The sequence below is a fragment of the Lentzea terrae genome (genome assembly GCF_003265345.1).
In the GTDB taxonomy this organism is placed as follows: domain Bacteria; phylum Actinomycetota; class Actinomycetes; order Mycobacteriales; family Pseudonocardiaceae; genus Lentzea; species Lentzea terrae.
On the sequence record NZ_QFWW01000058.1, the window covers coordinates 1 to 57,671 of the forward strand.

48 protein-coding genes (1 of these 48 running past the window's edge) are annotated in these 57,671 nt (G+C 69.1%); 24 read left to right on the forward strand and 24 right to left on the reverse strand.

Features of this window, described 5'->3' with window-relative positions; all coding sequences use genetic code 11:
- Nucleotides 1-746: crotonase/enoyl-CoA hydratase family protein (locus tag DI276_RS48065; RefSeq protein WP_112276943.1), on the reverse strand; the 746-nt coding region annotated here is incomplete at its 3' end.
- Nucleotides 743-3,454 carry an AfsR/SARP family transcriptional regulator gene (locus DI276_RS48070; RefSeq protein WP_232837429.1) on the reverse strand — a complete coding sequence of 904 codons (2,712 nt, stop codon included), beginning with the start codon at nt 3,452-3,454 and terminating at the stop codon, nt 743-745. The genes DI276_RS48065 and DI276_RS48070, both read right to left, overlap by 4 nt.
- 97 nt (nt 3,455-3,551) lie before the next feature.
- Between DI276_RS48070 and DI276_RS48075 the strand changes: the two genes are divergently transcribed.
- The 4 genes from DI276_RS48075 (at nt 3,552) to DI276_RS48090 (ending at nt 8,410) form a co-directional block, all read left to right on the forward strand.
- Entirely contained in the window at nt 3,552-4,151 is a 600-nt protein-coding gene (locus DI276_RS48075) for a sulfite oxidase-like oxidoreductase (protein WP_112276947.1), read from the forward strand.
- Nucleotides 4,121-4,855 (forward strand): ferredoxin reductase, encoded by a 735-nt coding sequence (locus DI276_RS48080; protein ID WP_112276949.1) that lies wholly within the window; start codon nt 4,121-4,123, stop codon nt 4,853-4,855. The genes DI276_RS48075 and DI276_RS48080 overlap by 31 nt, the downstream gene beginning before the upstream one ends.
- A gap of 13 nt (nt 4,856-4,868) precedes the next feature.
- On the forward strand, nt 4,869-5,132 hold the full coding sequence (locus DI276_RS48085; protein ID WP_112276951.1) for a DUF6510 family protein: 264 nt from the start codon (nt 4,869-4,871) through the stop codon (nt 5,130-5,132).
- Between the two features lie 194 nt (nt 5,133-5,326).
- Nucleotides 5,327-8,410, forward strand: coding sequence for a PA14 domain-containing protein (locus DI276_RS48090; RefSeq protein WP_112276953.1), 3,084 nt, complete (start codon nt 5,327-5,329; stop codon nt 8,408-8,410).
- Here the strand turns inward: DI276_RS48090 and DI276_RS48095 are convergent.
- A complete protein-coding gene (locus tag DI276_RS48095) occupies nt 8,407-8,970 on the reverse strand; it encodes a hypothetical protein (RefSeq protein WP_112276955.1) in 564 nt (187 codons plus the stop codon). The two genes, DI276_RS48090 and DI276_RS48095, sit on opposite strands and share 4 nt — an antisense overlap.
- A gap of 60 nt (nt 8,971-9,030) precedes the next feature.
- On the opposite strand from DI276_RS48095, the gene DI276_RS48100 reads away from it, so the two are divergent.
- The 4 genes from DI276_RS48100 (at nt 9,031) to DI276_RS48115 (ending at nt 14,276) form a co-directional block, all read left to right on the forward strand.
- Nucleotides 9,031-9,888, forward strand: coding sequence for an NYN domain-containing protein (locus DI276_RS48100; RefSeq protein WP_112276957.1), 858 nt, complete (start codon nt 9,031-9,033; stop codon nt 9,886-9,888).
- Between the two features lie 443 nt (nt 9,889-10,331).
- Nucleotides 10,332-11,861, forward strand: a complete 1,530-nt coding sequence (mptB, locus tag DI276_RS48105; protein WP_157985398.1) for a polyprenol phosphomannose-dependent alpha 1,6 mannosyltransferase MptB — start codon at nt 10,332-10,334, stop codon at nt 11,859-11,861.
- Nucleotides 11,854-13,050, forward strand: coding sequence for a glycosyltransferase 87 family protein (locus DI276_RS48110; protein WP_232837430.1), 1,197 nt, complete (start codon nt 11,854-11,856; stop codon nt 13,048-13,050). Before mptB ends, DI276_RS48110 begins: the two co-directional genes overlap by 8 nt.
- Nucleotides 13,047-14,276, forward strand: coding sequence for a glycosyltransferase 87 family protein (locus DI276_RS48115; protein ID WP_112276963.1), 1,230 nt, complete (start codon nt 13,047-13,049; stop codon nt 14,274-14,276). The genes DI276_RS48110 and DI276_RS48115 overlap by 4 nt, the downstream gene beginning before the upstream one ends.
- Here the strand turns inward: DI276_RS48115 and DI276_RS48120 are convergent.
- The 3 genes from DI276_RS48120 to DI276_RS48130 form a co-directional block, all read right to left on the reverse strand.
- A complete protein-coding gene (locus DI276_RS48120; protein WP_112276965.1) occupies nt 14,165-15,373 on the reverse strand; it encodes a glycosyltransferase 87 family protein in 1,209 nt (402 codons plus the stop codon). The genes DI276_RS48115 and DI276_RS48120 overlap by 112 nt on opposite strands.
- Before the next feature lie 115 nt (nt 15,374-15,488).
- Nucleotides 15,489-16,115: a response regulator transcription factor gene (locus tag DI276_RS48125; protein ID WP_112276967.1), complete on the reverse strand. Its 627-nt coding sequence runs from the start codon at nt 16,113-16,115 to the stop codon at nt 15,489-15,491.
- Nucleotides 16,112-17,254 carry a sensor histidine kinase gene (locus DI276_RS48130; protein WP_112276969.1) on the reverse strand — a complete coding sequence of 381 codons (1,143 nt, stop codon included), beginning with the start codon at nt 17,252-17,254 and terminating at the stop codon, nt 16,112-16,114. The genes DI276_RS48125 and DI276_RS48130 overlap by 4 nt, the downstream gene beginning before the upstream one ends.
- Nucleotides 17,255-17,433: 179 nt before the next feature.
- Here DI276_RS48130 and galK point away from each other — a divergent pair, with 179 nt between their 5' ends.
- Nucleotides 17,434-18,537 carry a galactokinase gene (gene galK / locus DI276_RS48135; protein ID WP_112276971.1) on the forward strand — a complete coding sequence of 368 codons (1,104 nt, stop codon included), beginning with the start codon at nt 17,434-17,436 and terminating at the stop codon, nt 18,535-18,537.
- On the opposite strand, the gene DI276_RS48140 is transcribed toward galK, so the two are convergent.
- Genes DI276_RS48140 through DI276_RS48150 form a run of 3 tightly spaced genes read right to left on the reverse strand, consistent with a single transcriptional unit; the run spans nt 18,497 to nt 20,788 of the window.
- Nucleotides 18,497-19,579 (reverse strand): sensor histidine kinase, encoded by a 1,083-nt coding sequence (locus tag DI276_RS48140; protein WP_232837431.1) that lies wholly within the window; start codon nt 19,577-19,579, stop codon nt 18,497-18,499. The genes galK and DI276_RS48140 overlap by 41 nt on opposite strands.
- A complete protein-coding gene (locus DI276_RS48145) occupies nt 19,576-20,235 on the reverse strand; it encodes a response regulator transcription factor (RefSeq protein ID WP_112276974.1) in 660 nt (219 codons plus the stop codon). The genes DI276_RS48140 and DI276_RS48145 overlap by 4 nt, the downstream gene beginning before the upstream one ends.
- A gap of 10 nt (nt 20,236-20,245) precedes the next feature.
- Nucleotides 20,246-20,788, reverse strand: coding sequence for a VanZ family protein (locus DI276_RS48150; RefSeq protein WP_112276975.1), 543 nt, complete (start codon nt 20,786-20,788; stop codon nt 20,246-20,248).
- A 201-nt stretch (nt 20,789-20,989) separates the two neighbouring features.
- Here DI276_RS48150 and DI276_RS48155 point away from each other — a divergent pair, with 201 nt between their 5' ends.
- The 3 genes from DI276_RS48155 (at nt 20,990) to DI276_RS48165 (ending at nt 24,098) form a co-directional block, all read left to right on the forward strand.
- The gene (locus DI276_RS48155; RefSeq protein WP_232837432.1) at nt 20,990-22,600 is read left to right on the forward strand and encodes a M28 family peptidase; all 1,611 of its coding nucleotides are present in this window, start codon (nt 20,990-20,992) and stop codon (nt 22,598-22,600) included.
- Between the two features lie 234 nt (nt 22,601-22,834).
- Nucleotides 22,835-23,602, forward strand: coding sequence for a thermonuclease family protein (locus tag DI276_RS48160; protein WP_112276977.1), 768 nt, complete (start codon nt 22,835-22,837; stop codon nt 23,600-23,602).
- Nucleotides 23,592-24,098 (forward strand): hypothetical protein, encoded by a 507-nt coding sequence (locus DI276_RS48165; protein WP_112276979.1) that lies wholly within the window; start codon nt 23,592-23,594, stop codon nt 24,096-24,098. Before DI276_RS48160 ends, DI276_RS48165 begins: the two co-directional genes overlap by 11 nt.
- Here DI276_RS48165 and DI276_RS48170 read toward each other — a convergent pair whose 3' ends face one another.
- From DI276_RS48170 to DI276_RS48185, 4 genes are all read right to left on the reverse strand, one after another.
- Complete coding sequence (locus DI276_RS48170; RefSeq protein ID WP_157985399.1) at nt 24,099-24,695, reverse strand: DUF6966 domain-containing protein; 597 nt, start codon at nt 24,693-24,695, stop codon at nt 24,099-24,101. It abuts the gene before it with no gap.
- Nucleotides 24,676-25,266, reverse strand: a complete 591-nt coding sequence (locus DI276_RS52870; protein ID WP_232837433.1) for a TetR/AcrR family transcriptional regulator — start codon at nt 25,264-25,266, stop codon at nt 24,676-24,678. Before DI276_RS52870 ends, DI276_RS48170 begins: the two co-directional genes overlap by 20 nt.
- 84 nt (nt 25,267-25,350) lie before the next feature.
- Complete coding sequence (locus DI276_RS48180) at nt 25,351-25,713, reverse strand: DUF488 domain-containing protein (RefSeq protein WP_232837434.1); 363 nt, start codon at nt 25,711-25,713, stop codon at nt 25,351-25,353.
- A 108-nt stretch (nt 25,714-25,821) separates the two neighbouring features.
- A complete protein-coding gene (locus tag DI276_RS48185; protein WP_112277043.1) occupies nt 25,822-26,217 on the reverse strand; it encodes a RidA family protein in 396 nt (131 codons plus the stop codon).
- 89 nt (nt 26,218-26,306) lie between these two features.
- Here DI276_RS48185 and DI276_RS48190 point away from each other — a divergent pair, with 89 nt between their 5' ends.
- Nucleotides 26,307-27,257 (forward strand): helix-turn-helix transcriptional regulator, encoded by a 951-nt coding sequence (locus DI276_RS48190; protein WP_112276983.1) that lies wholly within the window; start codon nt 26,307-26,309, stop codon nt 27,255-27,257.
- Between the two features lie 87 nt (nt 27,258-27,344).
- A complete protein-coding gene (locus tag DI276_RS48195; RefSeq protein ID WP_157985400.1) occupies nt 27,345-28,532 on the forward strand; it encodes a serine/threonine-protein kinase in 1,188 nt (395 codons plus the stop codon).
- On the opposite strand, the gene DI276_RS48200 is transcribed toward DI276_RS48195, so the two are convergent.
- Nucleotides 28,509-29,702 (reverse strand): MFS transporter, encoded by a 1,194-nt coding sequence (locus DI276_RS48200; protein ID WP_112276987.1) that lies wholly within the window; start codon nt 29,700-29,702, stop codon nt 28,509-28,511. The genes DI276_RS48195 and DI276_RS48200 overlap by 24 nt on opposite strands.
- Nucleotides 29,703-29,813: 111 nt before the next feature.
- Here DI276_RS48200 and DI276_RS48205 point away from each other — a divergent pair, with 111 nt between their 5' ends.
- The 4 genes from DI276_RS48205 to DI276_RS48220 are packed head-to-tail and all read left to right on the forward strand — an operon-like array spanning nt 29,814 to nt 32,447.
- Complete coding sequence (locus DI276_RS48205; protein ID WP_232837435.1) at nt 29,814-30,518, forward strand: metalloregulator ArsR/SmtB family transcription factor; 705 nt, start codon at nt 29,814-29,816, stop codon at nt 30,516-30,518.
- 2 nt (nt 30,519-30,520) lie between these two features.
- Nucleotides 30,521-30,907, forward strand: a complete 387-nt coding sequence (locus DI276_RS48210) for a VOC family protein (RefSeq protein WP_112276991.1) — start codon at nt 30,521-30,523, stop codon at nt 30,905-30,907.
- Nucleotides 30,908-30,930: 23 nt separating this feature from the next.
- A complete protein-coding gene (locus DI276_RS48215; protein ID WP_112276996.1) occupies nt 30,931-31,353 on the forward strand; it encodes an acyl-CoA thioesterase in 423 nt (140 codons plus the stop codon).
- The gene (locus DI276_RS48220) at nt 31,350-32,447 is read left to right on the forward strand and encodes a zinc-dependent alcohol dehydrogenase family protein (RefSeq protein WP_112276998.1); all 1,098 of its coding nucleotides are present in this window, start codon (nt 31,350-31,352) and stop codon (nt 32,445-32,447) included. Before DI276_RS48215 ends, DI276_RS48220 begins: the two co-directional genes overlap by 4 nt.
- Here DI276_RS48220 and DI276_RS48225 read toward each other — a convergent pair.
- From DI276_RS48225 to DI276_RS48235, 3 genes are read right to left on the reverse strand one after another with little or no spacing between them, the layout of a single operon-like run.
- Entirely contained in the window at nt 32,440-33,969 is a 1,530-nt protein-coding gene (locus DI276_RS48225) for an acyl-CoA synthetase (RefSeq protein WP_112277000.1), read from the reverse strand. The genes DI276_RS48220 and DI276_RS48225 overlap by 8 nt on opposite strands.
- Entirely contained in the window at nt 33,969-35,090 is a 1,122-nt protein-coding gene (locus DI276_RS48230; RefSeq protein WP_112277002.1) for a DUF5938 domain-containing protein, read from the reverse strand. Before DI276_RS48230 ends, DI276_RS48225 begins: the two co-directional genes overlap by 1 nt.
- On the reverse strand, nt 35,090-35,893 hold the full coding sequence (locus tag DI276_RS48235; RefSeq protein WP_112277004.1) for an SDR family NAD(P)-dependent oxidoreductase: 804 nt from the start codon (nt 35,891-35,893) through the stop codon (nt 35,090-35,092). The genes DI276_RS48230 and DI276_RS48235 overlap by 1 nt, the downstream gene beginning before the upstream one ends.
- 135 nt (nt 35,894-36,028) lie before the next feature.
- Here DI276_RS48235 and DI276_RS48240 point away from each other — a divergent pair, with 135 nt between their 5' ends.
- Complete coding sequence (locus DI276_RS48240; RefSeq protein WP_232837436.1) at nt 36,029-36,667, forward strand: TetR/AcrR family transcriptional regulator; 639 nt, start codon at nt 36,029-36,031, stop codon at nt 36,665-36,667.
- A 51-nt stretch (nt 36,668-36,718) separates the two neighbouring features.
- Nucleotides 36,719-37,618, forward strand: coding sequence for a lysyl endopeptidase (locus DI276_RS48245; protein WP_112277008.1), 900 nt, complete (start codon nt 36,719-36,721; stop codon nt 37,616-37,618).
- Here the strand turns inward: DI276_RS48245 and DI276_RS48250 are convergent.
- Both DI276_RS48250 and DI276_RS48255 read right to left on the reverse strand, forming a co-directional pair.
- Nucleotides 37,615-38,016 carry an SsgA family sporulation/cell division regulator gene (locus tag DI276_RS48250; protein ID WP_112277010.1) on the reverse strand — a complete coding sequence of 134 codons (402 nt, stop codon included), beginning with the start codon at nt 38,014-38,016 and terminating at the stop codon, nt 37,615-37,617. The two genes, DI276_RS48245 and DI276_RS48250, sit on opposite strands and share 4 nt — an antisense overlap.
- Before the next feature lie 99 nt (nt 38,017-38,115).
- On the reverse strand, nt 38,116-39,057 hold the full coding sequence (locus DI276_RS48255) for a pirin family protein (protein ID WP_112277012.1): 942 nt from the start codon (nt 39,055-39,057) through the stop codon (nt 38,116-38,118).
- Between the two features lie 32 nt (nt 39,058-39,089).
- Between DI276_RS48255 and zapE the strand changes: the two genes are divergently transcribed.
- Nucleotides 39,090-40,031: a cell division protein ZapE gene (gene zapE, locus DI276_RS48260; protein WP_112277014.1), complete on the forward strand. Its 942-nt coding sequence runs from the start codon at nt 39,090-39,092 to the stop codon at nt 40,029-40,031.
- A gap of 223 nt (nt 40,032-40,254) precedes the next feature.
- Nucleotides 40,255-40,596: an ion transporter gene (locus tag DI276_RS48265; RefSeq protein WP_112277045.1), complete on the forward strand. Its 342-nt coding sequence runs from the start codon at nt 40,255-40,257 to the stop codon at nt 40,594-40,596.
- Between the two features lie 37 nt (nt 40,597-40,633).
- Here DI276_RS48265 and DI276_RS51700 read toward each other — a convergent pair whose 3' ends face one another.
- From DI276_RS51700 to DI276_RS48285, 5 genes are all read right to left on the reverse strand, one after another.
- Complete coding sequence (locus DI276_RS51700) at nt 40,634-40,900, reverse strand: transposase (protein WP_232837437.1); 267 nt, start codon at nt 40,898-40,900, stop codon at nt 40,634-40,636.
- Complete coding sequence (locus DI276_RS52875) at nt 40,897-41,445, reverse strand: helix-turn-helix domain-containing protein (RefSeq protein ID WP_232837438.1); 549 nt, start codon at nt 41,443-41,445, stop codon at nt 40,897-40,899. Before DI276_RS52875 ends, DI276_RS51700 begins: the two co-directional genes overlap by 4 nt.
- A gap of 174 nt (nt 41,446-41,619) precedes the next feature.
- Nucleotides 41,620-42,231 (reverse strand): SMI1/KNR4 family protein, encoded by a 612-nt coding sequence (locus DI276_RS48275; RefSeq protein ID WP_112277017.1) that lies wholly within the window; start codon nt 42,229-42,231, stop codon nt 41,620-41,622.
- A gap of 65 nt (nt 42,232-42,296) precedes the next feature.
- Nucleotides 42,297-43,541 carry a NucA/NucB deoxyribonuclease domain-containing protein gene (locus tag DI276_RS48280; RefSeq protein WP_157985401.1) on the reverse strand — a complete coding sequence of 415 codons (1,245 nt, stop codon included), beginning with the start codon at nt 43,539-43,541 and terminating at the stop codon, nt 42,297-42,299.
- An 85-nt stretch (nt 43,542-43,626) separates the two neighbouring features.
- Nucleotides 43,627-44,820: a hypothetical protein gene (locus DI276_RS48285; RefSeq protein ID WP_112277021.1), complete on the reverse strand. Its 1,194-nt coding sequence runs from the start codon at nt 44,818-44,820 to the stop codon at nt 43,627-43,629.
- A 953-nt stretch (nt 44,821-45,773) separates the two neighbouring features.
- On the opposite strand from DI276_RS48285, the gene DI276_RS48290 reads away from it, so the two are divergent.
- Nucleotides 45,774-46,052: a hypothetical protein gene (locus DI276_RS48290; RefSeq protein ID WP_157985402.1), complete on the forward strand. Its 279-nt coding sequence runs from the start codon at nt 45,774-45,776 to the stop codon at nt 46,050-46,052.
- 187 nt (nt 46,053-46,239) lie between these two features.
- Nucleotides 46,240-57,671 carry the 5' portion of a DNRLRE domain-containing protein gene (locus DI276_RS48295; protein WP_232837440.1) on the forward strand. 760 nt of this gene lie beyond the right edge of the window, so the window shows 11,432 of its 12,192 coding nt (coding positions 1-11,432); the start codon lies at nt 46,240-46,242; its stop codon lies beyond the right edge, outside the window.

Consider the following 57,671-nt stretch of genomic DNA (forward strand, 5'->3'; position numbering starts at 1 on the left):
CCGCCCGTGAACCGGGCGGCGCCGGCTGCGCCCTCCCGTGCCACGACCGGCGCTCCGGCGGCACCTTCCGCCCGCAGCGCTTCGGCGAGTGGCAGGTCGAGGCCCGCGTAGGTCGACGCCCGGTCCGCGAGCACGCACTCGAACGGGAACGCGGCGATCTGCGCGGCCAGCTCCAGCGCCGCCGGGACCGCCTGGCCTGGTTCGACCACGCGGTTGGCCAGGCCGATCGCCAGCGCCTCGTCGGCCTGGACGGGGCGGCCGGTGAGGATCAGGTCCAGCGCCCGCCCCAGGCCCACGATCCGCGGCAGGCGAACGGTTCCGCCGTCGATCAACGGCACGCCCCAGCGCCGGCAGAACACGCCGAACACCGCGTCGCTCTCGACCACGCGCAGGTCGGCGAGCAACGCCAGTTCGAGGCCGCCCGCGACCGCGTAGCCGCTCACGGCCGCGATCAACGGCTTGCTCAGCTGCAACCTGCTCGGCCCCATCGGTCCGGCGCCGGCTCCGGTGGGGTCGAGCTCGTTGCGGCGGGCGGGATCCCCGACGGAGGTGAGGTCGGCGCCGGCGCAGAACGTGCCGCCCGCGCCGGCCAGCACCGCCACGCGTTGGCTGTCGTCCGCCTCGAACGCGAGGAAGGCGTCGCGCAGCTCGCGCGCCATCGGGCCGTCGACCGCGTTGCGCCGGTCCGGGCGATCCAGCCAGATCACCGTGGTGGTGCCGGTGATCTCGACCCGTACGTCGTTCATGTGTCCTCCGCGAGTTGTGCCCGGACCCGTGCGGCGTCGCTGTCCCTGCCCTGCTGCAGGTAGAGCTCCAGCGCCTCCTGCCAGGCAGACCTGGCCTGGTCCCGTTCGCCGAGGGCGGCGTGCGGGTGACCGATGCGGTCGAGGGTGTTGGCGGCCTCGACGACGTTGCCGGCTTCCCGGTACAGGGCGAGGGCCTGGCGGTAGGTGTCGACGGCCTGGCGGTGGTCGCCGGTGTGGTGCGCGATGTAGCCCAGACTGTCCAAAGTGGTCGCTTGGCCCTGGGCGTCGCTGTGGCGGCGGTTCAGGACGAGGGCTTCCTCGCAGTGGCGGCGGGCGGTGTCGTACTCGCCGAGGCGCGCGGCCAGCCACCCGATCCCGTTGAGCGTCAGCGCTTCCCACGCCGGTTCGCCGAGGGCGCGGTAGAGCGGGAGGCAGTGCTGGGCGTGTTCCAGCCCCTGCCGGTCGTCGCCCCACATCTCGAACGCCCACGCCGTGGCGACGTGGGTGTGGGCCTGCTGCAGGAGGTCGCCGTCGGCTTCGGCCAGGGCGAGCGCGTGCTGGAACTGCGTGACGGCCTCTTCGGACTGTCCGAGCCGGGCGTGCGCGGAGCCGAGACTGCGGTGCGCACGGCAGCGGGCGGCGGAATCCGGCAGGCCGCCGCTGTCCACGGCGGCCTGCCACACGGCGACCTCCTCGTGCCGGTGTCCGCGCCGGTCGTGGAAGGTGGTCAGGACCCACGCCAGCTGCCACACGAGGTGGTGGGCGGCGACGTGCTGGGTGGCCAGCAGGCAGGTGTGCTCGGTCGTCAGCCAGGCCACCGCGGCCGGGAGGTCCGGCAACGGGTGCGGCTGGACGTGCGGTGCGGGCGGATCCAGCTCGATCGGCGGCCGACCTGGGTTGAGCAGGCGCTCGGCGGCGTACGCGGTGTGCAGGTAGAAGTCCACGATCCGTGCCAGCGCCGTGTCGTCGGGAGCCGTAGTGGCGGCGTAGCTCCGGATCAGGTCGTGCATGGCGTACCGGCCGTCCGGAGTCCGCTGCAGCAGCGACGCCTCCTGCAGTGCACGCAACAACCGCGCCGCGCGTGCCGTGGGCAATCCGGTGAGGCTGGCGGCCGCGGAGACGCTGATGTCCGGGCCGGGTGCGATGCCCAGCTGCCCGAACACCCGTTGCTGCGCAACGCTGAGCGCCTGGTACGAGGTGGCCAGCACCGCGGGCAGGCTGGCGGCCGGGTCGTCGTCGTCCAGGGCGTCGACGCCGAACTCCCGGACCTCCGCGGCGAGTTCGGCGAGCGGGAGGTGCGGCTGGGTGGCCGCGCGTCCGGCCAGGATTCCCAGCGCCAGCGGGAATCTGCGGCAGTAGCCCAGCAACGTCGTGACCGCGTCCGGTTCGGCGGCCAGCCGGGGCATGCCGAGCCGGTGTTCGAGCAGCGCGTGGGCCTCGGCGTCGGACAGCAGGTCGAGGTCGACGTGGCGGGCGCTGTGCCGGGTGACCAGGCCGGTGAGGACGCGGCGGCTGGTGACGAGCACGGTGCACGTGCCGGTGCCGGGGAGCAGCGGCACGACCTGGTCGGCGGTGGCGGCGTTGTCGAGCACGACCAGCATTCGCCGGTCGGCCACCAGGCTGCGGAACAGCGCTGCCCGTGCCTCGGTGTCGGGCGGGGTCTTGTCGTCGGCCACGCCCAGCGCGTCGAGGAACCCGCGCAGCACCGTGCCGGGGTCGAGCGGTGCGGTGTCGGGGGAGAAGCCGCGCAGGTCGACGAACAGCTGGCCGTCGGGGTAGCGGGCGGCGTGCCGGTGGGCCCAGTGCAGCGCGAGCCAGGTCTTGCCGATGCCGCCCGATCCGGCGACCGCGGAGATCAGCACGGTGCCGCCGGCGCCGAGGACGTCCAGTTCCGCGTGACGGCCGACGAACGGCACCGGCGCGGCCGGCAGCTGGCGAGGCACCGGAGGGTGGGAGCCGGCGGTTGCCAGAGGATCGGAGGCTGCCCGAGGTTCGGCTGACACCAGAAGCTCTGCGGCCGGAAGCGGCTCGGCGAGCAGCCGCTGGTGCAGTTCGCGCAACGCAGGACCCGGTTCGGTGCCGAACTCCGCCACCAGCCGGTCCCGCACCTGCCGGTAGCGCTCCAGCGCATCGGCGGTGCGCCCGGCCTGGTGCAGCGCCAGCAGGCACTGGCCGGCGACCCGCTCGTCCAGCGGGTGCTCGGCGGCGCGGGCGGACAGCTCGACGACCAGCCGGCCGCCGTGGCCGAGCCGCAGCCGGGCGTCGACGAGGTCGTGCTGGGCCGCCAGCCGTTCCAGCTCCAGGCGGGCGCGCTCGGCTTCCGCCCACTCGCCCGGCACGCCCGCCAGCGCTTCGGCCTGCCACAGCGAAAGCGCCTCGGTCAGCAACCTGTCGGCGTCGGGTCCGGTCCGCGCCCAGGCGCACAACGAGCGGAACCGCACGAGGTCCACGGCGTCGCCCATCAGCGCGTAGCCGCCGGACCGGTGCTCGATCGTCAGGTCGTCCACACCGGCCAACGCTTGCCGCAGCCGCGACACGTAGCTGTGCAGCGTGGACCGCCGGGGCGCGTCCGCACCCCACACCCGCTCCAGCAGCCGGTCCGCCGGCACCACCCGCCCCGTGTCGACCGCGAGCGCGGCGATCAGGCATCGCTGTTTGGGATGTCCGAGATTCACGGGCAGACCGTCGACGGCGACTTCCCCGAGCAAGCGCAGCAGTGTCGTCCTCCCTCGTCCCCGAACGAGCGTATCGACATGTTCCGCGGCACACGTGCATGTTCGTGGCTTGTGCGGTGTACTGCACGGCATGGCCATCGTCTCTCCCGGCTTCAGCGGGCGGCGTCAGTCGGCGGACGTCCAGCTGCCGCCGGGGCAGTACCTCACCGAGGACTTCCCGGTCCTCACCGCGGGCCCGACGCCGCGCGTGCCGACGGACCGGTGGGAGCTCACCGTCAACACCGAGGCCGGGCAGAAGTACACGTGGTCGTGGCAGCAGCTGATCGAGCTGCCGGCGGAGAAGATCACCACCGACATCCACTGCGTGACCAAGTGGTCCAAGCTGGGCACCAGGTGGAAGGGCGTCTCGCTGGACGTGCTGCTGGAGGAGGTCGAGACGGCGGCGGACTTCGCGCTGGTGCAGTCCTACGGCGGCTACACGACCAACCTGCCGCTGGAGGACCTGCTCGACGGGCAGGCCTGGATCGCCTACCGCTACGACGACGATGACATCACGCCCGAGCACGGCGGCCCGGCTCGGTTGCTGGTGCCGCACCTGTACTTCTGGAAGTCGGCCAAGTGGGTGCGCGGGATCCAGCTGCTGCTCGAGGACGAACCCGGCTTCTGGGAAACCGCCGGCTACCACGACTACGGAGACCCATGGCGCGAGCAGCGGTATCAGGGCGACTGACCTGGCGGGTGGCCACCCTGGCCGCCGCTGCCGACCTCACGAAGAGCGCGCGCAGCCTGGTGTTCGACGTGCCCGACTGGCCTGGCCACCTGCCGGGCCAGCACGTCGACGTGCGGCTCACCGCCGAGGACGGCTACTCGGTGCAGCGCAGCTACTCCATCGCCTCGGGGTCCGACCGGGTGGAGCTCGCCGTGCAACGGGTCGAGGACGGCGAGGTCTCGCCGTACCTGTGCGACGTGCTCCCCGTGGGCGCGCAGATCGAACTGCGCGGGCCGGTCGGTGGCTGGTTCGTGTGGCGTGCATCCGATCAGGCGCCGGTGACGCTGGTGGCGGGCGGATCCGGCATCGCGCCGTTGATGTCCATGATCCGCGTGCGCGCCGCGGAGGGGAGCCGGGTGCCGTTCCGGTTGGTCTACTCCGTGCGGACGCCCGATGACGTGATGTTCGCCGACGAACTGGTGCGGCGGGCTCGCGAGGACGCAGGCCTGGACGTGCGGCTGGTCTACACCCGGCAAGCTCCGGAAGGTTCTCCGGAGCCGCCGGGCCGGCTGGGTGTGGCCACCTTGAACACGCACGCCTGGCCCGCCGAGTTCAACCCGCAGTGCTTTGTCTGCGGGCCGACCGGGTTCGTCGAGACGGTGTCCGACATCCTCGTGGCGCTCGGACACGATCCTCGCCGCGTCCGCACCGAGCGTTTTGGCTGACAGGAGAGCACCGATGAGCGACCACGTCGACGGCAACGCGCTCGCGGGCGATCTGCGGGAGATCTTCGCGGTGGACCTGACGGTGGCGACCGGGCAGTGCGCCGGGTGCGGGTATCGCGGGTCGGTGGCTTCGTTGCGGGTGTACCAGAACGCGCCTGGGGTCGTGGCGCGGTGCCCGCACTGCGAGGAGGTCGTGTTGCGGCTGGTGCGGGCGCCTGGGAGGGCGTGGCTGGACCTGCGCGGCACGGTGAGCCTGGAGATCCCGCTGCAGGCCTGACCTGGGAAGCGCGCGCATGACGTGCACCGAGATCAAGGCCGCGTGATCCGTGGGCGCGCTCTCACGGTGCGCGGGATTCTGTCCTGTTTGACATGCCCGATACCTCCGATTGGCCGTAGCCGGGCCTTTGGAGGCTGTGCCTGGATAGATGGGAGCGCTCTTACAACGTTGTAAAAACGAAGGGGACCTCGCCGATGAGAAAAGCCGCCCCCGCACTCGTCGCGCTGCTGCTGGCGCTGGGCGTCGCACCCGGCACGCCACCCGCAGGCGCAGCCGAGCCCGTGCACGGCCTGAAGGGCGAGTACTTCAGCATGTCGGCACCGGGCGCGCGGGACTTCGCGACCCTCGCCGGCACCGTGCTCGACGCCGAGGTGAACCACCCGGACCTGACCTCGGTGTTCGGCTTCCTGGCGGGCCGCACCGAACACACGACGGCGCGCTGGACCGGGCGCGTCGCGGTGCCGCGGACCGGCGACTACACGTTCCACGCCATCGGGGACAACGGTTTCCGGTTGTTCGTCGACGACAAACCCGTGATCGACCACTGGGTGGGCGACTGGGACCGCGAGCAGACCAGCGCGCCGGTGTCGTTGACCGCCGGGCGCCAGTACGACTTCCGGCTGGAGATGTTCCAGGACACCGGTGGTGCCAACATGTTCCTGCGCTGGTCCGCACCCGGAACGCCGAAGCAGATCGTGCCGGAGTCGGCCTTCACGCCTCCCGCGGACTTCCAGGTCGTGCCGCGGACAGCGCAGATCAACCAGGACGGCCGCGTGCTGACGGCCGAGTTCGACGGCCGCGTCACGAACGTCGCGGACCTGAAGGCGCACCTCAGGATCGACGTGGACGCGACGGCGATGCCGGTCGGCGCGATCACTGCGAGGGGCAACCGCCTCACGGTACGGTTGAGCGAGAAAGTGCTGAAGAGCCAACGGGTCCGGTTGTTCTACGACGGCGCCGGACAGCTCACGGTGGGTGGCGAGAAGGTGGAGAAGACCGCGCGAACGGTGACCAACGAGTCCACACAGCGCCTCAAGACGCCGTGGGGCGAGCAGGTCGACCCGCGCAACCCCTTGCCGGAGTACCCGAGGCCGCAGCTGGAACGCGCGAAGTGGCTGAACCTCAACGGTCCGTGGGAGTTCGCCGGCGCGAAGGCGGGGGAGCAGCCGAAGTTCGGGCAGCGGCTGCCAGAACGGGTGATCGTGCCGTTCCCGATCGAGTCGCAGCTGTCCGGACTGGAGCGGCACGAGGACCACATGTTCTACCGCCGCACGGTGACCGTGCCGCGCGACTGGTCAGGGCAGCGGGTGAAGCTCAACTTCGGCGCGGTCGACCACGAGGCCAAGGTGTGGGTGAACGGCAAGCTGGTGGCCGAGCACTCCGGCGGCTACACGGCGTTCAGCGCGGACATCACCGACGCTCTGAAACGCGGTGAGCAGGAGATCGTCGTCGCGGTCACCGACACGACCGGCCCGCACCAGCCGAAGGGCAAGCAGTCGCGCAACCCCAGTGGCATCTTCTACACGCCGTCGTCCGGGATCTGGCAGACCGTGTGGCTGGAACCCGTGCCGGACAAGGGAATCGACGACGTCAAGATGACGCCGGACCTCGCCGCCAACGCGCTGGCGCTGACCGTCAAGTCCGCCGGCACCGCCCAGGTCACGGCGATCGCGAAGGACGCGAAGGGCAAGCAGGTCGGCGTGATCACCGGTGCTGCCAACGAAAAGCTGAAGCTGCCCGTGCCCGACCCGCACCTGTGGACGCCGGACGACCCGTACCTCTACCAGCTGGAGATCAGGCTCGGCAGCGACCGGGTGAAGAGCTACTTCGGCATGCGATCCACCGGGATCGCGGACGTGGGTGGGCAGAAGAAGCTCACGCTCAACGGCAAACCGATCTTCAACCTCATGATGCTGGACCAGGGTTTCTTCCCGGACGGCCTGAACACCGCGCCCAGCGACGACGCGCTGGTGTTCGACCTGAAGGCGCAGAAGGACCTCGGCTTCAACTCGGTCCGCAAGCACATCAAGGGCGAGCCCGCCCGCTGGTACTACCACGCGGACCGGCTGGGACTGCTGGTGTGGCAGGACTTCGTGTCCGTCGAGGACGGCAACAGCCCGACCGCGCAACAGGCGTTCCTCAACGAGAACCGCGAGATGATGGCGCAGCTGCACAACTCGCCGTCGATCTTCGCGTGGATCGTGTTCAACGAGGGCTGGGGCGAGTGGGACCGCACCGTCACCGGCCAGATCACCGACGACGTCAAGGCGGCCGACCCGAGCCGGATCGTCAGCGCGCACAGCGGCGTGAACTGCTGTGCCTCCAAGGGCGACTCGGGCAGGGGTGACGTCATCGACCACCACGACTACAACAACACCGACCCGCCACGCCCGGACGGCAAGCGCGTGGTCATGGACGGCGAGCACGGCGGCTTCACCCTGCGAACGCCGGGGCACCAGTGGCCGGGTGCGCCCGCGAACATCTACAGCGGCGTGGCGGACAAGGCGGCGCTGACGGCGAAGTACGTCGACAACACCCGCACGTTCTACCTGGGGCAGGCGCGCGACGAGCTGTCGGCGTCGGTCTACACGCAGGTCACCGACCTGGAGAACGAGCTCAACGGGTTCTGGACCTACGACCGCAAGCGGATCAAGGTCGACCCCGGCCCGGTCCGCGAGATCAACCGGCGGGTGATCGAGGCGGGCGCCCGGTCCGGTCAGCCGTACCCGTACGCGGGACGCGGCGAGTGGAAGCTCGACGAGCGCAGGGGAGTGGTGGCCAGGGACTCGAGCGGCGGCGGCAACCCGCTGACGCTCAGCCCGACCGGCGCGAAGTGGGCGAACGGCGCGCTGGAGCTGACAGGCGGCTCCGCGGACTCGTACGGCCCGGTCGTCGACACGACCGGCGACTACACGGTGTCCGCACGGGTGCGGCTCGACGAGCTGCCCGGCAACTACGCCACCGCGGTGAGCCAGGACGGCAGGGAGCGGGAGAACCCGTTCTACCTGCAGTACGGGCAGGGCGCGTTCGCGTTCAGCACGCCGGGCGGCAACCGGGCCCGCTACGAGATCACGCCGGAACTGGGCCGCTGGTACCAGCTCAAGGGCGAGCGGGCGGGCGACGAGATCCGGCTCTACGTCGACGGCGTGCTGGTCGCGACGGCACCGGCCGGGCCGGCGATCGCGAGCACCGGGGCGCTCGCGGTGGGACGGGCCAAGTTCGGCGGCCAGAACGTCGACTTCTGGCGCGGTGCCATCGCGGACGTCAGCGTGGGTTAGTTCTCGAGCTGCTTCTTTGGTTCGGCGGGGACGAGCTTCGCGAGCTGCCACTCGTAGCTCGCGGGGTCGTCGCCGATCGCGATGCCGAGGTCGGACTTCGCGGCCTGGTAGAAGTCGCGCCGGGCGTGGCTGACCGCCTGGACGGCCTCCGCCCAGGACTCCTCCGCGAGGCCCGCGGCGATGCGCTGCAGCCGGAACACCGCGTTGTGCCAGCCGCGGGCCGCGACGATGACGTCACCGCTGCCGAGCAGGAGCACCGCCTCCCACTTGGAGGTGCGCTCCTCCTCGGCCGCCGCCGTCGTGGGCACGTCCTTGTCCGGGGTGACCGTGCTGGTGTCGGGGTGGACGCCGCGCGTCGAGGCGAGCTGCACGGAGATGGAGATCAGCTTCTTCATCGCGTGCGCGTACTCGGAGTAGGCGGTGAGCCGCTTCTCGTCCCAGCGGACCGCCTGTGCCCTGCGCCACCTCGCTCGTTCCGCCGCGGAGGTCGCGGTGAAGGTCGCGGCGGCACCCAGCAGCACGCCGAGCAGCGCTGGGAGTTGCTGGAGGAACGGTTGCACGGAGGTCCTCGCTCGAGTTGATCACACGGTCGCCTCAGCCTACGAGGTAAGGTCGCCCCGATGGGCAAGATCGTCCGCATTGGGGTGTTCTACGACGGCACCTGGTTCGCCTACCTCAGCGACTTCTACGCGACCGCGCACGAGCGGGCCGCGCGGATCTCGCTGGACGGGCTGCACGACGCCGTCCGCTGGTTCGTCCACACCGAGACCGGCCGCCCGCTCGACGACTGCGTGGTCGCCGAGGCGCACTACGTCCGCGGCCGCATCGACACCCCGGCCGCGTCCTTCGACGCCGCGCTGACCGCCGCCGGCATCACCCGCCACGACCTGCCGCTGCACGGCGGCAAGGAGAAGGGCGTCGACGTCCTGCTCGCGCTCGAGGCCTGGGACCGCGCCACCACCGTGCCGCTGCAGTGGGTGGTCCTGCTCACCGGCGACGCCGACTTCGCACCGCTCGTGACCAGGCTCACCGCACGGGGCGTGCACGTCGTCGTGCCCGTGGTCGACGTGCGGACGACCGATCGGGCACCGTCCTGGACCCCGCGCACCGCCGCGCCGTTGCGGGCCGCCACACCGTTCACCCCTGGCTTCGACGCGCTCTTCGCGCCTGCCGACCTGCCGGAATACCCGTTGCGCAGCCCGTTCGTGCGGTCCTCGCAGGCCGTCGCCTCTCCCGTGGGCGCGCCGCGCGGCCGGCGCAAGGGCACCGTCGCCACCTGGCGCTCCGGCGAGTCGCACGGGTTCATCACCGACAGCCGTGGCGGGTCGTGGTTCGTGTCGCGCGACGACCTGCCGGACGGGCTGACGCTGTTGCTGGCGGGGACACCGGTGTCGTTCACCGGGTCGCCCGTGCCGATGCCCGGCCGGAAGTACCCGCGGGCGCAGCTGGTCCGGTTGGACGAGGTCAGGCGGTCATAGGGACCAACACGGAGGGTGTGTCGTCTGCGACATCGTGGCCGCTTCAGCGCTCTCATCCGCGGCACCGTCTTCCTGGCTGGCGGCGAGGCGGCCTTCCAGGAGACTTTCCACTGCCACCTGCACGTTTTCCCAGGCTTGCGGGGCGGCGGGATTTCGAAACGACGCCGATCAGGTGACCTGGGTCCGCCATCTGCTCGACGCGGAAGCGGGTGCCGTTCGGCGGGCCCTCGCGACCCCGCAATAAGATCTGCAGTAGTATCAGTGGGACTGTGAGCAGTTCCTGCTGGTGCGTCTTCCTGGCAAAGGTCAGGACGTCTGATTGCATCGAAGGAGCCGGTTCCGGTGAATTCGTTTTGCGGTGACCCCGCTTTGGTGAAGGACACGCGCGCGCCGCGGGGGATGAAGGGCGCGTTCAAGAGGCTTTCAAGAGGGTGGATCCGGTTGTGAACGGATGGCTGGGACTGCTCCGGCGAATTCCGCGGCGAATCCTGTGGCCAGGCGTGGCCGGCGCGACGATGCTCACGGTCGGTGGCCTGGGAGCCGGCGCCATCGTGCGACGAGACCCGCTGCTGAGCGGCACGGTCCTGAACGCGATCAGGTACGGCCACGGCCACGACCTGGCGTTCATGGTGCTGTTCGCCGGCCTGGGCCTCATGGTGCTGTCGTGGGTGCGGCTCGGCCGCATGGTGCTCACGGGTGAGGCCGGTGGCCGCGTGGTCGCCCTGGCCACGGCCGTGTGGACCGCGCCGCTGATCATCGCCCCGCCGCTGTACAGCCGGGACGTCTACAGCTACCTCGCGCAGGGTGCGGTCGCCTTGCGCGGCTTCGACCCGTACCAGGAGGGCGCGTCCGTCCTCGACCTGCCGCTGCGGGGCAACGTGGCGGGCCTGTGGCAGGAGACGCCGTCGCCGTACGGGCCGGTGTTCCTGCTGCTCGGCAAGGTGACGGTCTTCCTGACCGGCGACAACGTCATTGTCGGCGCGATCGTCATGCGCCTCGCCGTGCTCGCCGGGCTGGCCCTGCTCGTCTGGGCGATTCCGCGCCTGTGCAAGCACCTGGGCGGGCGCACCAACATCGCGTTGTGGCTCACGGTCGCAAACCCGCTGGTGCTCGCGCTGGGCGTCGGCGGCGTGCACAACGACATCCTGATGGTCGGGTTGATGGCCGTCGGCGTGGTATTCGTGCTGGACCGCAAACATGCACGAGGATTCGCGTTCATCGCGCTCGCGACCGCCGTCAAGGCGACGGCATTCCTGGTCGCGCCGTTCCTCGTGTGGGTGTGGGCCGCGCGGCTGACCGGGTCGGCCCGGCAGCGCTTCCTGGTGGCCGCCGGGACGGGCGGTGCGGTCTTCGTGCTCGCCTTCTCCGCGGCCACCGTGCTCGCGGGCGTCGACCTCGGCTGGATCGGCGTGCTGAAGTCGCAGACCCCGTTGCTCACCTGGTTGTCGCTGCCCTGCATGGCGGCGGAGATCCTCTTCTACTCGATCGGCACCCACGTGCCCGGCTGGACCCGCGAGGGCTTCCTCGGCTTCTTCCGCGCCGCCGGGCTCGTCGCGCTCGCCGCGTTCCTCGTCCGGCAGTGGTGGCTCGCCAGGGAGGGCGGGGTGGACGCGGTCAAGCGCGCGACCATCGCCCTGCTCGGCGCGTGCCTGCTCGCGCCGTCCACGCTGCCCTGGTACTTCACCTGGGGCCTGGCACTGGCCGCGGCGTTCGCGTGGAAGAAGCAGGGCGTCGCCGTCCTGGCCGGTATCTCGGTCTGGATGGTGCTGATCACGCTGCCCGACGGCACGATCGTCTGGCGCTGGACCTACGACGCCATGAACCCCTGGGTGTGGTGGCCGTACCTGGCCGCCACCGCGGCGGTCGGCGTGTGGGTCGCCCGGTCGCTGCTCCAGCCACAACCGCAGCTCCAGCCCGAGCCCGTCGCCCAGACCGCCGAGGCTTCGAAGGTCGTCGGAGGAACTGGTGCGTGATCTCGAGCACCGCGTGCTGAGGTTCGCGCCGCTGCTGCTGTGCCTCTCGCTCGGCATTTATGCCTGGTCGCTGGGAAATCCGGCGAACTGGGGGATGATCGACCTCAAGGTGTACTGGAGCCTCGCTCCGAACGTGCTGAGCGACCAGCTCTACGACATCAACATGCCGTTCACGGCCGACTTCCCGCTGCCGTTCACCTATCCGCCGTTCGCGGCGATGGTGTTCCTGCCGGTGTCGGCGTTGCCGTGGATCGTCGCGCGCATCCTCTGGCAGGTCCTGTCGGTGGTCTGCCTGTGGTGGCTGGTGCGCACCGCGCTGAAGCTGCTGGCCGCCAAGGCCGAGCAGCCCTACGACGGCACGTGGCAGCGCCGGGCGTTGCTGTGGACCGCGGTGGCGCTGTGGTTCGAGCCGGTGCGCAAGACCCTCGACTTCGGCCAGATCAACCTGCCGCTGGTCGCCGGCGTGTTCGCGGCGATGGTGGCGACCCGGCAGGTCGTGGCCGGACTCGGGATCGGTGCGGGCATCGGCCTGAAGCTGACGCCGGGCATCTCCGTGCTGTACTTCCTGGCCACCCGCAGGTTCGTCGCGGCGGCGTGGTCGGTCATCGGCTTCCTGATCACCGTGGCGCTCGGGTTCCTCGTGTCGGCCTCGGACTCCTGGCGCTACTGGTTCGAGCTGCTCGGCGCAGCCGACCGGGTCGGGCCGGTGGGCTCGGCGATCAACCAGTCGCTGCGCGGCGCGTTGTCCCGCTCGTTCGGCTACGACGTCGAGATGTCGTGGCCGTGGCTGGCCGCCGTCGCGGTGTCCGCCGCACTGACGTGGTTCGCCGTGCGCGCCGCGGTGAAGGCCGGCGACACGCTGGCCACCGTGGTCGCCGTGCAGATGTTCGGGCTGCTGATCTCGCCGATCTCGTGGAGCCACCACTGGCTGTGGGTCATCCCGGCCGTGCTCTGGATGGCTTACGGCGCAAAGCATCCCGCCCGGCTGGCGCTCGCCGGGGCGTGGCTGCTCGTGACGCTCACCGACGTCATCACGTTCTTGATCGACCAACAACCGTCCATCTGGGAGATTCCGCGGCCGTGGCCGCTGGCTGTGCTGGGCTGGGTGTACCCGGTGCTCGGCCTGGCCACGCTCGCGGCGACGCCGCATCTCCTCCGGACGAGGGAACGCTCGGGAGTACCGCTGTGAGGTTGGAACGGCGGTTGCTCGCGATCGCCCCGTTGCTGCTCGTGATCTCGATGGCGATCCGCACGTGGACCATCGTCACCGGGTTCGGCAACGAGACGATCGACCTGTACGTGTACTGGGCGCTCGCCCCGCACGTGCTCGACGGCGACCTGTACCAGGTGTTCTCGCCGCACTCGCCGCCGGACTTCCCGCTGCCGTTCACCTACCCGCCGTTCGGCGCGCTGGTGTTCCTGCCGATGACGTGGATGTTCTGGGGCCTCGCGCAGTGGAGCTTCCGCCTGCTGTCCGTGCTGTGCCTGTACTGGATCGTGCGGGTGGCGCTGCGGCTGGTCGCGGGCGAGGGCTGGACGGCCGACGCGAAGCTGTGGCGGCGGCGCGCGATCCTGTGGACCGCGGTGCTGCTGTGGATGATGCCGATCTACCACACCTTCGAGTTCGGCCAGATCAACCTCGTGCTGGTGGCGATCGTGCTGGCCGCGATGGTGGCGCGTGACGACCGGGTCGCGGGCGCCGGGATCGGTCTGACGGCCGGCGTGAAGCTGGTCCCCGCGATCTCCGGCCTGTACTTCCTGGCCAACCGCAGGTGGGGGGCCGCGGCGTGGTCGATCGCCGCGTTCTTCGCGAGCGTCGGCCTCGGCTTCCTGGTGGACTTCGACCAGTCCAAGAAGTACTGGTTCGAGCTGCTGGGCGCGGCGGACCGGGTGGGCCCGATCGCCACCGCGCACAACCAGTCCCTGCGCGGCGCGTTGTCCCGCACGTTCGGCTACGACGTGGGCATGTCCTGGCCGTGGGTGATCGCGGCGGTCGTGTCGGTGGTGCTGGCGCTGTTCGCGCTGCGGGCCGCGGTGCGGGCGAGCGACGCGCTGATCGGCGTGCTGTCGGTGCAGTTCCTCGGGCTGCTGCTCTCGCCGATCTCCTGGGATCACCACTGGGTGTGGGTCGCGCCGCTGCTGATCTGGCTGGTGCACGCGCGGATCGCGCCGTGGGCGCGCAACACGTTGCTGGTGCTGTGGGTGCCGGTCATGTTCTGGGACGTGATCGCGTTCCAGCTGAACCGGCAGCCGACGATCTGGACGATCAGCCGGCCGGGCTGGCTGTCCGCGATCGGCTGGGCCTACCCGGCGTTCGCGCTGGTCACCCTGGTCGTCGTCGCGGTCGCGCTCAAAGGCGCCGCCCGCTCGACGGAGGCGAAGAACACCAGCAAGCCGATGAACGCCGTCGGATAGACGAGGTAACCGAACCGGCTGGCCGGCATCAGCATTATCGCCGCGCCCATGCCGACGACCACCCGCCAGAACGCGTCCGCGGCGGTGGCGGGCCGGCGGGCGAGCAGCCACGCCAGCGTGGCCAGACCTGCCGCGATCAGCAACGTGAGCGCGGCGACGTGCCCGGCGGGGCCCAGTTCGGCGATCAGGTGACCGGGGAACGGGCTGGACGCCGGTGACGTGACCTGCGCGCAGCCCGTGGGGAAGCGGATGGCGTGCTCGACGAACGCATCCGGATCGACCAGCAGCACGGGCAGGTTGCAGCAGGCGAGCATCGCGGCGAACAACGCGATGTGCTTGCGCGCCAACATGAAGAAGACGAGCACGACGATCGCGGGCAACGCGATGAGCTTCATGCTGACCACCACCGCCGCCACGACCACCGCCCACCCGTGCCGCTTGGTGATCACCAGCGTCGCGGTGAGGGCGATCAGCGCGATGATCGCCACGTCCTCGCCGGAGGTCGTCATGGTCAGCAACGTCAGCGGGCTCACCGCGGCGAGTTGAGCGGCGAGCACGGGAATGCGCGGCCACCCCAGCAACCGCAGGCTCAGCACCACGGCCGCCACCGCGACGAGGGCGAACATGATCCGCGCGTCGGTGAGCGGTGCGTCGCCGAACAACGCCCCGGGCAGGCCGAACACGGTCATGAGCGGTCCGTACGGGGTGTAGTCGTGCGCGTCCGGCGCCCGGCCGAGCGCTGTCACGTCCACGTACGGCGTGCCGTGGGCGAGCAGGAGCCGGGCCGAGCGTTCGATCACCCACACGTCCGGCTGCGCGCTCCAGTTCCACGGCGCGTTGGTGAAGTCCTCAGCCGCGGCGTTCCGGTTGAAGATCAGCACGGCGAGCGGGGCGGCACAGCCGAGGCCGAGTGCCGCCCAGACCGCCAGCCGGTCGCGGCACACCACGGCCACCAGGTAGGCGACCGCGGCGAACGCGCCCCACACGCGATAACCGTGGAACTCCGACGACATCGCGGTCACGACCGCGAACCCGGCGAAACCGAGATACAGCACGGGAGAACGCAGCTGACCCAACACCGTTGACCTCTCGTCCATCTGTCCGATGTGGACGAGAGTGCTGGTCGGGAGGGGGCGCCGGATCGGCTCGACGGCCGGCAGCCGCTGGCCCGTCAGCCAGCGGCGGTGGTGCTCCTCAGCCGTTCGGCCGGGGTCAGCCGGACACCACGTGGGCGCGGAACGCCCAGGCGACGACCTCCACGCGGTTGCGCGCACCGATCTTCGCCTGCACCGACGCGAGATAGGACTTGATCGACGACACCGAGACCTGCAGCTCGGCGGCGATCTCGGAGTTGCTCAGTCCGCGCGAGACCTGCCGCACGACGTCGAGCTCGCGGTCGGTGAGCAGACCGGCGTCGGTGTCCGGCACCTGCGGGGCACTGCGACCCAGCACCCGCAGCACGACGGAGGGGGAGACCAGCACGTCACCGCGAGATGCGGACCGCACGGCCTCCACGAGCAGCGCCGGGCTGGCGTCCTTGGTGAGGAACCCGCACGCGCCGTTGTCCAGTGCCTTGTGCAGGACTTCGTCGGTGTCGAACGTGGTGACCACGACGACGCGGGTGTGCGGGGCGAGCTGCCGGGTGACCTCCAGACCGTCCAGTCCCGGCATCCGCACGTCCACCAGGCACACGTCCGGACTCAGCGCACGGGCCCGTTCGACCGCGCTGATGCCGTCGGCCACGTCCGCGACGACGGTGATGTCCTGGTGGGCTTCGAGAATCAGCCGGAAGCCCGTCCGGACCATGTCCTGGTCCTCGGCGATCAGCACGGAGATCACGCACGCACCGCCAGCGGCAGCTCGGCCGTCACGAGCCAGCCCTCGCCGGTGGCACCGGCGAAGAAGCGGCCGCCCAGCTCGCTCACCCGTTCCCGCATGCCCACCAGCCCGAACCCGCCCGAGTGCGCCGGCCTCGCGGTGCCGTTGTCCACAACGGACAGCAGCACGGCGGTCGCGGTCAGCCGCACGTCGACCTCCACGCTCGTGGCGTCGTGCGCGTGTTTGCGCGTGTTCGTCAGCGCTTCCTGCACCAGTCGCAAAACCGATCTTCCCAGTTCCGGCCGCACGTCCTGCGGCAGCTCGATGTTCGTCTTCACCGGCAGTCCTGACTTCTCCACCAGTTCCCTGAGGTCTGCGGAGAGGTCGCTCGTGCCCTGCGTGGCCTCGGCGTCGCGCAACGCCCGCACCATCGCCCGCATCGCCCCCAACGCGTCCGTGCCGCCGTTCACTATGCCCGGCAACATTCCACACGCCGCATCTTTGTCCCCTTCGGACACCACGACGGCGGCCTGCGCCTGCACCAGCATGCCGGTGACGTGGTGGGCCACGACGTCGTGCAGCTCCCGCGCCATGTCCAGCCGCTCCTCCCGCCGCGCGCGTTCCTCGGCCGCGGCGGCGAGTTGGGCCTGCGTGCGGTCGCGCATCCGCAGCAGGTACCCGACGCCTGCCGCCGTGAGGGCCACGAGCACGACGCTCGGCACGGCGATGGGGTAGAGGTACTGGACCGTCCGGACGTACGCGGTGAACACGCTGGTGGCCAGGAGAGCGGCGGTGCAGATCGCGGCGGTCGCCGGGGGCGCTGTCCACACCAGCACGACGATCAGCGCGGCGAGAGCGACGGCTTCGGACGCGGTCAGCGGCATCTGGTCGAGCCGCATCAGCTCGGCGAGCCCGGATCGGTGGTGCCGCGACGCTTCCCAGGGGTCGGGAGCCCGCATCGTGACAGCGAGGCTCGCCAGGCACGCGGAGACTGTCGCGATCACGTGGTGGTGGGCGAACGCTGCTGCTGCGACGACGACCGCGATCAGCCCCAGCGTCGTCCACTCCTGGCCCCGGGGCGGCGCGGTGAACACGACCTGGACCGCGAACACGGCGATGATCAACGCGGCGACGATCCAGTGTCGGCGATAGCCAGGCATGATCGCGATCGTAGGAGCAACGGGTGGTGCCTGCTCTCCACCTTCCGGCCGAGGGGCCTGTCCAGTTGGCCAGGTGAAACGCTACTCAACGTTTTCCATCAAGAGTCAACATTGTCTTTCCGGCGGTTGTCCGTCATCCTCCCCGTCAGCAGTGTCGCGGCAAGCTGGGATCGGGTGGCATGAACTCAACAGGATCGAACAACTCCGGGGTGTGGTCGGCGCCGGGCCGGGTGAACCTCATCGGCGAGCACACCGACTACAACGACGGGTTCGTGCTGCCGTTCGCGATCCCGCAGCGGACTCGGGTGGCCGCGACAGCACGCCAGGACGGTGTGCTCACGCTGACGACCGTGGTGGACGGCGAGACGGTGACGGCCGCGCCGCTGCACCTCGCCGACCTGGAGCCGGGGCAGGTGCGGGGCTGGACGGCGTATCCAGCCGGGGTCGCGTGGGTGTTGCGGCAGCAGGGGATCGGCGGCGGCGCGGACCTGGTGATCACCGGGGACGTGCCGCACGGGGCCGGGCTGTCGTCGTCGCACTCGCTGGAGGTCGCCACCGCGCTGGCGCTGCTCGGTCTGGCGGAGGTCGACGCGTCCACGAGCGACGTGGCGAAGTGGGTGCAGCAGGCCGAGAACGACTTCGTGGGCGCGCCGACCGGACTGCTCGACCAGACCGCGTCGCTGTGCTGCACGTCGGCCCACGTGCTGTTCCTGGACGTGCGGTCGGGGCGGCAGGAGCAGGTGCCGTTCGACGCGGCCCGGCACGGCCTGGAAGTGCTCGTGATCGACACTCAGGTGAGCCACTCCCTGGTCTCGTCGGGGTATGGCGAGCGCCGGGCCGGCTGCGAGGAGGCCGCGCGGCTGCGGGGTGTTGCCGCGGTGCGGGACTTGGCCGACGCGGACGGTCTGCCGGAACGGTTGCAGCCGCTCGTCCGGCACGTGCTCTCCGAGAACGCGCGGGTGCTGGAAACCGTTGCGCTGCTTCGGGAAGACCGGTACGCGGAGATCGGGCCGCTGCTGAGCGCCTCGCACGCCAGCCTGCGGGACGACTACCGGGTGTCGTGCACCGAGCTCGACGTCGCCGCGGCGGCCGCCGAGCAGGCCGGTGCGCTGGGTGCGCGCATGATCGGCGGCGGGTTCGGCGGCTCGGCGATCGCGCTCGTGCCGGCGGAGATCCGCGCGGACGTCGAACGTGCGGTGCTGGAAGCCTTTGCCGCGCGTGGTTTCCGGCCGCCGCGGATGTTCACCGCGACGCCGTCGGCAGGAGCCGGCCGGGACTTGTGACTCCGGGCAGTCGGACCGTGACGACAAGACCGCCGCCTGGGCGAGGCGCGAGATCCAGAGCCCCGTCGTGGGCCCGGACGACGCTGGCCACGATGGCGAGTCCGAGGCCGGCCCCGGCGTGCTCGTCGGCGCGGGTCCGCCCGGCGCCGCGGTGGAACGGCTCGGTCAAGGTCGGCACGAGGTCGTTCGTGAGCGGCTGACCCGTGTTCTCGACCCGCAGCACGCTCGCCTGGTGCTGCTGTTCGGTGTGCACGGTGATGCGGCCGGCCGGTTCGTTGTGCACGATCGCGTTCTGGACGAGGTTCGTCACCATGCGCAGCAACAGTTCCGCGGAGCCGGGGGTCCAGGCCGTCGCACCGGTGACGTCGAGCGTGATCCCGCGCTGTTCGGCGAACGGCAGCAGCGTCTCGGCGGCTTCCTCGGCGAGCAGCGACAGGTCGACCTGCGCGCGGGTGAAGCTCCTGCGGTCGCTGCGGCTGAGCAGCAGGAGTGCCTCGGTGAGGTCGATCGCCCTGCTGTTCACCACGTGCAGGCGCTCGATGAGCTCGCGCGTCGGTTCCTCGCGGGCCACGTCGAGCAGCGACTGCGTGATCGCGAGCGGGGTGCGCAGCTCGTGCGAGGCGTTGGCGGCGAACCGCTGGTGTTCGGCGACGTGCGACTCGAGCTGTTCGAGCATCGTGTCGAAGACGTCGGCCAGCTCGCGGAACTCGTCCGTGCGGCCTTCCAGCCGGACCCGCTGGGACAGCTCGCCGTTTGCTGCTTGGCGTGCCACGTCGGCGATCCGGGTGAGTGGCGAGAGCATCCGGCCGGCCAGGAACCAGCCTCCTGCGAGGCCGACCACGGTCAGCCCGGCGAGTGCGATGGCGGCGGGTGGGGCGAAGGTGCGGGACAGCAGGTACAGGTTGGGGGAGACGCCGAGCAGGCCTTGGTCGTTGTCGGGCACGAAGCGCAGCAGGTACATCCAGACCACAGCCAGCAGCACGGCGCCGGTGAGCAGCACGAGGCCGGCGTAGCTGAGCGTGAGCTTGAGGCGGGCGCTCACGTGTCGATCCGGTAGCCGACGCCCGGCACCGTGGCGATGATCCACGGTTCGCCGAGCCGTTTGCGCAGCGCCGACACGGTGATCCGGACGGCGTTGGTGAACGGGTCGGCGTTCTCGTCCCAGGCCCGCTCCAGCAGCTCCTCGGCGCTGACGACACCGCCCTCGGCCGCGACCAGGACCTCGAGCACGGCGAACTGCTTGCGGGTCAGCGCGACGTAGCGCTCGTCGCGGAAGACCTCGCGGCGGAACGGGTCCAGTCGCAGCCCGGCGAGCTCGCGGACCGGCGGCCGGGCGTGCGCGCGCCTGCGGTCGAGGGCACGCAGGCGCAGCACCAGTTCGCGCAGCTCGAACGGTTTGGTCAGGTAGTCGTCGGCGCCGAGCTCGAACCCCGAGGCCTTGTCGTCGATCCGGTCGGCCGCCGTGAGCATCAGGATCGGCATGCCGCTGCCGGAGGCGACGATGCGGCGGGCGACCTCGTCACCGGACGGGCCGGGGATGTCGCGGTCGAGCACCGCGAGGTCGTAGGAGTTGACGCTGAGCAGCTCCAGTGCGGTGTCACCGTCACCCGCGACGTCGGCCGCGATCGCTGCCAGCCGGAGCCCGTCCCGGACGGCTTCGGCCAGGTAGGGCTCGTCCTCGACGATCAGCACGCGCATGCCCGGCAGACTAGACAACGCGGTATATCGGCACCGTATTCTCCGGCGTGCGCCACCAGTGGTACGACAACATCGACGCCAGCCCGGCTCCGGCGGTGTTGAGCAGCACGTCGTCCACAGAGGACACCCGGTCCAGCAGCAGGACGTACTGCGCGACCTCGACCAGGAGAGAACAGCTCGCCGCGAGCGCCAGCACCCGTCCCAGCGATGCCAGTTGCGCGAACCGCAGCGGGACGAAGAAGCCGAGCGCCGCGAAGATCAGCAGGTTGCCGATGATCTGGCCCTCGTCCATCGACACCAGGTCGGCGAACGGCACCAGGCTCAGCACGCCGTGCTTGCCGGGTTCGTTGCCCGGCAACAGGGTCATCCACACCCACGGCACCGTTCCGTGGACCATGCCGACCTCGGCGAACGACCTCCGCCAGCGGTGCGCGGTGCCCTTGCGGCGCCAACCCAGGATCACCGCGATCAGCAGCGCCACCGGCAGGGAGAGCACCATCAGGGCCGCGACGCCGGTGTAGGTGCCGACCCAGTCGTGCCAGTCGTTGAGCATGCCTCCACTCAAGAGGGGCGGCCGTTGCAGGGTCGTATGAGCTTTTCGATATGCCCGCGATATGCAACTGGCTCTATAGCTTCAGTGTTGACTAAATGCAGCTGTCAACCGTGAGGACAACCATCCGAACGACCCGATGTGAGCCATCCTCGACGCAGCTACGTTGGCCTGACCCTGCATACCCTGCGAAGGAGCCCAACGGTGCGAAGAAGATCCCTGCTCTCCACCGCGTTGACGACACTGGTCGTCGCGGCGGCGATGGTCGTCCCTGCGGCCGCCGCCCCCACGACGGTCCTGGCCGCTCCCGACATCGACATCGCCGCGGTCAAGCAGCACCTCGCGCAGTTCCAGACCATCGCCACGCAGAACGGCGGCAACCGCCGATCGACGTCGGCCGGCTACCGGGCGTCGGTGACCTACGTGAAGGACAAGCTCACGGCGGCGGGCTTCACCGTCACCGAGCAGCCCTGCACGTCCGGCTGCAGCACCGGCGCCGGGCCGAACGTGATCGCCGAGTGGCCCGGTGGCAACGCGAACAACGTCTACATGTTCGGCGCCCACCTCGACGGCGTGTCCGCGGGCCCCGGCATCAACGACAACGCCTCGGGCTCCGGAGCGCTGCTGGAGGTCGCTCTCGTCCTGGCCAGGACCAACCCGACGATGCTCAACAAGGTCCGCTTCGCTTGGTGGACCGACGAGGAGCAGGGCCTCAACGGCTCGGAGTTCTACGTCAACCGGTTGCCGTCCACCGAGCGCACGAAGATCAAGACCTACCACAACTTCGACATGATCGGGTCGACCAACGGCGGCTACTTCATCAACAACATCAACGCCGCCCAGTCCACGCACATGAAGGCGTACTGGAACTCCCTGGGCCTGCAACCGGAGGAGAACGTCGAGGGCGTCGGCCGTTCCGACGACGCGTCCTTCAGCAACGCGGGGATCCCGGCGTCCGGCTACGCGATGGGCGCGAGCCGTCAGAAGACCGCAGCCCAGGCCTCGAAGTGGGGTGGCACGGCGGGCAGATCCTTCGACCCGTGCTACCACCAGTCCTGCGACACCACGGCCAACATCAGCGACACGCATCTCAACCGCGCGGCCGACGGCATCGCCTACACCCTGTGGGCGTCGGCGGTCAGCGGCACGCCGGGCGCCGACTTCTCGGTGGCGGTGTCGCCGACGTCCGGCTCCGTGGCGGCGGGTTCGTCGGTGTCGGCCACCGTGCAGACCCAGACGGTCAGCGGCTCGGCACAGTCCGTGCAGCTGTCGGCGTCCGGATTGCCTTCCGGCGCAACGGCTTCGTTCAACCCGGCCTCCGTGACGACCGGCGGCAGCTCGGCGTTGACGATCAGCACCACGACGTCGACCCCGTCGGGCACCTACCCGGTCACGATCACCGCGACCGGCACGGTGACGCACACCGCGACCTACTCCCTGACGGTCACCGGTGGCCCCGGCGGCAGCTGCAGCGGCACCAACCCGAACGACGTCGCGATTCCGGACGTGGGTGCGGCCGTGGACAGCGACATCGTGATCTCCGGGTGCTCCGCGACCCCGTCCACCGCCTCGACGGTGGCGGTGAACATCCGGCACACCTACATCGGTGACCTGACGGTGGCCCTGATCGCACCGGACGGCTCGTCGTACTCGCTGCACAACCGGTCCGGCGGCAGCACCGACAACATCAACCAGACCTACACCGCCAACCTGTCCGGTGAGGCCGCCAACGGCACGTGGAAGCTCCGCGTCCGCGACCTCGCGGCGGTCGACGTCGGCAACATCGACACCTGGACGCTCAACCTGAACCCGTAAGACGCTGGTCGTGCGCCCTGCCCGTGTGGCCGGGCGCACGTTCACAACCAGCGCTTTCCGTGAAAGATAGCTCAGAAATAGATTGAACCGTTTTCGTTCTTGACGGCTCAGTCGGCCGGGACAACACTGCCTCGACAACTGCTCACAACACGGCGCCGGGGGTCGACGTTGCCGGGTCCAGGAATCGTCCGCCGCTTCTGGTGGGGCGCGAACCAGCACGCGAGGGTCGCCGTGATGTGCCTCGGTGTCCTCACCGCGCTGGCCACCACCGCGGCAGCGGGCTTCCTCGGTGACCCGGCTCCGCAGCAAAGCGTGCCGGACGCCGGGCGCGGTGTGGTGCACAGAGGCGACTCGTTCGAGGTGACCGTCCACACGGTGTCCGATGTGGACCTGTTCGAGGGCACGGAACCCGCCACCGCGCTGCCGTTCCACGCGCGGGTCGTCGGGGTCGGCCGGATCGCGGACTGCTGGCTGCCGGAGTCCCGGGCCACCGCGCAGAACCTGTTGCGGGGCAAGACCGTGCGGCTCACCGTGAAGAAGGACGTCGACTCCGACAGCGATCGGATCGCCGTCGACGTGCAGCTGCCGAACGGGCTCGACTACGCCCAGACCCTCGTGCACGACGGCATGGCGCCGGCGGACCCGTCGTCGCGGGACGAGCTCGCAGCGGTGGAAACCGTTGCCCGGCAAGAAAACCGCGGTCTCTGGGCAGCGGCGTGCACCCGCATCGAAACGGCGCCGTCCACTACGACTTCATCTTCCACTCCGGCCCCAACGACGACGACCACGACTACCCCTCCTGTAATCACGACGGAGACCACGGCGCCGCGACCGCCCAAGCCGCCGGTCACGACCACGCCGCCGGATGACGAGTGGGACGACGACATCTGGCTGGGCAAGATCTGTTTCAAGGAAGGCGCGCGGCGGACGTCACCGAACGGCGAGGAGATGGTCTGCGCCCGCAACGGCCGCAACCAGCTGAGGTGGCGTCGTGCGGACTGAGGACGGCATCGACCTGTTCAGCAAGCCGGCCGAGCCGGCGCCCGTCGAGGCGCTCGGCAAGCCACCACGCGGCCTGACCGACGACGGCTGGGTGCGCACGACGGGCTGGCTGCAGGTCGGCGACCACCCGGTGAGCTCGGTCCACGTCGCCGCGCTGGCGGGTCTGCTGTGGGCGCTGGCCGGTGCGGCCGTGCTGGTTCAGGATTTTCCCGTTGCCGCAGGGGTTCTGGTGCTCGCGACGCCGGTGCTGTTCGGCTTCGCGTGGTGGCTGTTCATCGCGTGGGTGCGGCCGGCTTCCGTGGCGCGCAACGTGCTGGCGAAGCGCGCGGACGAGTTGGCGCCGGGCGACCTCGTCCGGCTGTACGGTTCGATCGGGCCGGTCGCTCAGGTGGCCGAGGTTTCCGTGTCCGGGGACGTCGGCGTGACGTTCCAGGGCGGGCTGCAGGAGTCGTGGGCGCCCGACCGGGTGGTGCACGTGGCCGAGTTGCTCAGCTGACTACCAGACCGGCACTCGGGAGTTCGTCCACTGCGTGCCACCGCAGGCCTGGCACGCCGCCTCGAAGGTCGTGCAGCGCTCGACGCCTTGCGCTTGCAGCTCGACGAAGTGCACGTAGGGCTCGCGAGCCGTGGTGGTGCCGTCGGTGACCATGCGCGGGATCGCCCAGCTGGCCCACGCGGTGGCAGCCAAGTTCGTGAGGTCCGTTGCCCGGACGAATTCCTGACCGCAGCACCGGCGTTGGTGCAGCCGGACGTCGTGGGTGAAGATCCCGTGCACCTGGACGAATCGTTCGGGCGGTTCCGCAGCCGTCAGTGCGGTGATGTGGGCGAGTTGGGCTGTCGACGTCTCCACCCAGATGTCGCCGAGCATCCACCGATCGTTGAAGGAGCCCATCCCGCCGAACGCGCGACGGTGGTGATCGGTGCGTCGGCTGGTTCGCCAGAGCTCGACGTCTTCGCGCATCCACGCCTGCCAGTGCTCGTCGCCGGCCTCACCGAGGGCGTCGACGAGCGCGACGAGGGCCCGTTCGTACAGCTCGCCGGCCAGGCCCGCGGCGACGGCCAGCACCGGCGGCTCAACCGCAGACGCGCTCAACCAGCACCTGCCAGCTGTCGATCAGGTTGCCGACCACCGGCTCCGGCCCGTCTGCGGAGCGCAGGTACAGCAGGATCGGCCCCTCCAGCGCGGCCACCAGCTGCAACGCCAGGGTGCCGCTGGCCGCCACGTCCGGACACGCCTCGTTCAGCAGCATCTGCACGTGGAACAGCGACGGGCTGTCGTTGACCGATTGGCCCGGGTCGAGCGCCGCGCGGGCCAACACGGTGTGCTCCATCAGGAACTCCAGCCGCGCGCGGCCGAACGCGACCAGCCGCTCGACCGCCGGCGCGCCGGGACCCAACGGTGGCGGGCCGCTCAGCACCCGCGCCTGGAACTGCCTTTCCTCCTCGTCGAACAGCGCGAGGAAGATGCCCGCACGGGTGCGGAAGCGGCGGAACACCGTGCCCTTGCCGAGCCCGGCGCGTTCGGCGAGGCCGTCCATCGTGACCTTGTCGGCGCCCAGCTCGGCGACCATCTGCCGGGCGACGTCGATCAGGTGGGCGCGGTTGCGCGCGGCGTCGGCCCGCTCCTCGCGGGGTTGGCCCAGCGGCAGCGCGACAGGTTCCACGTCCGGAACGCTACCCGCCCGCACGGGTTCGGGATGAACGGCGCTTCTGTGCACCTGAGGTGGACAGAAGCGCCGTTCATCGCTTCATGGCCGCAGATGCTCGACGACCACGCCGTGCTCCTCGGCCAGCCGCTCGGCGATCAACGAACGGTGACACGCCTCCGGATCGGCCTCGACGCAGAACAACGCCGAAACCGAGCCACGAGGCACGATCGGCGCCAGGTCGGCGCGAGCGAGAATCTCGACGAGGTAGTGGCGGACGTACTCGGCGGCGAGCTCGTGCCGGGACCGCTTGCCGACCCCTTGGCGATCGTCCTCCGCGTACTGGAGCCGGCGCATCTCCGTGGTCGGCGCGAGCTCCGGGTGGTGCTCGTAGCCGATACCGGCTTCGGCCAGCAGAGCCTGCAACCGCTGCGAGTTGGCCCAGGCGTACTCGGGCCCGCGCACCCCCGCGGCGCTGGCGCACGTCGAGCAGCAGGCGGACGTCCGCCTGCCGCAACCGCTGCAGGAACGACTCGGCGTCGAAGCCGTACACGCCGATCGTCACCACTTTGCTCACCCGACGGCGGTCCCTTCGAGTTCGACCAGCAGGCCGGGGAGCGCGAGCCGGGTTACCCCGAGCATCGTGGCCGCCGGCGCCACCCCGGCGGCACCCAGCCGCGCCGCCAGCACCCCGTAGTGGGCGAACAGCAGATCGACGTCCGTGGTGTAGACGTTGAGCCGCACCAGGTTCGCGAGCGACATGCCGGCCTCCTCGAGCACAGCTTCGAGGTTGTCGAGGCTCAGCGCCAGTTGAGCGGCCATGTCGCCGTCGTGCTGCGGCTTGCCGTCCTCGCCCATCGCGGCCTGGCCCGAGCAGTAGAGGGTCCTGGTGTGCCCGGAGACGAGCTCGCCCTGGTTGAACCCCAGCTCGGCCGACCACGACACCGGGTTGACCGCCGTTCGTTGCACTGCCACTTGAAAACTCCATTCGACTTGGTGCAGACAGCCTCTCAACCAATCACGACATCTTGTGTCGTGTTTTCCGGTAGTTTCCGATCATGCGCGCCGACCGGTTGGTCTCGCTCGTGTTGCTGCTGCGCCAACGCGGCCGGCTGTCCGCCACAACCCTGGCGCGCGAGCTGGAGGTGTCCACCCGGACCGTGTTGCGCGACATCGAGGCGTTGTCGGCAGCAGGTGTCCCGGTCTACGCCGAACGCGGCCGGCACGGCGGGTTCGCGCTGTTGCCCGGTTTCCAGACGGAGCTCACCGGGCTGAACCACGACGAGACCCTCGCGCTGCTGACCTCGGGCGTGTTCGGGCTGGGCTCAGCGCTCACCTCGGCCATGCGCAAGGTCGTCGACGCGTTGCCGGAAAGCCATCGCGACGTGGCCGAGCGGTTCCTGGTCGAGCCCGAGACCGACCTGCTGTCCCGGCGAACGCCCACCGAGGAGGTGCCCGCCGCGGCGATGGCCGAGATCCGGCGTGCGGTCCTCGCCGGACACCAGCTGCGCATCCACTACGCGGCCACGAACCAGCCGCCGCGGTGGCGCACGGTCGACCCGATCGGACTGGTCACGGTCCGCGACCGCGGCTACCTGCTGGCCACGAGGTCCGGCGCCGACCGCACCTACCGGCTCTCCCGCGTGCTGGCCGCGGAGGCGCTCGAAGAACCGGCGCAACGGCCACCCCAGGTCGACCTCGACCGGGTCTGGCGGGAACGCTGCACGCAGTTCCTGTCGAGCGGTCACATCGCCGTTCTGGTTCGCGTGCAACCGAACCGGCACGAGGACCTGCTGAAGACCGCGGTGGCCGTCCGCACGGCCGAACCCGATGCGGACGGTTGGCTGAAGCTTGAGGCGACTTTTCAAGATCTGTGGCACGCCGAATGGGCGCTGTGGCAGCTTGGTGTGCAGGCGGAAGCTCTGGCGCCGCAGTCGTTGCGCACCGCTCTGCACGATCGCGCGGCGGCCATCGCAGCCCGCTACCGCCCGTCTCAGCTGGTGGTTTGACAGTTGACAGTCGAGCCGGGGTGGATTAATCAGTCATCCGAGGTGGACGGGGCCACCTGACGGCATTCCATGGCTACGAGGTGGCGAATGACAGAGGAGTTGCCGGAGATCCCCGGATTCCGGTACGTCCGACCGCTCGGCAAGAACGTGCACCTGTACCGCGACGACGGCGGCGAGGTGGCGGTGAAGCTGCTCGTCGACCCGGCGCGCGCGGCCGAGATGCGCACGGTGCTCCGCCTCGGTCACCCCGGCATCGTCACCGTGCACCGCGCCGGGCGCACCCGTGCCGGACTGCTGTACCTGGTGATGAAGTACTACACCGGCGGTGACGCGGGCGCACTGGCGCCACTGCGGTTCGAGCGGGTCGTGGAGATGGGCGTCCAGCTCGCCGACGCACTGCACACGGCGCACCAGGCCGGGGTCGTGCACCGGGACGTGAAGCCGGCCAACGTCCTGCTCGACGAGAGCGGGCAGGCGTGCCTGACCGACTTCGGCGTGCTCGGCCGCGACCGCCTGCCGTGGACCGCGCCCGAGGTGATCACCAGCGGTTCCTACAGCGTCCGGGCTGATGTCTTCTCGCTCGCGGCCACGCTCTGGCACCTGCTCACCGGGCACCCGCCGTTCGTGGTGCCCCGCGGCAACAACACGCACGCCGCCCTGGAGCAACGCATCCTGCGCGGCAGTCCTCCGCCGACCGGACGGGCGCCGCAGCCGCTGGAAGTCCTGCTGCAAAGGTCGATGTCCGCCGATCCCGCCCTGCGCCCGGCGTCCGCGGAGGAGTTCGGGCTCCGGTTGCGGGCGATCCACGGCGGGCCCGTCGCGTCCACTTCGGACGCTGTCGCGGTCCACGTCGCGGATCCGGCACCGCGCAAGCGAAAGCGTTGGCCGGTCTATGCGACGGTCGCCGCGGTGGCCGTCGGCGTGCTCGGCACCGGCGGAGTCCTGCTGCTCGACGACAAGTCGCTGCCCACCTCGCCGGAGAAGGTGCAGCCACAGGCCGCCGCGGACGGGGCGAGCGGGCCGTCGAGCAAGGTGACCGTCAACGTGGCCCGCATGAACCCCACGACGTTGCGGTTCTCGTGGACCTACCCCTCGCCGGCGCAGGGCGACAAGTTCGCCTGGCGCACCAACGACGAGCTGAAGTCGGGCACGGTCGAGCAGCCCACCATCGAGCTCTACGCGCCGGGTGCGCTGTGCATCCAGGTGCGGATCGTCCGCGCCGACGGCAGCAACGCGAGCGACAACACCTGGTCACCGGAGGGCTGCGGCTTCTGACCGGACGGATCCGCCGAGCGCGAGCACCAGGTACGCCACCGCGAGCGCGATCACCGCTGAGGAGACCGAGCCGGACAGCAGCACGCCGCCCGCGGCACTGCCGAGCGGGAAACCGAGGGAGGTCACCGCAGCACGCGCACCGGTGACCTGTCCGCGCACGTCGTCGGGCACAGCGCGCTGGAACAACGAGCGTTCGATCGCGTAGAACGGCCCCCAGAGGAACGACGCCACGGCGACGAGCGCGGCAGCAACGGGAAGCGAGCTCGTGGCCGCCAACCCGGCCAAGGCGGGCACCCCGGCCGCGATCACCGCGGGCAGCCTCGCCCACGCCGGCAGCCGCAGGAACAGCGGAAGTCCACACAGGACACCGCACAGCCCGCCCGCTCCCGCCGCGCCGAGCAGCACGCCGTACGCCAACGCGCCGTCGTGCAGCACGTTGCGCGCGTACACCGGGTACAGCAGGTCGGTGACCCCGCTCAGGAAGAGGAACCCGGCAGCGCAGAGCGTGAGCACCACGGCTGCCGGACACCTGGCGAGCAGGGCGAACGCCGGCCGGGCGGGGCCTGCCCCGGCGGTGGCGCTCAGCTCCGGCAGCCCGAAGCACAGCAGGCTCATCACCGCGAAGCTGACCGCGTCCACCGCGAGCGCCGCGCCGATCCCGGCCGTGCCGACGAGGAACCCGGCCGCCGGAGGCCCCGCGATGTAGGCGAGCTCCCAGTTCACCGAGATCAGCGAGTTCGCCGATTCGAGGTCCTCGTCGTCGATCAGCCGCGGCACCAGCACGCCCTCGGCCACCTCGCTGACCGCCGCGAGGGCCGCGCTCGCGGCGGCGGCCACGCAGATGTGCGTCACGCCGAGGCTGCCGAAGTGGTGCAGCACCGGCAACACCGCGATGAGCAGACCGCGCAGCGCGTTGTCCCAGCCCAGCAGCAACCGAACCGGACACCGGTCGAGCAGCCTGCCCGCGACCGGTCCGCACACCAGGATCGGCAACCCGGAGCACAACAGCACCAGGCCGAGCTCGCGCGGTCTCGCCAGGTCCAGCACCAGCCAGGACAACGCGACGACGGTGAACGCGCTGCCGCACCGCGACACCATCATTCCCAGCCAGAACCGCCGGAAAACCGGATTGCGGACAGCACGCAGATAGCCCTGGAAAGTGCGTCGCATGCGCCGGACGTTAGCGGAATGATTAATGGAATGGCATTTCTGAATGCAACGGATGATTTAATTAAAATGGTGGGGTAGATACATCAAGCCAGCTTGATGTATCGTGGCCGGGTGCCGACTGCGGAGTCTGGAACGTTGCCGCTGTTCCTGCGGCTGCTGGGCGACCCGTTGCGCTGGCGGCTGGCCCGTGAGCTCGCCGCCGGTGACCGCCGGGTGCGCGAGCTGGTGGCTGCCGTCGAACAGCCGCAGAACCTCGTCTCGTACCACCTGCGGCAGCTGCGGGAGGCCGGTCTGGTCACGTCGCGGCGAAGCAGTTTCGACGGCCGCGACACCTATTATCACCTCGATTTGGAACGCTGTGCGCAAGCGTGGTCCGAGGCAGGCACCGCACTGCATCCCGCCCTGGGCCCACGCGAGGGCACGCCCGCGAGCAAACGGGTGCTGTTCCTCTGCACCGGCAACAGCGGCCGCTCTCCGATGGCCGAGGCGCTGCTGCGGCACCGGGCTCGGCAGGTCGAGGTGGCGAGCGCCGGCAGCCAGCCCAAAGCGTTGCACCCCAACGCGATCCGGGCGATGGCCGAGTACGGCATCACGTTGCGGCACCAGCCCACGCAGCTGGACTCGGTGCGCCGCAACCGGTTCGACCTGGTGATCAGCCTGTGCGACCGGGTGCGCGAGGTGCTGCCCGTCTTTCCCGGCTCGCCGCGACTGATCCACTGGAGCCTCCCGGAGCCCGACGACTACCCGGCTTTCCGGCACATCGCGGCCGAACTCGACCGCCGCATCCGATTCCTGCCCGTCCATCAGGAGGTCTGAACATGACCACCGATCTGACCGATCTTGTGAGCGTGCGCTATCTCGTCGACGACGTGGACACCGCGCTCGCCTTCTACACCGAGCACTTCGGGTTCGAGGTGCGGACGAACTTCGCCCCGGCGTTCGCCGACGTGGTGCGCGGCAACCTGCGCCTGCTGCTCAGCGGCCCGGCCAGCTCCGCCGCACGTCCCATGCCGGACGGCAGCACGCCCGGCCCCGGCGGCTGGAACCGCATCCACCTGATCGTCACCGACATCGAGGCCGAGGTCGACCGGCTGCGCGCCGCGGGCGTCGAGTTCCGCAGCGACATCGTCAAGGGGCCGGGAGGGCAGCAGATCGTGCTCGACGACCCGGCCGGCAACCCGGTCGAACTGTTCCAGCCCGCCTGATCAGCCGTGGCTATGGTGTCGTCGTGAGCACCTCGCGCGACGACTACCGGCACTGGCAGCGGATTCCGACCCGGTGGGCGGACAACGACGTCTACGGGCACGTGAACAACGTCGTCCACTACGCGTTCATGGACACGGTGATCAACACCTGGCTGATCGCCGCCGGGCTGGACATCCAGGCCGGTCAGCAGATCGGGCTGTGCGTCGAGTCGCACTGCAACTACCGCGCCTCGGTCTCGTTCCCGGACGCGCTGGACGCGGGACTGCGCGTCGGGCACCTCGGCCGGTCCAGCGTGCGCTACGAGGTCGGGTTCTTCCAGGAGGGAAGCGACGAGGTCGTGGCGGACGGCCATTTCGTGCACGTCTTCGTCGACCGGACGACCCGCAAACCGGTGGAGATTCCGGCACACCTGCGCACGGCGATGGAAGGCCTGGTGGTCAGGTGAAGACCCGCGGTGCGGTGCTGACCGGTGTCGGCGAGCCGCTCGAGATCGTCGACCTGGAACTGGACCCGCCCGGTCCCGGCGAGCTGCTGGTGCGCGTGCACGCCACCGGCCTGTGCCACTCCGACCTGTCGGTGATCGACGGCTCGCGCATCCGGCCGTTGCCCATGGTGCTCGGCCACGAGGCGGCGGGCGAGGTCGTCGAGGCCGGTCCGAACGCCGAGTTCAAGCAGGGCGACCACGTCGTGCTGTCGTTCGTACCCGCGTGTGGTGCGTGCCGACCGTGCGCGTCCGGACGGCAGGCGTTGTGCGAACCGGGCGCCGCCGCCAACCGCGAGGGCACGCTGCTCAGCGGGCACCGCCGGTGGACGCTGCCGGACGGCACGCGGCCGCACCACCACCTCGGCGTGTCCGGGTTCGCCGAGTACACCGTGATCTCCGATCGGTCGGCGACCCGAGTGCCCGCAGATCTGCCGCTCGACGTCGCCGCGCTGTTCGGGTGCGCCGTGCTGACCGGTGCGGGCGCCGCGTTCTACAGCGCGCAGGTCGTGCCGGGGGACCGGGTCGCGGTCTTCGGCCTCGGCGGCGTCGGCCTGGCCGCGGTGCTCGCGGCGATCACGGCGGGCGCGACCCAGGTCGTCGCGGTGGACGTCGTCGAACACAAACGGCAGCTCGCCCGCAGCCTCGGCGCCACGCACGACGCCGCCGGGGGACCGGACGTCGTGCAGCACGTCCGCGACCTCACCGGCGGCGGCGCGGACAAGGTGATCGACACGACCGGCGTCGCGGCCGTGCTCGAACAGGCTTACGCCGCAACGGCTGTCGGCGGCACGACGGTCACGGTCGGGCTGCCGCACCCGGACCGGACCGTCACCCTGCCCGCGCTGAACCTGGTCGCCGAGGAACGCACGCTCAAGGGCAGCTACCTCGGTTCGTGCGTGCCGCGCCGGGACGTGCCCCGGTTCGTCGACCTGTACCGGGCGGGCCGGTTGCCGGTCGACGGGCTGCTGTCCGGCCGGCTCGACCTGACCGAGATCAACGAGGGATTCGCCAAGCTCGCGTCCGGTGAGGCGGTGCGGCAGGTCGTGGTCATGTGAGCCGTTGCCGGATCTCGGCTTTGAGCACCTTGCCCACTTTGGACCGCGGCAGGTCGGGCCAGATCTCGACCTGCTTCGGCGCCTTCACGCTGCCGATCTGCTCCTTCACGAACGCGATCAACGCGGCGGGGTCGGCGTTCCCGGCGGCGCGCAGCTGCACGACCGCCGTCACCCGCTCACCCCACTTGTCGTCGGGCAGCCCCACCACGGCGCTGTCCTGGACCGCGGGATGGGCCTGCAACGCCTGCTCGACCTCGGCCGAGTACACGTTGAACCCGCCGGTGATGATCATGTCCTTGGCCCGGTCGACGATGTAGAGGTAGTTGTCCTCGTCGAGGTAACCGATGTCGCCGGTGTGATGCCAGCCAAAGGCGCTCACCTCGGCAGTTGCGGCGGGATTCTCGTGATACCCCGCCATCACCAACGGCCCGCGGACAACGATCTCGCCGCGTGTGCCCGCAGGTAGTAGTTGACCGTCCGAAGCCATGATCGCGACCTGGGTCAGCGGCGTGGGCCGGCCAGCCGAGGACAGCCGGGCGGTGGCGATCGAGCCGTCCGGCAGGAAGTGATCGGCCGGGGCGAGCGTGGCGATCATGTTCGGCGCCTCGGTCTGCCCGAACAGCTGACCCATCACCGGCCCGATCCGCTGCAACGCCTCGGTCAGCCGCACCGGGGACATCGGCGCGGCGCCGTACCAGAGGCACTGCAGCGAACCGAGGTCCGTCGAGTCCAGGGCGGGGTGGTCGAGCAGGCCGTAGATCACCGTCGGCGGCAGGAACGCGTGCGTGATCCGGTGGTGCTCGATCAGCCGCAGGAACTCGCCGAGGTCCGGGGCCGGCATGATCACGGTCTCGCCGCCCAGCGCCATGATCGGGAACGTCAGCACACCCGCCGAGTGCGTCAACGGCGCCAGCGCGAGATAACGCGGCCGATGGCTGAACGGGTAGCTCATCAACGTCAGCGCGGTCGCGGTCTCCAGGTTGTGCCCGGTCAGCCGCACGCCCTTCGGCCGCCCCGTCGTACCACCGGTTCCGGCCAGCACGCAGAGATCGTCGTCGGCCACGCTCACCGGCTCGGGCTCGCGGCCGTGCCGCGCAAGCCAGTCGGTGAACGAGATCGCGCCTTCGACCTCGCCGTCCAGGCACACCAACCTGGTCAGCGCCGGCAGCTCGCCGCGGATCCGCTCGACCAGCGGCGCGAACTTCGACTGGAAGAACAGGCACCGGCAGCCGAACAGGTCGAGCAGCTCGCGGTTCTCCGCGGCCTCGTTGCGCGGGTTGACCGGGCACCACACCGCTCCGGCCCGCGAGATGCCGTAGACACACGTGAGGGCCAGCGGGTCGTTGGCCGACAACACCGCGACGCGGTCTCCCGGCCCGATTCCGCTGTCCTGCAACGCTCCCGCGATGGCACGGGAGCGTTGCTGCACGTCGGCGTAGCTCTGCGAGACGCCGCTGACGGTCAGGCAGGGCGCGTCGCCGCCGAGCGACGCGCCCTTGTCCAGGTAGTCGCTGAGTCGCATCAGCGGTGCGCTTCGACGATCGGGTCGAGCACCAATCCGAACGACCGCAGCGCGCCCAGCAGCTCCCGGTGGCCGAACGCCTGGCAGCCAGAGGCGAACCCGATGCGGCGTGGTGCGTCCTGCAGCAGGTGCACGGCGGCGTGCACGTTCAGCAGCGCCGTCTGCTTGTAGTTGCAGTTGCCGTGGATGACGCAGTGCGCGCGGCCGAGCGGTCCGGACGCGTGCACGGAGTCCAGCGAGATGTTGATCCGCGGGTTCTCGCGCGGCGGCATCTCGCTGCGCACCTGCGCGGAGAACTCGTCGACGATCCGGTACTTCTCCTCGTCCGACTTGCCTTCCATCTGCTGCAGCGCCGCGGTGACGATCTGCGGCACACCGAGCATCAACGGCCGGTTGAACACCCCGCCGAGTGCCCGTACCGACGCCACCCGCGGATCCCTCTTGAACCACACCGGATGCGCGGTGCCACCCCACGGCAGCGCCAGGCCCAGCTCGTGCTGGCCGGGCACGACGAGCTCGTACAGGCCCGCGTCCGCCGGCCATTCCACGTACTCGTTCTGCTCCAGGTAGTACGCCTTGGCGAACGCGGCGTTGGTGAGGATCGTGTTCGTGGAAGCGACGGTGGGATAGCCCTTCCAGAACACCCCGATGTCCAAAGTGTCCAGTCCGGGCGTCTCCAGGCAGATCTGCGCGGCGATCTCGCCGACCGTGTACATCTGCGCGAGGCCAGGGGAGAGCAGCAGACGCTGTGCGGCGAACTCGGCGCCGTACTGCGCGTCGGCGTCGATCATCCAGTCCTGCTCGCCGTTGGTGTCGGTGTAGTGCGCACCGACGTTGAGGCTCGCCCGCACCGCCTCGTGGCCGTAGCGGGAGAACGGGCCGACGGTGTTCAGCACGACCTGCGCGCCGGCGAACGCCTCGGTCAGCGCCGCCTCGGTGTGCTCGACCTCGAGGATCTCGTAGTCGACGGTCTCGATGCCGGGCACGGCGTCGACCGCTTCCTTGACGCGCTTGCCGTCCCGGCCGGCGGCGAGGAACGGCACCCCGTACTCGCGCAGGTACTCGCAGATCAGGCGGCCCGTGTAACCGGAGGCGCCGTAGACGACGACAGGCTTGCTCATCACATCCCCATCCCGCCGTCGACCGGCAGACCAGCGCCGGTGATGAACTTCGAGGCGTCCGAGGCGAGGAACACCACCGCGTCGGCCATGTCGTCGACCTGCCCGAGCCGGCCGAGCGGCGTCAGTTCGACGACCGCTCCCGCTGCCGCTTCCGGTGAGGGGAACAGGCCGAGGTTGGCGCAGTCGACGGCCAGCTGGTTGCCCATCGCGGTGGGGGTGAGGCCGGGGTAGATGCAGTTGACCCGCACGCCGTAGCCGAGCTTGCCCGACTCCGCGGCGGCCACCCTGGTGAGCCGGTCGATGGCGGACTTGGTCGCCGAGTAGACGCTGATGCCGGGGAAGGCGATGGTCGCGGCGACCGAGGCGACGCTGATGATCGAACCGCCGTTGCCGGCCGCACCGCCCGGACGCATGGCACGCAGCCCGTGCTTCATGCCGAGGGCCGTGCCGAGCACGTTGACGTCGAGCATCTTGCGGATGTCGGCGGTCTCCAGCTCGGTGATCAGGCTGGTGATCTCGACGCCCGCGTTGTTCACGAGGATGTCGAGCCCGCCGATCGCCTCGACGGCCGTGTTCACCGCGGAGGCCCAGCTGGCGTCGTCGGTGACGTCCAACGGCACGAACTCCGCCGTCGCGCCCGAGTCGCGCAACGCCTGGGCGGTCTGCTTGCCCTCGTCCTCCAGGACGTCGCCGATCAGGACCGCCGCGCCTGCCGCGGCGAGCGCTTCGGCCATCCCGGCGCCCAGCCCGCGTGCACCTCCGGTGACCAGCGCTTTTCGTCCGCTCAGCTGATAGCTCGTCATTGAGTTCGCCTCCTCGGTGAGATGGCTCACACCGTACCTCCGTCTGGACGACCGTCAAGTTTTTCTTTGACAACTGTCCAAGATTCTTTGGACGAACGGTCAGCGGTTGTCGCGACGGGAGTTAGGATCGGCAGCGTGACCGACGTCGCTGAGAGCAAGCAGGACCGGATCGCCCGCCGGCAGGTCGACAAGTTCGACGCCCGGCGGACCGAGCTCGCCGTGGCGACGCTGCACACGCTCGCCGAGCTGGGCTACGCCCGCACGAGCCTGCGGGAGATCGCGCAGAACTCCGAGTTCTCCCACGGCGTCCTGCACTACTACTTCGCGGACAAGCGCGACCTGATCATCGAAGCGGTCCGCCAGTACGAGCGGGTCTGCGTGACGCGCTACGACGAGGTGGTCGCCCACGCGACCGGCCCGCAGCAGCTGCGCGACGAGTTCGTGGCGATGTTCTTCGACACCCTCGTCGAGGACGCGACCCTGCACCGGCTCTGGTACGACCTGCGCAACCAGAGCCTGTTCGACGAGTCCTTCCGGGCCGACGTGCTGGAGATCGACGGCCACCGGGAAGCCATGGTGTGGCGGGTGATCAGCCGTTACGCCGAGCTGCGCGAGGGCGTACCAGCCGCGTCGCAAGGGACTGTCTACGTGACGTTGGACGGCATCTTCCAGAGGGCACTGCTGCACCACCTGACCGGCAACGCCGAGACGGTCGCGTCGTTGCGTGCCGAGCTGCCGGACGTAATCGACCTGTTGGTGACCAACGGCGCTTGATCACGTCGCTATGGTGGGTGAGGGCCGCCGCCCGACGAAGGGACATTCGTGATGAGGCGGCCCCTGCTTCCCGCTCTCCTCGCTGTGGTGCTGGCCCTCTGCGGCCTGACATTTGCTGCTGAACCTGCCACGGCCCAGCAGTCACCGCGTTCGGCGATCTACGGCGGTGGTCCGTTCTACGCCGACGGCCAGGCCGTGATGAACACCCTGCGCGCCTCCGGGTTCACGACCGTGATCCTGTGGAGCATCCACGTCCACCCCAACGGCGACCTGTACTACAACGACGTCCTGATCGTGCAGAACGGCAGGTACGTCGGCGGTCCCGGCTGGCCCGCGCGGTTGCGAACGCTCAAGCAGGCACCCACGAGCGTCAACCGGATCGAGGTGTCGGTCGGCGCCTGGGCCGTGCCGGACTGGGAGAACATCGCCAAGCTGATCAGCGCGCAGGGCACCGGCTCGTCGAGCATCCTGTACCGCAACTTCCAGGCGCTGAAGGCCGCCACGGGCGCGGACGCGATCAACAACGACGACGAGTCGTACTACCAGGTCGGGCCGACCGCGGCGTTCGCGCGGATGGCCGCCGGGCTCGGGTACTCGAAGTTCACGTTCGCGCCGTACACGAACCAGTCGTTCTGGGCGAGCCTGAAGAGCAACCTCGGCTCACTGGTCGACCGCGTGTATCTGCAGGGGTACGCGGGCGGCGCGGGCAACAACCCGGCCACGTGGAACCGAGCGCTCGGCATGACGGTGGATCCCGGGCTGTGGAGCAAGCACGGGTCGGGGTGCTCGGCGGGTGACTCGCCCGCGACCGTCGAGAGCAAGATGCGGTCGTGGCGCGGCTCGGCCGGGATCGCCGGCGGCTTCATGTGGCTTTACGACGACATGAAGAAGTGCTCGGCGCAGGGGACCGCGGCGGCCTACGCGCGCGCGATCCGCAACGGCGTCTCCTAGTCCAGGAGTTTGCGCAGCTCGGCTTCGAAGTCGAAGTGGTCGTTCTCGTGTCCGGGGGCGACCACGTCGTACGTGGAGTTCAGGAACTCCTGCAGCTCCGAGGAGCGCACGTGGAAGACCGCCTGCGACACGTCCGACCGCAGCTCGAGCACGGCGGTCGTCGAGTTGTGCGGACGCAGCCGCACGTCGCCGGCGCCGGCGGTGGTGATCAGGCCGTCGGCGAGGAGGTCACGGCTGACCAGCCACACCGTCTCCTGGCGTCCCATGCGGAACGTCATGGTCACGGCGTGCGGGTCGTCGGCGCGATAGCCGAGCTCGACCTCCACGGGCATGGGGCGCCCGGACGGAGCGATGAAGGCGAAGACGGACTCGGCGCCCACTCGTGTCACGTTCGTCATGCCTTCCTAGACGCGCGGCAACCGCCGTGGATGCCTCGCTCAGGAAAAGCGATCGGAACGTGATTTTCAATGGGCCTGAAGTATGACGTTTGACAACGGTCACGCCGGGTTGCCGCGCGGACGCAGACGGCCACCGGGAAGCGGTGGTGCGGGCAAACGGGCGCCGCCGTAACCCTCCACTCGGCCGAACCTCTCGGTCTCCGCCTGCCACTCGTCTCGATACGCGACGATCTCGTCGTGGGTGCGTCCGACGAAGTTCCACCACATCACGATGTCCTCGCCGAACGGCTCACCGCCGAGCAGCACAACCCTTGCACCGTCCCGAGTTGAGAGGGCCAGCGAGTCGCGGCCGGTGCCGGCGTAGCCGAGCGCGCCCGGCGTGAGAGCGGTCTCCTGGAGGGTCACGTCGCCGGTGTCGAGCAGCACGCCGTGCTCGAATTCAGGCCTCACATCGAGCGTGATCGTTGCCCCTGGGGGCAGGACGATCTCCGCGCCGAGCAGCGGAGTGAACGTCGTCACAGTGGACGTCGATCCGGCCAGTTCGCCGAGGAACACGCGGACCTCGGCGCCGTCGACGTGGACGGTCGGCGGGACGTAGTGCTGGAAGTCGCGCGGGGCGTCGCGGTGCGCGTCGGGCAGTGCGAGCCACAGCTGGACGCCGTGCAGGACGGTGGAGGCCGGCGTCGACACCTCGGAGTGCGCGATGCCGCGGCCGCCGGTCATCAGGTTGAGCTCGCCGGGACGCACGAACGCGTGCACGCCGAGGCTGTCGCGGTGCTCGATCTCGCCGGTGAACAGCCAGCTGACCGTCTGCAGGCCGGTGTGGGGGTGCGGGGCGACGTCCATCTTCACGTCGTCGGGACCGTAGTGGTCGCAGAAGCACCACGCGCCGATGAGTGAGCGCTGCTTCTGCGGCAACGTACGGCGCACCGACATGGCGCGCGGACCGCCCAGCGGCACGTCCCGCGGCTCCAGGACCTCGACGGAGCCGGGGGTGGAGGTGCACGTCACTTCTGCGGGCTCGGCCTCGACATTGCTCACGGGTCCGATCGTAAGCTGGCGCGGGGGTATCAGTGGATCTTCGTGCACACGTGTCGAGCAGCGGTTACGAGCTCGACGAGGCGCAGTTGCGGGTGATCGGCGAGCTGGAACGGCTGGGGGACCGGCGCAGGGGCGTCTACCTGCACGGACCGGTCGGCCGCGGCAAGAGCTTCCTCGCCGACGCGTTCTTCGACGTGCTGCCCGTGCGACGCAAACGGCGCGTGCACTTCCACTCCTTCTTCCAGGAGCTGCACGCGCGCATCTCGTCACGTCTCCATGAGCCAGGCGCGGTGAAGAAGGCCGTCGACGAGCTGATCGGGCGCTGCGACGTCCTGGCGTTCGACGAGTTCCACCTGCACGACGTCGGCGACGCGATGTTGATGACCCGGCTGCTGGAGACGTTGAAGCAGCGGAAAGTGATGATCATCGCGACGTCCAACTACCCGCCGGACGGACTGCTGCCCAACCCGCTCTACCACGACCACTTCCTGCCCGGCATCGCGCTGGTCAAGGAGCTCATGGACACCGTCGAGCTCACCGGCGCCACCGACTACCGCCACCTGCACGGCCGGCCGCGCTCGCGGTTCGAGACCGGAGAGATCGTCACCGCGGCCGAACCGCCGGCCGCTCCGCTCGTTCTGCAGATCAACGGCAGGGACATCACCTCGCTCGGGACCGAACAGAACCGCATCTGGTTCCACTTCGGCGACCTGTGCGAGAAGCCGACGTCGACACCGGACTACCTCGTGCTGGCCGACCGCTACGACGACTGGGTGATCACCGCGGTGCCCAGGCTCGAGACCTGCGATCGCGAGGCGCAGCAACGGTTCGCGAACGTCGTGGACGTGCTGGTCGACCGCGACGTCCGGCTGACCCTGGTGAGCGACCACCCGCTGCACGAGATCGTCGGTGGCGACTCGCTCGACCTCGCCCGCACCGCCAGCCGCCTGGAGCTGATCAACACGACCGGGTGATCAGTGAACCGCTCTCAACGCCGATAGGTGTCAAAACCCCTGACAGTGGCCGACCCGGAAGGTTGACGGTGAATTCACGCTCAGCAGGACACCTCGCGGCTCCGCCCCCCGCGCCCCATACGGTCCAGTATGACGGCGCGGGGGCGGCACCACGATGCGTCCGTCTGAGCGCGAATTCGCTCGGCAACCTTCCGGGCCGGGTCGCTGGGAGCGGTGAGTGAAGATGCTGCGCGCCCGCGTCGGCTCGGTTGTGGAGAGCGACCGGTTCCAGATGTTCATCGTCGGGGTGATCGTGCTCAACGCGATCACGCTCGGTGCCGAGACGTCGACGTTCCTGCACGCCGAGTTCGGGTCGGCGCTGACGGTGATCGACCACCTCGCGCTCGCGATCTTCGCGGCCGAACTGGCCGCCCGGCTGTACGCGTTCGGCTGGAGGTTCTTCAAGGACCCGTGGAACGTCTTCGACTTCGTGATCGTGGTCATCGCGCTGATCCCGACCGCGGGGCCGCTGTCGGTGTTGCGCTCACTGCGGATCTGCGTCTGCAGCCAGTCTCCCGGACACTGATGCAGGCTGTGCTTGCCGAAAATGTCGTCCGTGCAGGTCAGGCGGCGTGGTGGTACTCGTTGAGGATGCCGCCCAGTCGTTGTCGTCGGCGGATGTCGAGGTGGGTGAAGGCTGCTTTGTCGGTGGCTGGAGGCAGTGGGTGTAGTGGCCGCGCGTTGGCGATGCCTTGATGGGGTCGGTGGGTGTTGTAGAACTGCTCGTACTCGCGCAGTGCGTGGAGCAGGTGCCGTTGGTTCCAGACCAGTGTGCGGTCGAGCAGTTCGCGTCGGCAGCTCCGGATCCAGCGCTCCATGATCGCGTTCATTCGCGGTATCCGGACACCGGTGAGGACGACCCGGATGCCCGCGTCGACGTGGCGCGTTGGGGTGTCGGATCGATTGCGGCGTCCTTGAGGATCTGCCAGACGGTGGATGCGGCGACTGTGATGCCGAGTATGAGTAGTTCGCCGTGGATGCGGCGGTAGCCCCAGGTTGGGTTCTCCCGTGCCAGACGCAGCACCAGGAGCCGGATAGAGCGGACGGTTCGAGGTCGGCCTGGCCGCTTGGGACGGGACTTGGCAGCGTGACGTCGTGCGAGGAGGTCCCGGTGCCACCGCAACACCGTCTCCGGGCGCATCAGTAGCCGGAGCCGCTGAAGTGTGGCGGCGGGGAGTCGGTGTAGTAGTGCCGCGAGGAATGCGCGGTCGTCGGGGGAGAACCTTGGTCGGGTTTTGCCGAGTTGGCGTTCCAGGACGGTGATCTGGTGGCGTAGCGCCAGGATTTCCGTGTCTTTGTCCCGGTCGCTCATGGGCAGCAGTCGCAGTAGCGCGAACGCAGTGGTCGTGCCTAGGTAGACCAGTCGGAGCAGCACAGCCGGTCATCATGCCGCGTCAGCCGAGGGCGCTGCGGACCTGCGGCCGCGCCCAGGAGCGCCTCGGCCCTCACGCTACGCACGGACTTAACCTGCATGGATGGAGTTGTCGGCAGGGACAAGGCCGCGTACTCAGGAGTACCGGACCAAGTACCGGTCACCGAGCTTGCCGGTTCAGTCGGTCCAGCGAATGCGCTGGTTCTCCACGGCCGCGGTCATGGTTCCGTTGCCGTGCAACGCATCCGCTGTGTGCGCCAGCAGTGCCGCGGTCGACGGGAACGTGTCCACACCGTCGAACCTGGGAATCGATTGCGGATCCAGGTAGCCGACTGCGCCGAACCGGTCACCAGGCCGCAGCTCCACGACGAGGGTGCAGCCGGTGTCGTCGAGCGCGATCGGCAACCAGGCGGGGTTCCAGCCCCAGTGGTTGTCCTCCTCGCCTTCCTCGACGTCGGACCAGTCTTCGTCGTCCTCGTCGCTGATTTCGTCGATCTCGGCGGCTTGGCGTTCGGCGAGCTGCTCGGTTCGTGACCGCCACTCCTCGACCGTCCGGTCCAGCGGCAGGAGGACCCACCGCTCCGGCACCAGGAAGCTCGTCGGCCGGGTGGGGGTGCCGTCGTGGCGGCGCAGCGACTCCACGACGTCCGACGGGAACCCGAGCCCAACCTGTGCTTGCGCGGCCGCGATGTCGGCCTCTGCCGCTGGTGGCCGCAGGACGTGCGTGATGTCGTTGCGTCCGCACCACTCTTCGATGCGCTCCCAGGAAGCGGACACAGGTTCGGTCATGACGCGATCGTGCCACAACGCGGGGGTGACGGCCGGTGCCGCCACCCCCGCGCAGCGGGGTCAGGTCAGAGCTGCATGCGCACGACGAACGGGTCACCATCGAGCACGCGGTGCACCGTGTAGAACTGGGAGGTGAGGTAGTTGCCGGACAGCTGGTTGTCCTTGTGCCAGATCGGTCGCGCCGATCCGCGCCACGTGGAGACGTTCTTGCCCTCGTTGGTGGACGTGTAGGCGCCTTCGTAGGTGGAGGCGAATGGGTACTCGTCGCAGTTGTACTTGGTCGCGTCGTAGTCGTCGCCCCATACATCGCGGCAGACCGGGCCGGAGGCGGCCCGGTTTTTCTTGTTCAGGTTGTCGTCCACCAGCCGATGCAGCGGCTGGTCGAACGAACCGCCGGGCACGCTCTTGCCGACGAACGACGGGAACGTGCGTGCGGCGTGGTGCAGCGCGTCGTCGATATGCCGAGCAGACTCGACGACCTGGCTGCGGGTGCCCTTTTCGTCGGCGATCGCCATCAGGTCGTAGGTCGGGATGTGGTCGGTGAACACGGCACCGTGGTGCTTTCCGGCGGTCGCCCCAGCGGAGTCGAAGCGGATACGGGAGAAACCGGCGCCCTCGTCGTGCCACGAGTCGACGTTCGGCATGTTGGACTCGACGGCCAGGTCCAGCCGGAGTGTTGACTTCACGATCGCGGAGGGACCGTCACCGACACCATTCGGTGTGGTGACCGTGCCGGAGAACCGCAGGTCCGTCTTCCAGCCCTCCAGCGTCGCGCGCTTTTCCATCGGCGACGGCGTGCAGGTGAGCCCACCGGAGGCGCACCCGTCCAGGCCGATCACCAGCTCAGCGATGTTGCGCTCCTGCCCACCCAGCGTGCGGTAGTTCTCCAGCACGAGCGTGTAGTCGACGCGGCGGGTGCCGTCGACCGCGAACGCCATGAGCACGTAATCGAACTCGACACTCGCGATGGTGGTCGGCGCACCGGGCTTGACCTTGAGCTCTACCTTGCGGTGACCGGCAAAACACTGCTCGAACCGGCTCTTGGTCCAGCCGTATGTGTTGCGCGACTCGGACTTGTTCCAGCACTCGGTCTTGAAGTCCGTGGCACGGACCTCGTTCTGCGTGGTGGTGGCGTCGGCCGCCCGCACCTTGGGGAACACCGCCGGCCGGGCCGGTGCGGTCGCATCCATGACGGGTGCCGACGTGGACGTCACCTCCCACACCGGACCCTCGACGTCCGCGACGGCGACACCGCGCGCAGCAAGGACCAGACCAGCCGTGCAGGCCAGCACCAAAGATCTTTTGAACACCTAGGTCTCCTGAAAAGGCTTGGTATGCGTGCGCTTCAACGGCCGGCGCAGCTGTGCGGGGGCCGGCTGGTCGCGCGACGAGAGGTCAGCTCATGTGGACGGACAACAGCGCGTGGCTCGCCCGGTCGAACGTCAGATCGGCGCGTTCGTGAGGGCGGCGGTCACCGGTGAGCTCGCGGACGGCGCCCTTGATCGTCACCGTCAGCGCCGTGCCGTTGTCCTGCACGGAGATTGCGTCGGCGCTGGCCGCCAACGCCTTGCGCGTGGCGAGGAAGTCCACTGCCGCCGTCCGCGCGTCCTGGGCCGTCATCGCTGCGGTCAGCGTGCGGGCGACGGGCTCGATCGCCGCGGATTCGTTGCACACCAAGCGCTGCCGCACGCAGTCACGCAGGCCGGGCACACTGTCCATGCACTGCGACGCGTCGTTCGCGATGCACTCCTGGAGCCGGTCCTGGTCGACCTTCGACCTGCTCGTCGCCCGGTGCGGCACGGACTTCGCCGTGACGTCCTTCGCCGGGACCGCCTTGGCGGACCGGACCGACGGTTTGGTGACGTCCCACGCCGCGACCGAACCCGATGCGTCACGCGCGACGTGGGTGTCGAACCGCCAGCAGTAGGCGGGGTGCGAGCCGATCGAGCAGTCACCGTTCGGCGCCCGCGTCTTGACCTCGGCCGGCGTGAACCGTGTCCACGTCTTGTTGCCTGTGAGCCACTGGATCCGGTTCGACGTGCGTGCGAACGTGATGTCGTTGTACGTGCCGGATTCGAGAGTCCAGCCCGTCACCACGTGGTGCGACGCCGCGTTGACGCCGTCCTTTGTCGTACCGGCGAAGTTGAAGTCGTAGAAGATGTCCGTCGACCGGCACCCGTCGCAGTGCGGCAACGACATGAAGGTGTGTGGCCGGTCGTCAGGCGAGTTCGCGAAGTCGCCGATCGGGTGGTAGCTGTAGCCGCCCGTGTAGTCCACCCAGTAGGCGCGGTACGTCGTCGCCCCGGTCGGACTGCCCCAGCCGACGTCGAGGCCGGTTTCGTAACTGGTGGACATGTTGGCGTCGTCGGTGAAAACCCGCGTCGCGTTGTAGGCATTCCCGGCCGATGTGCCATGTGACACCACCGGGTACATGAACGTCGTCAACGACCCGTACATGTTCGCCGTCGTCGTCGCGCATAACTGTGCGACCGGGTTGCGCGGATCACGGTCGCACATTCCCGGCGCGGCCTGCGCAGCCGTGCCCTGCAGAAGACTCAACCCCAGCGCCGCCGCGAGTCCGGCGCCCATGAGCACTCTTCGTCCCACAAATACCCCCCACTGGTATGGACATGCAGTCGGGGACGCCGAGGGCGAACCGCGCGATAGCCGTTGCCGCGCAAGAAAACGGGTATACGCCGATCAGTGAGCGCACACCCGGTCGAGTCCCCCCAGAACCCCCGGCTTCACCCTTTCAACGGCCCGGATGACGCGTCAATCCGGTTGGCTGCTTGACAGTTGACGAGGGTGATCAACTGTTTCCTGCTGCACGGTCAGGGCGCGTTCCATCGAGGACTGCTCGGGATTCCTCGAATGCCTCTGAGGGGGTTTGCCGGTTCGTTGCCGGATGTGAAGGAGTGGATCTTGGATTGCTGTGTAACAACCCCGAACGCTCTTGATTCGCAGTCAAGTGCGCCGAACTGCGTCCAATGTACCTGTTTGCACAGGTCAGCAGCCTGTGAACCCGTATCTTGGGGTCAAGGGGTCGCAGGTTCAAATCCTGTCGTCCCGACGGCCAAGAGGGTCTTCGCAGGTCAGATACTGCGAGGACCCTCTTTTGTGATCTTGCCGGGTTGAGCACGCCGCTCATCGATCCCTTTACTCCTCAGTTTGAGCCTTGATATTTCACCTGCACACGGTGTCACCAGGACTAACGTCAAGCTTGTGTGTTATCGGCGGGTGCCCTTGGACACCTTTACTGATGCCATGCTTCGAGTAGTTGGGTCGTCGAAGTCTCGACGGGATCCGTCACCTGCGGTGCCTGGTGGGGCCGTGTCTCGGGCTCGGTGCGTGCAGGTTAGTCGTTTGGAACTCCGTCGACGTACGTCGTGAGATGGCGCGCACGCGGCAAACGAGCGGCGACCGAGTGCTGGCGGTTGCTGCTCAAGCCGGGCTTGTGGTGCTGGAGGCTGGGCAGAAACGGGACGCAGTCCTACGCTGCGTTCATGACTCGCCTTGATCGACTTGCGCGAGGCCTGGGGGCCATGGCGTTGCTGGGGGCGTTGGCGGCTTGTAGCGGCGATGAGTCGCCGAGCCGGGACGCGATCATCGCCAAGATCAAATCGGATCCGCAGATGCGGGGTACGCCGGACGAGGCGGCGGGTTGTCTCGCCGACTGGTACCTGAAGTACGCCACGCCGCAGCAGATCAAGGAATTCGTCGACGGCGCTGCCGGTGATCGTCCGCTAGATCAGGTCGCCCCTGATGAGCAGGCGAAAGCGGCCATGCTGGACTGTCTGAAGAGCGCTACCGACAACGGCTGACGATGGTCGAAGGATCGACTGTTCGGCCCTGTTGAGGCCCGGTTCGCCGTCGCTAACGTTTCGTTCAGTACGGGTTGCGCGGTGTCACTACCAGCCGGGGGGCTTGGCACGCGCTCGCCATGATCTGGGGGGATCAGTGCACGTGCCACGTCGATCTGCTGCGCTCGTAAGACTTTTCGTGTTGGCCGTGGTGCTCGTGCTGGTGGCCGTCGGGTTGCCTTCGTCGTTGCCCTTGTTGGGCGGTAAGAGCGATACGCAGGCGAAGGCGTCCGGGCCGCCCACGCGAGTGCGGGAACTGGCTGAGCGGCGTACGCCGTCGATGCGGGTGTTCGAGCTGTCCAACGGGCAGTTCGAGGCGGAGTTGTCCGCTCTGCCGCAACACTTTCAGGACGCGAAGGGTGCTTGGCAACCGGTTGACACGACCGTGCGCGCGCAGGCTCGCCACGGTTACGTGTTTGGCAACGACACCAACGCGTTCGTCAGTGCGTTCGGCGACAGGACCGATCGGCTGGCCAGCTTCTCGCTCGGTGGCACGCAGGTCGGGCTTGGCATCGACGGCGAGTCCAGGCGGCTCGAGCCGAAGGTCGAGCGCGACTCGGTCACCTACCCGGATGCTTGGGACGGAGCGGACCTGACCTATCAGGTCACTCGTGGTTCCCTCAAGGAGAAGATCACCCTCGCGGCGCCGCCCAAGAACGCCACCTACCGGTTCTCCCTCGATCTGGCTGGTGTCGTCGCGCAGGCGCTGCCGGATGGTTCCATCGGGTTCTTCCGTGCCAACGCGGACGGTCCGCCGTTGTACGTCATGCCCCGACCGTTCATGTTCGACTCCAGCGAGAAGTCGTACAGCGACAAGGTTTCTCAGACGGTCGAGCAGCAGGGTTCGAAGATCAGCGTGACCGTGCGCGCGGATCAGGAGTGGCTCTCGGCGCCGCAGCGCAAGTACCCGGTGGTGATCGACCCGACGATCTCGATCGAGCCGACCTCGAACTCGGGGCAGGACGCGCAGATCTGGTCGGACACCCCCACTCGCAACGATGGCGCCGACTATCGCCTTTCCGTCGGCACAGACAACACCGGCATCGCGCGCAGCCTGGTCAAGTTCGACACGTCGGTGGTGCCGGCGGGGACGAGCATCGCCTCGGCCAAACTGCGGATGTACTACGACAACGAGCTGTACGTCGGCGGCAACGACGTCACCATGGAGGCGCGCCGGGTCACCGCGGCATGGGCCGAGAACACCGTCACCTGGAACACCTCGAACACGGCGTTCGGCGAGGCCGGGTTGTCGACCGCGGTCAAGCGTGCCAACGTCACCCAGGTCTGGAACGAGTGGGACGTCCGGAACATCGCCCAGTCCTGGGTCTCCGGTTCCGCGCAGAACCACGGCTTCATGGTCAAAGCGACCGATGAGACGCTCAATCGCGGCGGTGCGGTTCATCACGCTGCGGAGAACGCCTACAACGGCGACATCGCGACCTTCCCCAAGCTGGTCCTGACCTATGGCCGGCCCGGCGCCGTTCTACACCCGATCACCAAGACCTACGCCAACGGCGCGGAGCTGACGTGGACCCCGTACGCGGGGGATGATCTCGCCGAGTACCAGGTGCACCGCTCCACTTCGCAGGTGTACGCCCCGTCTGCGTCCACCTTGGTCACTTCGGTCGGCGCGCAGGCGACCCGGTTCATCGACACCACGGCGACGCCGACCCCGGACACCGCTGGCGACCTCGACTGGAACCTCTACTACTACATGGTCGTCGCCAAGACTCGCGACGGGCAGCTGATCCCGAGCGCCACGCAGCAGACCCGCACTCCCAAAGCGGGGCAGGTGCGGCAGATCTTCAGGGGTGGTGCGGACACCACGCTCGCCGCCCTCCAGCCGGACACGAACCTCGATGTACTTGCTGGCTCGCCGTGGCTCCAGGTGGGCAACAACGGCACCACGTATGGAAAGACCCGCGCGTCGGTGAAGTTCGACGGTCTTACCGCGATCCCGCCGGGCACCACGATCACCGACGCCGACCTGTCGCTGTGGGCGTTCTACTCCAACGGCAGCGGCGCGACTTTCGACGCACATCCGCTCACCAAGCCGTTCGTGGAGAACGAGGCCACCTGGAACAGGGCATCCACCGCGACAGCGTGGACCACGCCGGGCGGCGACATCGCGACGAGGGCCGACTTCGTCTCCGGAGTGACCGACAAACCCACCTGGCACGTCTGGGAAAACGCCCCCATGGTCCAGGGCTGGGTCGACACACCGTCCTCCAACAACGGTGTCCAGATCAAGGTCCGCGACGAGGCCAGCGTGCAGCAGCGCGTGTTGTTCCTGTCTGACGAGGCTGCGGAACCGATGCTTCGTCCGACGCTCGCCGTGTCCTACGTCGGCACGCCGCCCGCACCGCCCGCCGCACCGATTGTGTCCTCTGTGGACTATCCGGCCGACGGGCAGCCGCACGGAGGTGCGGGCAGGCAGGGCGCGTTCGTGCTCACGCCGGGCAACGGCGTCGCGATCAGCAAGTTCGTCTACCAGCTCGACTCCGACGCGCAGCCGACCGAGGTGCCCGCCACCAGCCAGATCTCGGTGAACCTGACGCCCGCCGCAGCCGGCACCAGGACGCTGACGGTCCGTGCGTTGAACGCGAACGGAGTTTCCTCCTCGGCCACGACGTACAGCTTCGTCGTCGCGGAAGCGCCCCGGCACAAGAAGGTCAAAACCGACTTCAACGGTGACGGGAAGGACGACGTCGTCACGTTCACCCGCGGCGACGGCGCTGACGTGTTCGTCTCGTTGTCCGACGGCACCAAGTTCGTTCAGGACGGGTGGAAGTGGCAGGACCACTTCGCCGCGCAGGACGAGATTCCGCTGACTGGTGACTTCGACGGCGACGGCAAGGCGGACATCGCCCGGTTCACCCGTGGCACGGATGCCCGCGTCTGGGTCGCGTTGTCCGACGGCACGAAGTTCGGGGCGGAGATGAAGTGGCAGGACCACTTCGCAGCCGATGCCGAGATCCCTCTGGTCGGCGACTTCAACGGCGACGGCCGGGATGATGTCGCCGCCTTCACCCGAGGTACCGACGGCGCGGTGTGGGTCGCGCTCTCGGACGGCACGAAGTTCGCCTCGACGCCGGTCAAGTGGCACACCACCTTCGCGCGTGGCACCGAAATGCCCGCCGTCGGTGACGTGAACGGCGACGACAAGGACGACATCGTCGCGTTCGCCGGAGGCGATGCGGCTGACGTGTTCGTAGCGCTGTCCGACGGTACGAATTTCGGCTCGGCCGCCAAGTGGCACGACGACTTCGCACCTGACGCTGCCAGGGGAGCCGTTGGCGATGTCGACGGTGATGGCAAGGACGACATCCTGTCCTTCACGAACGGTCAGGTGACGGTCGCGAGCTCGAGCGGTACCGCGTTCGGCACGTCCCGCCAGTGGCACGCGAACTTCGCGCCAGGCGACGAACTACCCGGTGTCGGCGACTTCACCGGTGACGGCAAGTTCGACGTGGTCACCTTCAGCCGTGACGACACGGCGGATGCTGTCGTCGCGACGTCCGACGGCGCACGCTTCGGAGTGATCACGAAGTGGCACGACCACTTCGCCGCTGGTGCCGAGGTGCCGCGACCGAGCTTGTTCGCCGCCGGACTGGGCACCCCCGCCCCCGTCCCGCCCGCGACGCCGCTGGTGTCCTCTGTGGACTATCCGGCCGACGGTCAGCCGCACGGTGGTCCCGGTAGGCCGGGCGCGTTCGTGCTGAAGCCCGGCAACGCCGTCCCGATCGCGAAGTTCGTCTACCAGCTCGACACCGACGCGCAGCCGACCGAAAGGCCCGCTACCGGCGAAATCACCGTCAACCTGGCGCCTGGCTCGGCCGGAACGCGGACACTGACGGTCCGCTCGTTCACGGCCGGCGGTCTCGCGTCCGCTCCGGCCACCTACACGTTCGTGGTGTCCCAGCCGGTCCAGCCTCCGGTCGCGCCCACCGTCTCGTCCACCGACTACCCGGCCGACGGCCAGCCGCACGGCGCACCTGGCAGGGAAGGCGTCTTCACCCTCAAGCCAGGCAACTCGATTCCGGTCACCGGTTATCGGTGGCAGCTGGACGACGGCGGCTCCACCGACGTCTCCGGTACGGGCGACGTGCAGGTCAGGGCCACGCCCACGACACCCGGCCAGCACACACTGACCGTGCGCGCGCTCGGTGCCGAGAACACCGTGTCGCCCGCGACCACGCACACGTTCGTAGTGGCCGATCCGCCGGGCGGACCTGGTGCGCCCCAGGTGATCTCGTTCGACTACCCGAGCGGTGGAGCTCCGCACGGCGCTCCCGGTCAGCAGGGGACGTTCACCTTCCGTCCGACCGGTTCCACGGCGATCGCGGGGTATCGCTGGCAGCTCAACGGCGGACCGACCTCGGACGTCGCGGGCACCGGCAAGGTGGCGGTCAAGATCACCCCGGCCACCGCGGGCTCGCAGACGCTGACCGTGCGGACGTTCACCAGCACGGGCGCGGTCTCCGCAGCGACGAACTACGTGTTCGAGGTGGCCCAGCTCCCGGCGCCGGGAGCACCGGCGGTGTCCTCCGTGGACTACCCGGCCGACGGTCAGCCGCACGGTGACGCCGGTCGAGAGGGGACGTTCATCTTCCGTCCGATCGGCACGATCGCCGTCTCCGGCTACCGCTGGAAGCTCGACGAGGGCGCGACCACCGACGTGCCGGGCACTGGTGACGTCTCGGTGAGGATCACGCCTCCGACCGGTGGCACGCACACCCTCGTCGTGTGGGCGCTCGGCAGCTCCGGCAGTGCTTCCGCGCCGACGACCTACACCTTCGTCGTCGCCGGCGCGGCTCCGACGCCGTCCACGCCGCTGGTGTCGTCCACCGACTACCCGGCGGACGGTCAGCTGCACGGCAGTCTCGGCCAGCAGGGCGCGTTCACGGTGCGGACGCAGGGTTCCGTCGCCGCCGACGCGTTCCGCTACCAGCTCGACACCGACGCCGCTCCGGCCGAGGTGCCCGCCGGCACGGGTACCGTGACGATCAACCTCACCCCGGTCCGCTCCGGTCAGCGCACGCTGACGGTCTGGGCGAAGGTCACGTCCAGCGGAGTGCTGTCGGCGCCCGCGAAGTACGTTTTCGCGGTCGGCGCGCCCGCCGGTCCGCGTGACTACTTCTACGACGCCGCAGGACAGCTGGCCGGCGTTACCAACAACTCCGGTGAGGCGGCCGCCTACCGGTACGACGCGGCAGGGAACCTCGAGGCGACCGAACGCTACCGCACCGACGTCGCGTCGATCTTCGCCGTGGTTCCGCAACGCGGCCCGATCGGCAGCACCGTCGAGATCAGCGGAACGGGTTTCGCCGCCCAGCCCGCCGACAACAGGGTGACCTTCGACGGTGTCACCGCGCTGGTCACCGCGGCCGCGGCCAACCGGCTCACGGTCGTGGTGCCCGCGGGCACCGGTGCCGGCGCGCTGAAGGTGGTCGCGGGCGGCAAGACTGCGGACAGTCGCAGCCCGTTCGTGGTCACCAGGGGCATTCCCGCACCGGCCATCACGAACGTCTCGGCCAGCCGTGCCAACTCCGGCGACACCGTCACCATCACCGGCACCGGGTTCGACCCGGATCCGGCGCGCAACGTGGTGTTGTTCCACCAGACCACGGCACGGGTGAAGCAGGCGAGCCCGACCGGCCTGGTCGTCGAGGTACCTGCCGCGGCCTCCTCCGGCAAGATCTCGGTGCGCACGCCGGGTGGCACGGCCACCAGCGCGGCCGACTTCCTGATCGCGCCGCGCGGGTTCGTCGTCGACAAGCTGGTGTACGGCGGCCGGATCGAGCTCAGCCGGCCACTCGAACTCGACATCCCCGAGGGCAAGTACGCGGTTGTGCTGATCGACGGCAGGGTCGGCGAGCGGGTGCACCTCGACCTGGAGAACAACACGGTCCCGGTCCGCTCGGCGATGTGGATGTTCACCCCGCACGGCGGCGACTTCGCGCGCCGCACCATGGGCGACCCGCTCGACCTGTGGGCGGGCAGCACGCTGCGCCAGGACATCCCGATGTTCGGTGCCAACGGCACCTACACGATCGTCGTCGCACCGGACGACAACGCGGCGGGCAAAGTCCGGATCACCGGTTCGCACGAGCTGACCGGCGACAAGCTGACCAGGGACGGCACCGGTGTGCCGTTCACCGTCTCGGTGGCCGAGCAGCGTTCCGAGATGCCTTTCACCGCAACGGAAGGCGAGTGGCTGAGCGTCGGCGTGACCGACATCAGCATGCCCAACAACATCTTCAACGTCACCATCACCCACCCCGACGGCCACACCAACACCTGGAAGGCCGATCTCGACAACTACCGGCCGACGATGGTGTTCAAGGCCCGCAGGACCGGCACCTTCAAGCTCGGTGTGACCTTCGGCCCGAACGAGCTCGGCGCCGGCAAGATCTGGCTGTCGGGCGCCATCGACGCGAGCAGGCTCGTGGTCGACGGGCCGAGCACCCTGATGAAGATCAACCGGCCGGGCCAGTCGGTGCGCATGCCGTTCACCGGCGTGAAGGATCAGCCGCTGCGGTTCGCCATCACCGACAACACGTTGCGGGAGAACGGCAGGTCCGGCCAGGCCGCCGGGATCCTGGTCGAGCCGGACGACAACCAGGTCGAGATCCGCACCGGAACCGCCGACATCAAGAACGTGCCCATCAAGAAGAGCGGTGAGCACAACCTGTTCATGAGCGGATGGCAGGCGGTCGGCACCGCGAAGGGCTGGCTGTCGACCAAGGCCGAAGCGGGCAAGGCACCGGTCAACGCGCAGACCAAGGTCACCTTCGACCGGCCGGGCCGGGAGGTCTGGGTCGACATCGACGGGGTCAAGGACAGGCCGCTCAAGATCCTCATCCGGGACAAGAGCCTGCCGGGCAAGCTCGACGCGCGGCTGTACCAGCCGACCGATAACAAGCTGGTCGGTATCGCGATCGACAACAAGATCGATGTCGCGGCGCTGCCCGAGACCGGGAAGTACCGGCTCCAGCTCGATCCGGCCTTCGCCACCACGGGTGAGCTCAAGCTCGCGCTGTCGGAGCCGCTCGACATGGGCGTGGTCCCGGTCGACGGGCCGCTGCTGAGGCCTTCGGTCACCATCCCGGGTCAGACGATCGTCGCCAGGTTCGGGGGCCAGACTGGGCAGCGGCTGAGCCTCGGCTACAGCTCGCCGAACATCCCGTTCGTCAAGCCGACGGTGCGCAAGCCGGACGGCAACGTGCTCGACGGGTTCAGCGCGCTGAGCCTGCCGTTCGGGTTCGACCTGACGACCCTGCCGGTGACCGGCGAGTACAAGATCCAGCTCGAACCGCAGGACGACAGCGGCGGTCCCGCGACCGGTGATCTCGAGATCGGGTTGTCCGGTGAGGTCGACGGTGGCAAGGCCGACATCGGCGGTGCGGCCAAGACGCTCACGTTCACCCGCATCGCGCAGAACGGCAAAGTGACGTTCGACGGCACGGCCAACGACGTGCTGCAGCTCGACATCACGCGCACATTCCCGCACAACTCGGGTGCCTACTACAGTCTGATCGCGCCGGACGGCACGATCTCGCCGCGGCACTCGTTCATGTCGAGGGACCAGTTCAAGCTCACCGCGCTTCGGTTGACGGGCACGTACACGCTGGTCTTCGATCCCGCGACCTACGGGACCGGCACGATGACCGTCAAGGTCAGCAAGCCGGCGGCCGCTGCGGCACAGGAGGCGCAGGGGGAGCGGCTCGATCCGCCGAAGCCGTCGGCAGGCCCGAAGTGCGTTCAGGCCGACCCCGTTCCGGAACCCGCCAAGGGTGCGCCGGCGCCGGAGGGCTCCCACCAGCCTGCGGAACCGGAGCTCCCGCCCACGCCCAAGCCGGAGTCGTGCGCACCGGCGGGTGGCGGGTCCGGCTGGCAGCCGGACAGCGCCAACCTCAACGGCACCGACTGGAACACCCGCTACGACCCGCGGCCCACCAGGGACCGGCCGCTGCAGTTCGCCGTCGGGTTCACCGGTGTGATCGGCAAGATCCAGTCCACCGCAGGACAGGATCTGGTGGGCGTCACGGTCGGCGTGGCGGGCCACCAGCCGGTCGTCACCGACGCCAAGGGCAAGTTCGCGCTGACCGGACTGCCGGACGGTCATGTCGTCCTGCGGGTCGACGGTGGCACCGCGACGAACGCCCCCGGCCGCAGGTTCGGCTCGTTCGACATCGGTGTGGACGTCAAGGGCGGACAGGCGCTCATCCTGCCGTACACGGTGTTCCTGCCGGAGATCGACACTACGGCGATCGTGCACGTCCCGAGCCCCACCAAGGGCGAAACCGTGCTCACCACCAAGTCCATCCCGGGTCTAGAGGTGCGCCTCCCCGCGGGCACCGTCGTCCGTGACGCGGACGGCAACGTGGCGACCGAGCTGTCGCTGACCCCGATCCCGATCGACCGGCCGCCGTTCCCGTTGCCGCCGACCAAGGTCCCGGTGTACTTCACGGTCCAGCCGGGTGGTGGCTACCTCTTCCCCGAGGGCGCCACGATCATCTACCCGAACTACACCAAGGAAGCGCCGGGCACCAGGACCCAGTTCTGGAGCTACGACCCGGACGGCAAGGGCTGGCACATCTACGGCTACGGCACGGTGTCGCCGGACGGCAAGCAGATCGTGCCGGACGCGAGCGTCAAGTTCTACCGGCTGACCGGCGCGATGACCGCGGTTCCCGGCATGAACCCGCCGAGCGTCGCCCCGCGGCCGAACGGCGCCAGGGTCGGCGACCCCGTCGACCCGTCGACGGGCCTGCTGATCGACGAGACCGTCGACATGGTCGTCGACGACATCGCGCCGATCGAGATCAAGCGCACCTATCGGCAGGGTGACCCCGACATTCGCACCTTCGGCGTCGGCACGAGCTTCAACTACGGGCTCTTCCCGTGGTCGCCCGGCGTCATCGGCCAGTTCGTCTTCCAGGAGTTCGACCTGGTCCAGGCCGACGGCAGCAAGATCCACTACCGGAGAACCTCGCCGGGCAAGGACTACGCGGGCGCGGTGTTCAAGGCCGACCCGACGCCGACGAAGTACGACGGCTCGGTGGTCCGCTGGATCGACAGCGGCTGGGACGTGTTCCTGCGCGACGGCTCTGTGATGACGATCGGCGAAGAGGCGCCGCTGCAACAGATCCGCGACAAGTACGGCAACACGACCACGCTCACCCGAGCCACGGCGCCACCGGGCATCGACGGCAAGGTCCGCGCGAACGGCCCGGTCACGCAGATCACCTCGCCCAGCGGCCGTTGGGTGAAGTTCGCCTACGACACCGCGAACCCACCGCGGGTGAAGTCCATTGAGGACAACATCGGCAGGCGCGTCTCGTACACCTACGACGCGACCGGGCACCTGGAGACGGTCACCGACATCCGCGGCGGAACCACCCGCTACACGTGGGAGAACGGTCTGCTCAAGACCATCACCGACGCCAGGGGAATCCGCTTCCTGCTCAACGACTACGACGCGAAGGGCAGGGTCAGGCAGCAGACCGCGGCGGACGGCGGGCTCACCACGTTCGAGTACGTCGAGTCCGGCGATGCGATCGTCGAGACGAAGGTGACCGATGCCAGAGGCCACGTGCGCCGGTTCACCTTCAACGACCGCGGCTCGGTGCTGACCGACACGAAGGCGTTCGGCACGCCGCTTGCCGCGCAGACCACCAACGAGTACGAGGCCGACGGAGTCCGCCTCAAGGCGATGGCCGATGCCTTGCAGCGCAAGACGACCTACGTCTACGACGCCAACGGCTTGGTCAAGGAGAGGACCACTCTCGCGGGTACACCGGAAGCCCGAACCGAGAAATGGGAGCGCAACGGCCCGCACGCGGAGCTGACCAGGTACACCGACATCTTCAACAAGGACACGGTGTACGGCCTGGACGCACGCGGCTCGGTCGAGTCGATGACCGATCCGACGAACCGCAAGACGACCTACGTGCCCGACCAGAACGGGTTGATCACCAAGGTCACCGGTCCGGACAACAAGTCCACGTTGATCGACTTCGTCGGGTCCGACGTCATCAGAACGACAGACCAGCTCGGCCGGGTCACCACGCGCGGGTTCGACGCGTTGGGCCGTGAGGTGGTGCTGGCCGACGCGCGTGGCGCGGTCACCGAGACGTCGTACACGGCAGCCAGTGACATCGCATCGGTCACGGACCCGTTGGGACGTAAGAACTCCTATGAGTTCGACGCGAACGGCAACCAGAAGAAGGTCATTGACGCCCGCGGTGGCGAGACGATCTACGACTACGACCAGATGGACCGCGTCGAGAAAGTCACTGATCCGCTCGGCGCGTTCGAAGAGTTCAGGTACGACGGGAACGGCAACCAGAAGTCGCACACCAGCCGCCGTGGCATCGTCACCGCACACGACTACGACGAGCTGGACCGGCGTTTCGAAAGCCGCTACGGCACTGAGAGCGCGGTGAAACTCCAGTACGACCTCGCGGGCCGGCTGAAGCGGACCGAGGACTCCGTGGCAGGTGTGGCGACCGTCGAGTACGACGGTCTCGACCGGGTCAAGTCCGAGACCACGCCACACGGCAGCGTGTCGTACGACTACAGCCCGACAGTGCGCGACCGGACGATGACAATTCCTGGGCGGCCTGCGGTGCGGCACGTCTACGACGCGCTGGGTGAGCTCTCCGAGGTGCAGCAGGGCGGTACCACGACGACCACCGTGAGCCGTGACATCGCCGGACGTCGGGAAAGGGTGGGTGCGCCTGGAAACGGCGTGTCCCAGGCGTACACGTACAACGACGCCGGTCAGCCCAAGTCGATCACCTATCGGTCGGGCACCACCGTTCTCGGGGATCTGGTCTATGACTACGACGCGAGCGGTCAGCCGATCAAGACCAGCGGCAGCTACTCCCGTGCGATGTTGCCCGAGCAGTTCGGCGTTGCCACGTATGACAAGGCGAACCGGGTTCGCACTGTCGGTGCCTCACCACTCAGCTACGACCCGGACGGCAACCTCCTCTCCGACGGTGTGGCGACGTACAACTGGAACGCACGTGGACAGCTCGCTGGGCAGACGAGTCCCGGCGCGACGTCGAGTTTTGTTTACGGGCCCGATGGGCGCAGACAGAGTCGTACGGTCAACGGCGTCACCACCGACTTCCTGTACGACGGGGTGAACCCCGTGCAGGAGAAGGTGAACGGCGCGGTCACGGCGACGACGACGTCCTCGGGAACTGACAACTTCCTGGTGCGTGAGGCCGGCGGTACGACGCGCCGATACCTGACGGACGCGCTGGGCAGTACGGTCGGGCTCGTCGACAACGCCGGTGCGGGCGCGTCCTACACCTACGAACCGTTCGGCCGGACGTACACCTCCGGCAACGACGGCGGCAACGGGTTCCGGTACGCGGGCCGCGAAGACGACGGCACGGGTCTGTACTACAACCGGGCGCGCTACTACAGCCCTGGCTTGCAACGGTTCCTCAGCGAGGACCCGATCGGGTTCGAGGGCGGAACCAACCTGTACGGCTACGTCGGCAACCAGCCGATGATGCTGACCGACCCGATGGGCACCAAGCCGAACAACAGCAGCAAGCC

Bases quoted from the DNA above. Each gene is read 5' to 3' on its own strand.
- DI276_RS48075 (WP_112276947.1), top strand. From the start codon at position 3,552: ATGGCCATCGTCTCTCCCGGCTTCAGCGGGCGGCGTCAGTCGGCGGAC.
- DI276_RS48080 (WP_112276949.1), top strand. From the start codon at position 4,121: ATGGCGCGAGCAGCGGTATCAGGGCGACTGACCTGGCGGGTGGCCACC.
- DI276_RS48085 (WP_112276951.1), top strand. From the start codon at position 4,869: ATGAGCGACCACGTCGACGGCAACGCGCTCGCGGGCGATCTGCGGGAG.
- DI276_RS48090 (WP_112276953.1), top strand. From the start codon at position 5,327: ATGAGAAAAGCCGCCCCCGCACTCGTCGCGCTGCTGCTGGCGCTGGGC.
- DI276_RS48100 (WP_112276957.1), top strand. From the start codon at position 9,031: ATGGGCAAGATCGTCCGCATTGGGGTGTTCTACGACGGCACCTGGTTC.
- DI276_RS48120 (WP_112276965.1), bottom strand. From the start codon at position 15,373: ATGGACGAGAGGTCAACGGTGTTGGGTCAGCTGCGTTCTCCCGTGCTG.
- DI276_RS48130 (WP_112276969.1), bottom strand. From the start codon at position 17,254: ATGCCTGGCTATCGCCGACACTGGATCGTCGCCGCGTTGATCATCGCC.
- galK (WP_112276971.1), top strand. From the start codon at position 17,434: ATGAACTCAACAGGATCGAACAACTCCGGGGTGTGGTCGGCGCCGGGC.
- DI276_RS48145 (WP_112276974.1), bottom strand. From the start codon at position 20,235: ATGCGCGTGCTGATCGTCGAGGACGAGCCCTACCTGGCCGAAGCCGTC.
- DI276_RS48150 (WP_112276975.1), bottom strand. From the start codon at position 20,788: ATGCTCAACGACTGGCACGACTGGGTCGGCACCTACACCGGCGTCGCG.
- DI276_RS48160 (WP_112276977.1), top strand. From the start codon at position 22,835: ATGTGCCTCGGTGTCCTCACCGCGCTGGCCACCACCGCGGCAGCGGGC.
- DI276_RS48190 (WP_112276983.1), top strand. From the start codon at position 26,307: ATGCGCGCCGACCGGTTGGTCTCGCTCGTGTTGCTGCTGCGCCAACGC.
- DI276_RS48195 (WP_157985400.1), top strand. From the start codon at position 27,345: ATGACAGAGGAGTTGCCGGAGATCCCCGGATTCCGGTACGTCCGACCG.
- DI276_RS48200 (WP_112276987.1), bottom strand. From the start codon at position 29,702: ATGCGACGCACTTTCCAGGGCTATCTGCGTGCTGTCCGCAATCCGGTT.
- DI276_RS48210 (WP_112276991.1), top strand. From the start codon at position 30,521: ATGACCACCGATCTGACCGATCTTGTGAGCGTGCGCTATCTCGTCGAC.
- DI276_RS48225 (WP_112277000.1), bottom strand. From the start codon at position 33,969: ATGCGACTCAGCGACTACCTGGACAAGGGCGCGTCGCTCGGCGGCGAC.
- DI276_RS48230 (WP_112277002.1), bottom strand. From the start codon at position 35,090: ATGAGCAAGCCTGTCGTCGTCTACGGCGCCTCCGGTTACACGGGCCGC.
- DI276_RS48235 (WP_112277004.1), bottom strand. From the start codon at position 35,893: ATGACGAGCTATCAGCTGAGCGGACGAAAAGCGCTGGTCACCGGAGGT.
- DI276_RS48245 (WP_112277008.1), top strand. From the start codon at position 36,719: ATGAGGCGGCCCCTGCTTCCCGCTCTCCTCGCTGTGGTGCTGGCCCTC.
- DI276_RS48250 (WP_112277010.1), bottom strand. From the start codon at position 38,016: ATGACGAACGTGACACGAGTGGGCGCCGAGTCCGTCTTCGCCTTCATC.
- DI276_RS48265 (WP_112277045.1), top strand. From the start codon at position 40,255: ATGCTGCGCGCCCGCGTCGGCTCGGTTGTGGAGAGCGACCGGTTCCAG.
- DI276_RS51700 (WP_232837437.1), bottom strand. From the start codon at position 40,900: ATGAACGCGATCATGGAGCGCTGGATCCGGAGCTGCCGACGCGAACTG.
- DI276_RS48275 (WP_112277017.1), bottom strand. From the start codon at position 42,231: ATGACCGAACCTGTGTCCGCTTCCTGGGAGCGCATCGAAGAGTGGTGC.
- DI276_RS48285 (WP_112277021.1), bottom strand. From the start codon at position 44,820: ATGGGCGCCGGACTCGCGGCGGCGCTGGGGTTGAGTCTTCTGCAGGGC.
- DI276_RS48290 (WP_157985402.1), top strand. From the start codon at position 45,774: ATGGCGTTGCTGGGGGCGTTGGCGGCTTGTAGCGGCGATGAGTCGCCG.